The sequence below is a fragment of the Sphingomonas sp. CCH15-F11 genome (assembly GCF_001557005.1).
Taxonomy (GTDB): domain Bacteria; phylum Pseudomonadota; class Alphaproteobacteria; order Sphingomonadales; family Sphingomonadaceae; genus Sphingomonas.
In genome coordinates, this window is record NZ_LSKG01000128.1 from 1 (window position 1) to 56,393 (window position 56,393).

At 67.0% G+C, this 56,393-nt stretch carries 55 protein-coding genes and 1 tRNA gene (1 of these 56 running past the window's edge); 34 read left to right on the plus strand and 22 right to left on the minus strand.

Features of this window, described 5'->3' with window-relative positions; translation table 11 throughout:
* The coding region (locus AX709_RS11500) for an enoyl-CoA hydratase/isomerase family protein (protein ID WP_231727506.1) at positions 1-195 on the minus strand (195 nt) is incomplete at its 3' end.
* Between the two features lie 77 nt (positions 196-272).
* Between AX709_RS11500 and AX709_RS11505 the strand changes: the two genes are divergently transcribed.
* The 18 genes from AX709_RS11505 to AX709_RS11590 all read left to right on the plus strand — a co-directional run bounded on the left by AX709_RS11505 (position 273) and on the right by AX709_RS11590 (position 15,903).
* A complete protein-coding gene (locus AX709_RS11505; protein ID WP_066478759.1) occupies positions 273-1,034 on the plus strand; it encodes a class II aldolase/adducin family protein in 762 nt (253 codons plus the stop codon).
* Between the two features lie 48 nt (positions 1,035-1,082).
* The gene (locus AX709_RS11510) at positions 1,083-1,616 is read left to right on the plus strand and encodes a (2Fe-2S)-binding protein (RefSeq protein ID WP_066549442.1); all 534 of its coding nucleotides are present in this window, start codon (positions 1,083-1,085) and stop codon (positions 1,614-1,616) included.
* Between the two features lie 98 nt (positions 1,617-1,714).
* A complete protein-coding gene (locus AX709_RS11515) occupies positions 1,715-2,680 on the plus strand; it encodes an RcnB family protein (protein WP_066685303.1) in 966 nt (321 codons plus the stop codon).
* 87 nt (positions 2,681-2,767) lie between these two features.
* Positions 2,768-3,460: a prolyl hydroxylase family protein gene (locus AX709_RS11520; protein ID WP_066549444.1), complete on the plus strand. Its 693-nt coding sequence runs from the start codon at positions 2,768-2,770 to the stop codon at positions 3,458-3,460.
* A 49-nt stretch (positions 3,461-3,509) separates the two neighbouring features.
* Positions 3,510-5,273: a single-stranded-DNA-specific exonuclease RecJ gene (gene recJ, locus AX709_RS11525; protein WP_066549445.1), complete on the plus strand. Its 1,764-nt coding sequence runs from the start codon at positions 3,510-3,512 to the stop codon at positions 5,271-5,273.
* A 67-nt stretch (positions 5,274-5,340) separates the two neighbouring features.
* A tRNA-Glu gene (locus AX709_RS11530) sits at positions 5,341-5,416 on the plus strand.
* 396 nt (positions 5,417-5,812) lie between these two features.
* Positions 5,813-6,436, plus strand: a complete 624-nt coding sequence (locus AX709_RS11535; RefSeq protein WP_066478653.1) for a response regulator transcription factor — start codon at positions 5,813-5,815, stop codon at positions 6,434-6,436.
* 100 nt (positions 6,437-6,536) lie between these two features.
* Complete coding sequence (locus AX709_RS11540; protein WP_066549447.1) at positions 6,537-8,363, plus strand: methyl-accepting chemotaxis protein; 1,827 nt, start codon at positions 6,537-6,539, stop codon at positions 8,361-8,363.
* 28 nt (positions 8,364-8,391) lie between these two features.
* The gene (locus tag AX709_RS11545; RefSeq protein WP_066478641.1) at positions 8,392-8,661 is read left to right on the plus strand and encodes an STAS domain-containing protein; all 270 of its coding nucleotides are present in this window, start codon (positions 8,392-8,394) and stop codon (positions 8,659-8,661) included.
* Complete coding sequence (locus AX709_RS11550) at positions 8,658-10,796, plus strand: chemotaxis protein CheA (RefSeq protein WP_066549449.1); 2,139 nt, start codon at positions 8,658-8,660, stop codon at positions 10,794-10,796. Before AX709_RS11545 ends, AX709_RS11550 begins: the two co-directional genes overlap by 4 nt.
* The gene (locus AX709_RS11555; RefSeq protein WP_066549453.1) at positions 10,793-11,659 is read left to right on the plus strand and encodes a CheR family methyltransferase; all 867 of its coding nucleotides are present in this window, start codon (positions 10,793-10,795) and stop codon (positions 11,657-11,659) included. Before AX709_RS11550 ends, AX709_RS11555 begins: the two co-directional genes overlap by 4 nt.
* Positions 11,656-12,684: a protein-glutamate methylesterase/protein-glutamine glutaminase gene (locus AX709_RS11560; protein WP_066478636.1), complete on the plus strand. Its 1,029-nt coding sequence runs from the start codon at positions 11,656-11,658 to the stop codon at positions 12,682-12,684. Before AX709_RS11555 ends, AX709_RS11560 begins: the two co-directional genes overlap by 4 nt.
* Positions 12,685-12,691: 7 nt before the next feature.
* Complete coding sequence (locus tag AX709_RS11565; protein ID WP_082731764.1) at positions 12,692-13,240, plus strand: chemotaxis protein CheD; 549 nt, start codon at positions 12,692-12,694, stop codon at positions 13,238-13,240.
* A gap of 16 nt (positions 13,241-13,256) precedes the next feature.
* Positions 13,257-13,631 carry a response regulator gene (locus tag AX709_RS11570; protein ID WP_443026199.1) on the plus strand — a complete coding sequence of 125 codons (375 nt, stop codon included), beginning with the start codon at positions 13,257-13,259 and terminating at the stop codon, positions 13,629-13,631.
* A gap of 24 nt (positions 13,632-13,655) precedes the next feature.
* Positions 13,656-14,096, plus strand: a complete 441-nt coding sequence (locus AX709_RS11575) for a chemotaxis protein CheW (RefSeq protein WP_066549454.1) — start codon at positions 13,656-13,658, stop codon at positions 14,094-14,096.
* Positions 14,097-14,133: 37 nt separating this feature from the next.
* On the plus strand, positions 14,134-15,177 hold the full coding sequence (locus AX709_RS11580; RefSeq protein WP_066549455.1) for a chemotaxis protein CheB: 1,044 nt from the start codon (positions 14,134-14,136) through the stop codon (positions 15,175-15,177).
* A complete protein-coding gene (locus tag AX709_RS11585) occupies positions 15,167-15,490 on the plus strand; it encodes a hypothetical protein (RefSeq protein ID WP_066549457.1) in 324 nt (107 codons plus the stop codon). Before AX709_RS11580 ends, AX709_RS11585 begins: the two co-directional genes overlap by 11 nt.
* Positions 15,487-15,903 (plus strand): response regulator, encoded by a 417-nt coding sequence (locus AX709_RS11590; RefSeq protein ID WP_066549459.1) that lies wholly within the window; start codon positions 15,487-15,489, stop codon positions 15,901-15,903. Before AX709_RS11585 ends, AX709_RS11590 begins: the two co-directional genes overlap by 4 nt.
* A gap of 186 nt (positions 15,904-16,089) precedes the next feature.
* Here the strand turns inward: AX709_RS11590 and AX709_RS11595 are convergent, their stop codons facing one another.
* Positions 16,090-17,088, minus strand: a complete 999-nt coding sequence (locus tag AX709_RS11595) for a tetratricopeptide repeat protein (RefSeq protein ID WP_066549461.1) — start codon at positions 17,086-17,088, stop codon at positions 16,090-16,092.
* A gap of 145 nt (positions 17,089-17,233) precedes the next feature.
* On the opposite strand from AX709_RS11595, the gene AX709_RS11600 reads away from it, so the two are divergent.
* On the plus strand, positions 17,234-18,055 hold the full coding sequence (locus AX709_RS11600; RefSeq protein WP_066549463.1) for an alpha/beta fold hydrolase: 822 nt from the start codon (positions 17,234-17,236) through the stop codon (positions 18,053-18,055).
* A gap of 43 nt (positions 18,056-18,098) precedes the next feature.
* On the opposite strand, the gene AX709_RS11605 is transcribed toward AX709_RS11600, so the two are convergent.
* Complete coding sequence (locus AX709_RS11605; protein WP_066478624.1) at positions 18,099-19,832, minus strand: DUF885 domain-containing protein; 1,734 nt, start codon at positions 19,830-19,832, stop codon at positions 18,099-18,101.
* Between the two features lie 135 nt (positions 19,833-19,967).
* Between AX709_RS11605 and AX709_RS11610 the strand changes: the two genes are divergently transcribed.
* Genes AX709_RS11610 through AX709_RS11620 form a run of 3 tightly spaced genes read left to right on the plus strand, consistent with a single transcriptional unit; the run spans position 19,968 to position 23,600 of the window.
* Positions 19,968-21,299 (plus strand): MFS transporter, encoded by a 1,332-nt coding sequence (locus tag AX709_RS11610; RefSeq protein ID WP_066549464.1) that lies wholly within the window; start codon positions 19,968-19,970, stop codon positions 21,297-21,299.
* Complete coding sequence (gene cysK / locus AX709_RS11615; RefSeq protein ID WP_066478620.1) at positions 21,296-22,216, plus strand: cysteine synthase A; 921 nt, start codon at positions 21,296-21,298, stop codon at positions 22,214-22,216. Before AX709_RS11610 ends, cysK begins: the two co-directional genes overlap by 4 nt.
* Positions 22,217-22,253: 37 nt before the next feature.
* Positions 22,254-23,600, plus strand: coding sequence for a cell wall hydrolase (locus tag AX709_RS11620; protein WP_066549494.1), 1,347 nt, complete (start codon positions 22,254-22,256; stop codon positions 23,598-23,600).
* Here AX709_RS11620 and AX709_RS11625 read toward each other — a convergent pair.
* The 12 genes from AX709_RS11625 to AX709_RS11685 all read right to left on the minus strand — a co-directional run bounded on the left by AX709_RS11625 (position 23,534) and on the right by AX709_RS11685 (position 34,766).
* Positions 23,534-25,108, minus strand: a complete 1,575-nt coding sequence (locus AX709_RS11625; RefSeq protein WP_066549465.1) for a PH domain-containing protein — start codon at positions 25,106-25,108, stop codon at positions 23,534-23,536. The two genes, AX709_RS11620 and AX709_RS11625, sit on opposite strands and share 67 nt — an antisense overlap.
* Positions 25,105-25,584, minus strand: coding sequence for a PH domain-containing protein (locus AX709_RS11630; protein ID WP_066549467.1), 480 nt, complete (start codon positions 25,582-25,584; stop codon positions 25,105-25,107). Before AX709_RS11630 ends, AX709_RS11625 begins: the two co-directional genes overlap by 4 nt.
* 57 nt (positions 25,585-25,641) lie before the next feature.
* Positions 25,642-27,444: an acyl-CoA dehydrogenase C-terminal domain-containing protein gene (locus AX709_RS11635; RefSeq protein ID WP_066478611.1), complete on the minus strand. Its 1,803-nt coding sequence runs from the start codon at positions 27,442-27,444 to the stop codon at positions 25,642-25,644.
* Between the two features lie 11 nt (positions 27,445-27,455).
* The gene (locus AX709_RS11640) at positions 27,456-27,887 is read right to left on the minus strand and encodes a MerR family transcriptional regulator (RefSeq protein ID WP_066478609.1); all 432 of its coding nucleotides are present in this window, start codon (positions 27,885-27,887) and stop codon (positions 27,456-27,458) included.
* Between the two features lie 31 nt (positions 27,888-27,918).
* Positions 27,919-28,425 carry a hypothetical protein gene (locus AX709_RS11645; protein ID WP_231727508.1) on the minus strand — a complete coding sequence of 169 codons (507 nt, stop codon included), beginning with the start codon at positions 28,423-28,425 and terminating at the stop codon, positions 27,919-27,921.
* Positions 28,422-28,778, minus strand: a complete 357-nt coding sequence (hisI, locus tag AX709_RS11650; RefSeq protein WP_066478605.1) for a phosphoribosyl-AMP cyclohydrolase — start codon at positions 28,776-28,778, stop codon at positions 28,422-28,424. Before hisI ends, AX709_RS11645 begins: the two co-directional genes overlap by 4 nt.
* A 54-nt stretch (positions 28,779-28,832) precedes the next feature.
* Positions 28,833-29,390, minus strand: a complete 558-nt coding sequence (locus AX709_RS11655) for a DUF924 family protein (RefSeq protein ID WP_066549469.1) — start codon at positions 29,388-29,390, stop codon at positions 28,833-28,835.
* Positions 29,387-30,187 carry an SDR family NAD(P)-dependent oxidoreductase gene (locus AX709_RS11660; RefSeq protein ID WP_066549470.1) on the minus strand — a complete coding sequence of 267 codons (801 nt, stop codon included), beginning with the start codon at positions 30,185-30,187 and terminating at the stop codon, positions 29,387-29,389. Before AX709_RS11660 ends, AX709_RS11655 begins: the two co-directional genes overlap by 4 nt.
* Positions 30,188-30,199: 12 nt before the next feature.
* On the minus strand, positions 30,200-30,967 hold the full coding sequence (locus AX709_RS11665) for an SDR family NAD(P)-dependent oxidoreductase (protein WP_066549471.1): 768 nt from the start codon (positions 30,965-30,967) through the stop codon (positions 30,200-30,202).
* 163 nt (positions 30,968-31,130) lie between these two features.
* Positions 31,131-32,177, minus strand: a complete 1,047-nt coding sequence (locus AX709_RS11670) for a phosphotransferase family protein (protein ID WP_066549472.1) — start codon at positions 32,175-32,177, stop codon at positions 31,131-31,133.
* Positions 32,174-33,259, minus strand: a complete 1,086-nt coding sequence (locus tag AX709_RS11675; RefSeq protein WP_066549473.1) for a Zn-dependent alcohol dehydrogenase — start codon at positions 33,257-33,259, stop codon at positions 32,174-32,176. The genes AX709_RS11670 and AX709_RS11675 overlap by 4 nt, the downstream gene beginning before the upstream one ends.
* A 223-nt stretch (positions 33,260-33,482) precedes the next feature.
* Positions 33,483-34,766 (minus strand): acyl-CoA dehydrogenase family protein, encoded by a 1,284-nt coding sequence (locus tag AX709_RS11685; protein WP_066549476.1) that lies wholly within the window; start codon positions 34,764-34,766, stop codon positions 33,483-33,485.
* Positions 34,767-34,929: 163 nt separating this feature from the next.
* Between AX709_RS11685 and AX709_RS11690 the strand changes: the two genes are divergently transcribed.
* Both AX709_RS11690 and AX709_RS11695 read left to right on the plus strand, forming a co-directional pair.
* Positions 34,930-36,195, plus strand: a complete 1,266-nt coding sequence (locus tag AX709_RS11690; RefSeq protein WP_066478579.1) for a TetR/AcrR family transcriptional regulator — start codon at positions 34,930-34,932, stop codon at positions 36,193-36,195.
* A gap of 92 nt (positions 36,196-36,287) precedes the next feature.
* A complete protein-coding gene (locus tag AX709_RS11695; RefSeq protein WP_156454258.1) occupies positions 36,288-36,842 on the plus strand; it encodes a hypothetical protein in 555 nt (184 codons plus the stop codon).
* A 7-nt stretch (positions 36,843-36,849) separates the two neighbouring features.
* Here the strand turns inward: AX709_RS11695 and AX709_RS11700 are convergent, their stop codons facing one another.
* From AX709_RS11700 to AX709_RS11715, 4 genes are all read right to left on the minus strand, one after another.
* Positions 36,850-38,157, minus strand: coding sequence for a spinster family MFS transporter (locus tag AX709_RS11700; protein ID WP_231727509.1), 1,308 nt, complete (start codon positions 38,155-38,157; stop codon positions 36,850-36,852).
* Between the two features lie 64 nt (positions 38,158-38,221).
* Positions 38,222-40,945, minus strand: a complete 2,724-nt coding sequence (locus AX709_RS11705) for a TonB-dependent receptor (protein WP_066549504.1) — start codon at positions 40,943-40,945, stop codon at positions 38,222-38,224.
* A 206-nt stretch (positions 40,946-41,151) separates the two neighbouring features.
* Complete coding sequence (locus AX709_RS11710) at positions 41,152-42,225, minus strand: acyl-CoA dehydrogenase family protein (RefSeq protein WP_066549506.1); 1,074 nt, start codon at positions 42,223-42,225, stop codon at positions 41,152-41,154.
* A 51-nt stretch (positions 42,226-42,276) separates the two neighbouring features.
* Complete coding sequence (locus tag AX709_RS11715) at positions 42,277-43,491, minus strand: acyl-CoA dehydrogenase family protein (protein WP_066549507.1); 1,215 nt, start codon at positions 43,489-43,491, stop codon at positions 42,277-42,279.
* Between the two features lie 217 nt (positions 43,492-43,708).
* On the opposite strand from AX709_RS11715, the gene AX709_RS11720 reads away from it, so the two are divergent.
* Complete coding sequence (locus AX709_RS11720) at positions 43,709-44,404, plus strand: glutathione binding-like protein (RefSeq protein ID WP_066549478.1); 696 nt, start codon at positions 43,709-43,711, stop codon at positions 44,402-44,404.
* A gap of 37 nt (positions 44,405-44,441) precedes the next feature.
* On the opposite strand, the gene AX709_RS11725 is transcribed toward AX709_RS11720, so the two are convergent.
* Positions 44,442-45,239 carry an SDR family NAD(P)-dependent oxidoreductase gene (locus tag AX709_RS11725; protein WP_066549482.1) on the minus strand — a complete coding sequence of 266 codons (798 nt, stop codon included), beginning with the start codon at positions 45,237-45,239 and terminating at the stop codon, positions 44,442-44,444.
* A 103-nt stretch (positions 45,240-45,342) separates the two neighbouring features.
* Here AX709_RS11725 and AX709_RS11730 point away from each other — a divergent pair, with 103 nt between their 5' ends.
* From AX709_RS11730 to pyrF, 9 genes are all read left to right on the plus strand, one after another.
* Complete coding sequence (locus tag AX709_RS11730; protein ID WP_066549484.1) at positions 45,343-46,875, plus strand: class I adenylate-forming enzyme family protein; 1,533 nt, start codon at positions 45,343-45,345, stop codon at positions 46,873-46,875.
* Positions 46,872-47,642, plus strand: coding sequence for a thioesterase family protein (locus AX709_RS11735; RefSeq protein WP_066478565.1), 771 nt, complete (start codon positions 46,872-46,874; stop codon positions 47,640-47,642). The genes AX709_RS11730 and AX709_RS11735 overlap by 4 nt, the downstream gene beginning before the upstream one ends.
* A 123-nt stretch (positions 47,643-47,765) precedes the next feature.
* Positions 47,766-48,401, plus strand: a complete 636-nt coding sequence (locus AX709_RS11740; RefSeq protein WP_066478562.1) for an EF-hand domain-containing protein — start codon at positions 47,766-47,768, stop codon at positions 48,399-48,401.
* A 110-nt stretch (positions 48,402-48,511) separates the two neighbouring features.
* Positions 48,512-49,228: a response regulator gene (locus tag AX709_RS11745; RefSeq protein ID WP_066478736.1), complete on the plus strand. Its 717-nt coding sequence runs from the start codon at positions 48,512-48,514 to the stop codon at positions 49,226-49,228.
* Entirely contained in the window at positions 49,225-50,580 is a 1,356-nt protein-coding gene (locus tag AX709_RS11750; protein WP_066549486.1) for a sensor histidine kinase, read from the plus strand. Before AX709_RS11745 ends, AX709_RS11750 begins: the two co-directional genes overlap by 4 nt.
* 39 nt (positions 50,581-50,619) lie before the next feature.
* Positions 50,620-51,318: an endonuclease/exonuclease/phosphatase family protein gene (locus AX709_RS11755; RefSeq protein WP_066478559.1), complete on the plus strand. Its 699-nt coding sequence runs from the start codon at positions 50,620-50,622 to the stop codon at positions 51,316-51,318.
* A 24-nt stretch (positions 51,319-51,342) separates the two neighbouring features.
* Complete coding sequence (locus tag AX709_RS11760) at positions 51,343-53,640, plus strand: patatin-like protein (protein WP_231727510.1); 2,298 nt, start codon at positions 51,343-51,345, stop codon at positions 53,638-53,640.
* 76 nt (positions 53,641-53,716) lie between these two features.
* Positions 53,717-54,076, plus strand: a complete 360-nt coding sequence (locus AX709_RS11765; RefSeq protein WP_066478556.1) for a lipopolysaccharide assembly protein LapA domain-containing protein — start codon at positions 53,717-53,719, stop codon at positions 54,074-54,076.
* Positions 54,076-54,750 carry an orotidine-5'-phosphate decarboxylase gene (gene pyrF, locus AX709_RS11770; RefSeq protein ID WP_066549488.1) on the plus strand — a complete coding sequence of 225 codons (675 nt, stop codon included), beginning with the start codon at positions 54,076-54,078 and terminating at the stop codon, positions 54,748-54,750. Before AX709_RS11765 ends, pyrF begins: the two co-directional genes overlap by 1 nt.
* Positions 54,751-54,756: 6 nt before the next feature.
* Here the strand turns inward: pyrF and rmuC are convergent, their stop codons facing one another.
* Together rmuC and def are read right to left on the minus strand one after the other, a co-directional pair.
* Positions 54,757-56,145, minus strand: coding sequence for a DNA recombination protein RmuC (gene rmuC, locus AX709_RS11775; RefSeq protein WP_066549489.1), 1,389 nt, complete (start codon positions 56,143-56,145; stop codon positions 54,757-54,759).
* 66 nt (positions 56,146-56,211) lie between these two features.
* On the minus strand, positions 56,212-56,393 hold the 3' portion of the coding sequence (gene def, locus AX709_RS11780; protein ID WP_066478552.1) for a peptide deformylase. It continues 343 nt past the right edge of the window; the window shows 182 of its 525 coding nt (coding positions 344-525); its start codon lies off the right edge, out of view; its stop codon occupies positions 56,212-56,214.

The following is a 56,393-nucleotide window of genomic DNA, read 5'->3' on the forward strand; positions in this document are numbered from 1 at the left end:
CCCGACATCGGCGCCCGCGCAGAACGCCCGCCCCTCCCCCCGGATCAGCACCGCGCGCGCCCCGTCGAGCCCGGCGAGCGCATCGCGGATCTGGTCGAACATCGCCGTCGGCGCGGCATTCAGGCGATCCGGACGATTGAGCGAGATGACCAGCACATCGCCATCGCGTTCGACCCGGATCATCGCTTCGCTCATCACCCTGCCTCCAATTGATCGTTCCCCGCCCCCTATGCCATACTGCATCTTCGAAACAATGTCGGATGGAGAAGATCATGGCCACCGCGATCAAGTCGCCCGCGACGATGAGCGATGCGGAGCGCGATGCGCGCCAGCAGCTCGCGGCCTGTTACCGCATTTTCGACATGCTCGGCTGGTCAGAGATGATCTATAACCACATCACGCTGAAGGTGCCGGGCGAGGACGGCGCGTTCCTGATCAATCCCTTTGGCCTGCACTTCAGCGAGGTAAAGGCGTCGAACCTCGTCAAGATCGACATCGACGGCAACAAGCTCGACCTGAACCCGCACCCGGTCAACCTCGCCGGCTTCACCCAGCATGCGCTGTTCCACCGCCACCTGCCCGACGCGCATTGCATCATGCACACCCATACCACCGCCGGCATGGCGGTGAGCGCGGTCGAAGGCGGCCTGCGCCCGACCAACTTCTATGCCTGCAACTTCGTTGGCCAGATCGCATACCATGATTTCGAGGGGGTGACGGTGCGCGCCGAGGAGGGCGAAAGGCTGATCGAACATCTGGGCGACAAGCGCGTGATGCTGCTGCGCAACCACGGCATTCTGGTGATGGGGCGCACACTGCCCGAAGCCTTTATCAAGCACTGGTCGCTACAGCGCGCGTGCGAGATCCAGGTCGCGACCGCGTCGATGGGCACGCCGATCGAGGTTCCCGCCGACGTCGTGGCCATCCATCAGCGCGACCTGCACAAGGTGCAGATCCCCGGCGGCGCGGGCGCGGCGGATTTCGCCGCGATGGTGCGATTGGTCGACCGCATCGACCGCAGCTGGCGCGACTGATCGGGCGCGGGTTCCTCGCGGTCCGATCCTGCGCTATCCGGAACCGCGATGACCCGTTTCACCGTCAACAACCAGCCGGTCGAATACCGGCTCGATCCCGCGACGCCGCTGCTTTGGGCACTGCGCGACGCGTCCAACCTGACCGGAACCAAATATGGCTGCGGCACCGGCGATTGCGGGGCGTGCACCGTGGATATCGACGGCCAGGCGGTGCGATCGTGCCAGGTGACGATCGCGGCGATCGAGGGGACGTTCGTCACCACGATCGAGGGCCTGTCGCGCGAACGCGACCACCCGGTCCAGCAGGCGATGATCGCGGCCAACGTGTCGCAATGCGGCTATTGCCTGCCCGGCATCGTCATGGCGGCGGCGGTCCTGCTGAGGCGCAATCGCGACCCGTCCGAAGCCGACATCGTCGACGCGCTCGGCAACCTGTGCCGGTGCGGCATCTATCCACGCCTGGTCGACGCGGTCCAGATGGCGGCCCGGATCGCGCGGGGCGACGAGACTATCCCGGTGCCGGCCCAGCCGGGCATCGACCCGCGCGAAGCTGCGCGCAGCGTACCGGCCCTGCGGCCTTGAGCTTTCCTTTCTGATTGCTGTCAACGTAATTCAGAAACGGGTCATCGCAGCGTGGGTAGACGACAGGCATGTGGCGATCGTGCCACGGAGACGTGACGATGCGAAATATCCTCTTGAGCCTGTTGATCGGCGCCACCGCGCTGACCCCCATCGCTGCCACTGCCCAGGATCGTGACGGTCGTGGCGGGCGTGGCGTTCGCCCCGAACGTGCCGAGCGCGTCGACCGCGGGGGGGCGCCCCGCGCCGCCGAACGCCGCGAAGCGGGCGAGGAACGTCCGGCTTTTCGTCAGCAGCGAAACGAAGCGAGAGCCGAGCGCCGCGAATTTCGTCAGGAGCGCCGGGAATTCGGCGAGGATCGGCGCGCCTTTCGTCAGGATCGTGCCGACGATCGCCGCGACTTCGCCCGCGAACGTCAGGATGACCGGCGCGATTTCCGCCGGGGAGAGGTGACGCGCGAAGCATTCCGCGCGGATCGCCAGGACGATCGTCGCGACTTCCGTAACGAGCGGCGCGACGATCGCCGCGACTTTGCCGGCGAGCGGCGCGAGTTTCGCAACGACCGTCGCGAATTCCGCGATTTCCGCAATGACCGGCGCGACGTTCGCGATGATCGTCGCGATTTCCGCGACAACCGCCGCGATTTCCGGGATGACCGACGCGATTTCCGTAACGATCGTCGCGACTGGAACGGCCGCCGCTTCGGCGACTGGCGCGACGACCAGCGGTATCGGCGCGGTTGGGATGACCGGCGCGACTGGAATCGCGGCTGGCGCGGCGACAATCGGTACAACTGGCGCGACTGGCGCGGCCGCAATCGGAACCTCTATCGCCTGCCGCGCTATTACGCGCCGAACGGCTGGAATTACGGCTATCGCCGCTTTTCCATCGGCCTGACGCTCGGCTCGCTGCTGTTCGCTCCGCAATACTGGATCGACGATCCGTTCTACTATCGCCTGCCGCCGGCCTTTGGTCCGTACCGTTGGGTGCGCTATTACAATGACGCGTTGCTGATCGACATCCGGTCGGGTCGCGTCGTCGATGTCGAGTACGATATCTTCTGGTGACGATCGCCGGATGGCGAAGCGCGGAGGCCCGGCGGCGACGTCGGGCCTCTTGCGTTTCGGGGGCGGCTTTGTGCAGGGTCGGCGACGATGTTCTGGTCCCGCCGCCGCAAAGCCCCTGCCCGTCCCGGCCCACCGTCGCCGGCGCGCCGTGACATCGGCGTGCAGGTTGCGGCGCGACTGGCCGCGACCCCGGGCATGCGCCGCGTGCCTGTCGACGGCGCACAGATGTTCACCCACCCCGACTATCTGTCGCCGGCGCAATGCCGGCTGTTGATCGACCTGATCGACGCGGGCCGCCGCAAATCGACGCTGTTGTCGACCAGCAACGACCCCTATTTCCGGACGAGCGACAGCTGCGACCTCGATCGCTGGTCGCCCGACGTCCAGCCGATCGACGAGGCGATCGCCGACCTGCTCGGCATGGAACCGCGGCAGGGCGAGACGATCCAGGGCCAGCGATATGCGCCCGGCCAGCAGTTCCGCGCCCACCACGACTATTTCAACGAGAACGAGCCCTATTGGGAAACGATGAAGCCGTTCGGGGGCCAGCGCACCTGGACGGCGATGGTCTATCTGAATGACGTGTCAGATGGGGGATCGACCTGGTTCCCGCGGTTAGGCGTGCGTTTCAAGCCCGAACGCGGCCTGCTCGTCGCCTGGAACAACATGGGCGAAGACGGCAGCCCCAACGAAGCGACGCTCCACGAAGGGGTCGCGGTCACGCGCGGGGTCAAATACATCGTCACCAAATGGTTTCGCGAGGGCAGCTGGATCAAATGATCCCCGTGCTGGACCGCGCCCGCGCGATCGCCTAGCCCCGGTGGCAGCCATGTCAGCGATCCTCAACATCCGGCAATCGATCCTCGGCCAGCCCTGGCAGTGGCGCGGCCTGGCGAACGACACGGGCGGCGCGGATTACACGCCCGACGATCTGGTCACCCAGCTGTTGCTGGCGCGTGGCTGTGCGCGCGAGGATCTCGATCGCCATCGTGCGCCCAGCATTCGCGCATTCATGCCCGACCCGTCGATCTTCCGCGACATGGACCGCGCGGCCGAACGGATCGCGGACGCCGTCGCCGCGAACGAAAACGTCGTGATCTTTGGCGATTACGACGTCGACGGCGCGACATCGGCGGCGCTGCTGATCCGCCTGTTACGCGACCTGGGGCTGGCGGCGCGCGCCTATATCCCCGACCGGCTGATGGAGGGCTATGGCCCCTCGGGCGAGGCGCTGGTGCGGTTGAAGCGCGAGGGCGCGGACCTGATCGTCACGGTCGATTGCGGCGCACAGGCGTTCGAGGCGCTGGAGATGGCGCGCGACGCCGGAGTCGACGTGATCGTCGTCGATCATCACAAATGCGCAGCCGCGCTGCCCGTCGCGCATGCGGTGGTCAACCCGAACCGGCTGGATGAGGCGGAAGGCGCCGAACACGGCCACCTCGCCGCGGTCGGCGTCGCCTTCCTGCTCGGCGCGGCATTGCTGCGGGTGCTGCGCACGCGCGGCTGGTTCGCTGGCGGCCGGGCCGAGCCCCGCCTGCTCGACCTGCTCGACCTGGTGGCGCTCGGCACGGTGGCCGACGTCGCGTCGCTGCGCGGGCTCAACCGCGCCTTTGTCGCACAGGGGCTGAAGGTCATGGCCGCCCGGCGCAATATCGGGATGAACGCGCTGATCGAAGCTTCCCGCTTGACGCGCGCACCGAGCTGCAGCGACCTGGGCTTCGCGCTGGGCCCGCGGATCAACGCCGGCGGGCGCGTCGGCCGCGCCGACCTGGGCGTACGCTTGCTGACCACCGACGATCCCGACGAGGCACGACGAATCGCCGCCGAGCTCGACCAGCTCAATCAGGAGCGCCGGACGATCGAGGGCGAGGTGCAGGCGACCGCCGAGACGCTGGCGGGCGGAACGGCGCATGCGGTCGCGGTCGTCGCGGCGCCGGGATGGCATGCCGGCGTAATCGGCATCGTCGCGGGGCGGCTGAAGGAAAAGCTGGGTCGGCCGGCCATCGTCATCGCGATCGACGAACAGGGCATCGGCAAGGGGTCCGGACGGTCCGTCGCGGGGGTCGACCTGGGTGCGGCGATTCTGGCGGCGAAGGAAGCCGGTCTGCTGATCGCCGGCGGCGGCCACGCGATGGCGGCCGGGCTGACCATCGCTGCCGACCAGGTCGATGCGCTCACCGCGTTCCTCGACGCGCGCCTGGGCGACGCGGTTGCGCGCGCCGGGATCGGGCGCGCGCTGCTGGTCGACGCCGTGCTTGCGCCGCGCGCGGTCAACCCGGTGCTGGTCGATGCGCTGGAACAGGGTGGGCCCTATGGCATGGGCTGGCCCGCACCGCGCGTCGCCGCCGGCCCGGTGCGCGTGGTGAAGGCGGATGTGGTCGGCACCGGCCATGTCCGCGCCATCCTGTCGGGTGACGACGGCGCGACGCTCAAGGCGGTGGCGTTTCGCAGCGCCGTCACGCTGCTCGGCCAGGCGCTCCTGGCCGCCCCGCCCCATCGCCGGCTTTGGGTGGCGGGACGTGCGCGGCGCGACGATTGGGGCGCGCGCCCCGCCGCCGAACTGCATCTCGACGATGCGGCATGGGCGGAGTAGGCGGTCGAAAAGGATCGCTTGACCGCCGCGGATCATTTTTATAGGTGCGCCCGACCAGCCAAGGCATGGCCCCTTCGTCTAGCGGTCTAGGACGTCGCCCTTTCACGGCGAAAACACGGGTTCGAGTCCCGTAGGGGTCACCATCGTCAAGCTGAGAGTATCGGAACTGCGCCGTTCCGCATGATGTGGTGAAAACGGCTCCCAAGGTTTATCCTATGGACCATAGGCGCCCATCCCGAGCAAATCCCCGCTTGTTGCCGCCGGGCGAGCGTTCAGCCGGATCGATCAGACCAGCGCCGCCTGGCTGCTGACGCTGGCCTAGGCTTTGACCCGCGTCATCTGCGCGCGCACCGCACCGGGAGCAGCACCGCCTAGGCTGGGTTGCGCCGCTGCCGCCGGCCATAAAACACGACGCCGGCGATCTGCAGCCGGACCAGCCCAACGAGCGGGTCGACCGCTTGTTTGGCTTGACCCGTTGCTCCCGGCCATAGCACGTTCGATCGGCGCAAATCGCGTTGACGTGAGCAACCAGGAATAAGATGCGGGCAGTCTACCTCGTCGATGACGACGATATCATTCGGAATCTGCTGCGGGATGTCCTTTCGGGCATTCCGGACCTGCTGCTGTTCCCCTTCCGCGCCGGGAATGATTTCATCGCCGCCCTTCCCGATCTGGCAGGCGGCGTGCTCATGTTGGACATGAAGATGCCCGGCATGAGCGGCCTTGATGTCCTTGAGGCGATTCACCGTCAGGAAGGTCGTTTCACCACCATCCTGATGACAAGTCGGCCGGCTGTCGCCGATGTCGTAAAGTGCATCAAGATGGGCGCTTACGACTTTCTCGAAAAGCCGATCGATCCGGACGCCCTGGTCGACTGCATTGAATCGGCACTTGAGTCGCTCTGGGAAACGCGCGCGAAACTCGCAGCCAGGGCGGAGGCAATGAAACGGATCAACCGTCTGACCGATCGCGAACTGGGAATACTCGACCTTATGGTTGACGGGTTGCCCAACAAGGTGATCGCCGACCGCCTGTCGCTCAGCACGCGTACGGTGGAGGTTCACCGCGCCAGTCTGATGGCGAAAATCGGCGCGGAATCTTTGTCCGCCGCGGTTCGCATGGCGGTTCTTGCCAACCCGTATATTCTGCAGGAATTGCCTTAACCGCAGTTTGCGGAAACTACGTACGCCCCCCAAAACGCTCTGGTTACGGCCATCGCCCTACGCTTCCCGACACAGTTTCCGGGATAGGGATGAGGTAGACATGAGCATCAAGGGCAAGGGCCAGGTCGGGGGTGCCGTCATACTGGGCGCAATGGCCGTGTCCGTCATTTTCACCAGTGTACAGATCGACAAGATCCGCTTCGGCGGCGACATGGATCGGCGCAACCAGCAGGTCAGTGACCTGACCGCGGATATTCTTCCGCCGCCCGAATATGTGATCGAACCCTATCTCGAGGCGACGCTGCTGGTCGCGAACCCGTCGACGCTTCCCGACCGGCAAAAGCGCCTGGCCGAACTCGAGCAGCAGTTCAATGATCGCTATGCCTACTGGAAATCATCGGACCTCCCGCCTGCACTGAAAGAGCAGATCCTGAATCGATCGGGTGCGAAGGCAATAGAATTCTGGACCGAACTGAATCAGCGGCTTCTGCCCGCCGTCGCCGGCGGCAATATGGACCGAGCACAGGCCAGCTATGCGCGTCTCACCGACGACTATGCCAGCCATCGTGCGGAGATCGACAAGCTGGTGGTCGCGGCTGGCGAGGCCCAAACTCGCCTGAGCGAGGATAGCCACGCGACCCTCGGTTCGACGATCCTGTGGCTCAGCGTGCTCGGCGTCCTGATCGTCGCCATGCTGGTCGGTGGAATCTTTTATCTGATCCGCAATGCGCTGAACCCGCTATCGGCAACCGCCGACGCCATGCGCCGAATGGCAGAGGGCGATTTCGACGTCGCGGTCGAAGGAAACGGCCGCAAGGATGAAATCGGCACAATGGTCCAGGCTATCGAAGTGTTTCGGGCAGCGTCGAAGGCGCAGGCCGAGGCCGAAAGCAAGCAGCGTCAGGTCGTGGAAGACCTCGCTGCCGGTCTGCGCCAGGTCGCCGATGGCAACATGACCCATCGCATCGATCACCCATTTGCAAGTGAATATGAAACCTTGCGCACGAGCTTCAATCAGACGGTGGAAGGACTTGCGACCATTCTCGCGCGCGTGTCAGGCTCGGCATCCAGCGTCCACACTGGCGCTTCCGAAATCCGCGCCGCGTCCGATGATCTGGCACTCAGGACCGAACAGCAGGCGGCAAGCCTTGAGGAAACCGCGGCGGCCATGAACCAGGTTACCCGCATGGTTCAGGAAACCGCGCGCAGTGCCGCGGAGGTCAACGGCTCGATTGCCCAGGCGCACCGCGAAGCGACCGAGGGTGGGCAGGTTGTGCGGCGCGCAGTCAGCGCGATGGGCGCGATCGAGAAATCGTCTCAGGAAATCAGCCAGATCATCAACGTGATCGACGGTATCGCCTTCCAGACGAACCTTCTCGCGCTCAATGCCGGGGTGGAAGCCGCCCGCGCCGGTGATGCCGGAAAGGGGTTCGCGGTGGTCGCGAACGAAGTACGCGCGCTTGCCCAGCGCTCCGCCGACGCCGCCAAGGACATCAAGGGCCTGATCATGACCAGCAGCGAGCAGGTCAGCGACGGCGTGACGCTCGTCGGCGAAACCGGCTCGCTTCTCGACCGCATCGTCGAACGCGTCGGCGCGATCAGCGCGCTGATCACCGCGATCGCCGAATCCGCCGAAGTCCAGTCGGCCAACCTGCAACAGGTAAATGGCGCAGTGGGCGAGATGGACAAGATGACACAGCAGAACGCCGCGATGGTCGAAGAATCGACCGCCGCCGCACGCAGCCTGGCCGGGGAAGCCGACGAACTGTCCAGCCTCGTCGCCCGCTTCCGCACGGGCAGTGTCGAGGAAATGCCGGTAGCGATGCCGGCCCCGGTCCGCCGTAGCCGCACGCCGCGCCGCGCGCCGGTCGTGCAGGGCAACCTCGCGATGAAGCCCGTGGATGACGAGGACTGGTCGGAATTCTGATCGGTCGCCGGGGGCAAGGAACAGGATCATGCACATCATTGCGCTACCCGCGCGGTGCGACGCGACGGCGGTCGACGCAGTTCTTCCCGAGCTGATCGCCGCACTCGCATCCGGCCCGACCACGATCGACGGCAGCCATGTCGTGCAGATCGGACAGGCTGGCCTGCAGCTGCTCGTCAGCGCGCGGAAAAGCGCGGATGCTGGCAACCGGGCCTTGTCGATCATCGCGTCGGATCCGCTGCGGGACATTGCGTCCGTTACCGGCCTCGACACGCTTCTTTTCGGGGCGGCGGCATGACGAGCGACGAAATCCAGGCAATCTTCTTCCTTGAATGCGAAGAAGCGCTGGCGGCTGCCGAAACCGCGCTCGATGCCTGCCGTGCCGGCAGCTACGATGCCGATACGATCAACGCGATTTTCCGAGCGGTACATTCGATCAAGGGGGGCGCGGGGGCATTCGGGTTCACGGCGCTTCAGCACTATACGCACGGGTTCGAAACACTGCTTTCGGACGTGCGCGACGAAACCGTCACCCTCGGACCGGAACTGGTCGACCTGATGCTGCGCGCGCTCGACGTGCTGAACGATCATGTTGCTTCGGCACGCGGCAATGACGGACCGCCCGATGATGCAGCATTGCTGAAGCGACTGGCTGCGGCCCAAAGCGGTTCAGCTCCTGAACACCCCACAGAAGGGGTAACGCACGCCGCTTCGACACCCGTTCCCGCCGTGGGCGATGTCGCCGATCTCGACTTCGACCTTGACGCCATGCTCGGCGACATCGCTGCGGAAGTCGCGCCGGAACACGGCGGCCGTTCGGCACATATCCGACCACTTGATGCCGCGATGCAGAATGGCGGGGAGCCGGTTCTGCTGCTGCGCGAGCTCGTTCGCTTGGGTGCGATCTGTACCGCGGTAGACTGCGCCGCCGTACCCGCGCTCGAACAGTTCCGCAGTGCCGCTGCCTGCCTCGCCTGGACATACAGCCTGCCGGACACGGTATCCGACGATGCCGTGATGGAGATATTCGACTTTTTCGGCGACGATTTCGTCATCACCATCGCTAGCGGTGAAGCGCAGCGACATGCGGAGAAATCCTCCGAATCGACCGTGTCGATGGCGGCGTCATTGGCCGCGACCGGCGCTGCCATCGCCGGACCAGAAGTTGCAGTCCCGGCGGTCGCCACGACGCCGTCCGTTCCGGAAACCAAGTCCAGCCCGGTCCCCGCGGCCGCCGCAGCGGCACCGGCGGCAGGCGGCCAGTCGATCCGCATCGACCTGATCAAGCTCGACCGGCTGATCGATGCCGTCGGCGAACTGGTGATCGCGCAGGCCATGATGGCCCAGCGGCTTTCCGGTCACGGACTGGCCGGGATCGAGGAACTGGCGATGCTGGACGGGCTGACCCGCGACATCCAGGAAAACGCAATGGGCATCCGCGCGCAGCCGATCGGATCGGTATTCAGCCGCGTGCCGCGTATGCTGCGCGAACTCGAGGGAACGACCGGCAAGCGCGTGACGCTCGAAGTGAGTGGAGAGGCGACCGAGCTCGACAAGACCGTCATTGAACGGCTCGGCGAACCGCTCACCCACCTCATCCGCAACGCGGTCGATCACGGTATCGAACCCCCGGCGGATCGGGTCGCCGCCGGCAAGTCACCCCAGGGGACGCTGCGCCTGTCCGCTGAACATCGCAGCGGTCGCATTGTCATCCGTGTCAGTGATGACGGAAAAGGCATTGATCGCGAACGCGTGCTGGCAAAGGCGGTCGAGCGCGGGCTGGTTTCTGCGGACGCCACACTGTCGAGCGAAGAAATCGACAACCTTATCTTCGCGCCCGGCTTCTCGACTGCGCAGACCGTATCGAACATCTCCGGCCGCGGCGTCGGAATGGATGTGGTGCGCCAGAACGTGAAGGATCTGGGCGGTCGAATCAGCATCGAATCGACTCCCGGCGCGGGCAGCGTTTTCACGCTCGCTTTGCCGCTCACGCTGGCGATATCCGACGGCATGATTGTCACGGTCGGCGATCAGACGCTGGTCGTGCCGCTTGCGCATGTGGTCGAGAGCCTGCGCCCTGAACCGGGCGACGTAAAACGGCTCGGGACCGATCGCACGATGCTCGACGTGCGCGGTAAGTTCATCCCGATCCTTCCGCTTGACCGGGCGGTAAACGCGAACGGCGCGGTCGCCGATCCGTGCCAGTCGGTGCTGATCGTCGTCGATACCGAGATCGCCGGAAGGGCCGCGCTTCAGGTCGATGCGATCTGCGACCAGCGCCAGTTTGTGATCAAGAGCCTCGACACCCATTACCGCCCGGTCGACGGGGTGGCCGGCGCGACCATATTGGGGGATGGTCGCGTCGCACTCATCGTGGACGTGGACGCGCTCGTGTCGAACGCGGTCACAAGCCCGCTCAGGGCCGCCGCATGAACGCCGCGCTCGCCCTCGACCGGATGCCGGGAATCAGTCCCGACGTCTATCGCACCGCCGATTTCGAAGCTGTGCGCGACATCGTGCACGGCGAGGTCGGCATCGTCCTGCCAAACGGTAAGGCGATGCTGGTCTATTCGCGCCTTGCGCCGCTCGTCCGCAACGCCGGCTGCGGCACCTTTGCCAATTATGTGAAGCGGATCGAAAGCGACCAGACCGAGCGCAAGCGGGCGATCTGCGCGCTTACCACCAACCATACCTTCTTCTTTCGCGAAGGCCATCATTTCGATCACCTGCATGACGATGTCCGACCCGCGTTGCAGCGCAAGCTGTCGGCGGGGCAGCCCGTGCGCATCTGGTCCGCCGGCTGCTCGAGTGGTGAAGAAACCTGGTCGCTCGTCACGACGATGCTGGGGGAGGACCGCGGCGTGGGACACCGCATGGCGGAAAGCGACCTGATCGTCCTGGCAAGCGATATTGCCGACCACGCCCTCATCAGCGCGCGTCAGGCGACCTATTCCGCAGCATCGCTTGAAGCTGTGCCCGCACCCCTGCGCAAGCTGTGGTTTGACGAACGGGACGGCCTTGCCACGGTATCGGCCGCCGCCCGCGCGGTCGTGCGCTTCCGTACGCTCAACCTGCTCGGTCCTTGGCCGATGTCGCGCCTGTTCGACGTCATCTTCTGCCGCAACGTGATGATCTATTTCGATCAACCGACCAAGGAACGGCTCGTCGCCCGCTTCGCCGAACAGCTGCTCCCCGGGGGCACGCTCTACATCGGACACAGCGAACGCGTGACAGGTCCCGCCGCCGCCCTGCTCAGCCCGATTGGGCCCACCATCTATCGAAAGTCCGCACGATGAGCATCCGGGTTTTGATCGTCGATGATTCGCCGACCATGCGCGCGTTGCTGAGCGAGTTGCTGCGCCGCGAAAGCGACATTGAAGTGGTCGGCACCGCAGTGGATGCCGCCGATGCACGCGCCCAGATGCGGTCGCTGAATCCCGACGTGGTGACGCTCGACATCGAAATGCCGGGCATGGGCGGGCTCGACTTCCTGGAAAAGATCATCCGCCTGCGCCCCACGCCGGTCGTGATCGTGTCCGGGCTGACCCGCGACGGGGCCGATGCCACCGCCCGCGCGCTCTCGATCGGGGCGGTCGATTGCTACGCCAAACCGCAGGGCCGCGCCGGGGAATTGTTGACCAGCGACGGGGGGAAGCTTGCCGACCTGATCCGTGCCGCCGCAATGGTGCGCAACGCACCGCGGCAGGCCAAGGCCCCGGCGCCTGTCATGCCGTCGCTTGGCACGGCGCGGGGTGCCGCGCGACTGATCGCGATCGGTGCGTCGACCGGGGGGGTAGAGGCGCTTCAGCAATTGCTTACCCGCTTCCCCGCGGACTGCCCGCCGGTCGCGGTGGTCCAGCACATCAACGGTCATTTTGCCGAAGCGGTCGCGCGGCGGCTTGATGCGCAATGCGCAGCCCGCGTTGTCATCGCGGAGCCCGATGTAACAATGCAGCGCGGACACATCTATCTGGCCGGCGGCAATGAACGCCACCTTCAGGTGCGCAGCGGAAGCCAGCTGTACACCCGTGTCCGCCCCGGCGAAAAAGTGGGCGGCCATCGTCCAAGTGTCGATGTCCTGTTCCACTCGGTCGCCGAAACGCTCGGTGCCGATGCGGTCGGCATCCTGCTGACCGGCATGGGAAGCGACGGGGCACGGGGTCTGCTGGCGATGGCCCGGGCAGGAGCGCAGACCATCGTTCAGGACGAAGCGACCTGCACCGTATTCGGCATGCCCAAGGCGGCAATCGCGCTGGGTGCTGCGGGTGTCGTCGCCCCGATTCACCAGATCGCCGATTATGCACTGGCAAGGGCAGCCTGACATGTTGATGACCGCCACCCAATCCTGCCCGAAAATGGCCCGCCTAACCGTCATGCAGGGTCAGGTACGCGTCAGCGACAGCGCGCGCGTCGAACTCACCACTGTGCTTGGCAGCTGCATCGCCACCTGCCTTTTCGATGCCCAAGCGGGCGTCGGCGGCATGAATCATTTCCTGCTTGGCGAGCCCAAGGCTTCGCAGGCTTCGGCGGCGGTCGACGAACATTACGGCGTCTATCTGATGGAAGTGCTGATCAACGAAATGCTCGCCTATGGTGCGACACGTTCGAGACTGCGCGCCCGGATCTATGGCGGCGCCAACATGCACAGCGGCATGGCGCGGATCGGCACCGCGAATGCACAGTTCGCCAAAGTGTTTCTGGAACGCGAACGCATCGCGCTCGTCCATGCCGACCTTGGCGGAGTGCGTGCGCGCCGCGTCGATTTTCGCCCTGCATCGGGCCAAAGCCGCTGCCGGGTCGTCGCCGAAGCCGTTGCCCCCGCCCACCTTCCCATGCCGCGCCACGACGTATCGAGCGGCGACGTCGAACTCTTTTGATCAAGCGAGACCAGACATGACCATGACCTGCACCCGCATCCTTACCGTCGATGACAGCGCCAGCATGCGCGCGCTGCTGAAACACGCGCTGACGGCGGAGGGATTTGATGTCGATCAGGCCGTCGACGGCATCGATGCGCTGAGCCGGCTTTCGGTGGCTGATTACGATGTGGTTATCACCGACATCAACATGCCCAATCTCGACGGATTCGGCCTGATCGAGCGGGTGCGCGGCCAGGGTCTGCATCAGGGCCGACCGATCCTCGTGCTCACAACTGAAAGCTCCGACGAGAAGAAGGCGCGCGCGCGCGCTGCCGGGGCGACTGGCTGGATCGTCAAACCCTTCGATGCCGCCAAGCTGGCGACCGCCGTTCGCAGAGTCGCCCACTGATCATCTTTGCGCAGGGAGAAGGAAATGACCCGTCAGCTCATCACGTTCGAAGTCGAACAACAGGTGTTCGGCATCGACATCATGGCCATCCGCGAAATCCGTGCGTGGACGCCGACCACGCGCCTGCCGCATGTGCCGCATTTCGTCGTTGGCGTCGTCAATCTGCGCGGCACGGTGTTGCCGGTGTTCGACCTCGCGGCACGGCTGGGTTGGCATCCGTCGGAACCGACCAGCCGGCACGTCATCATCGTGACCCAGGTGGAAGGCCAGTTTCGCGGACTGATCGTGGACTCGGTCAGCGACATCGTCACCATTGGCCCAGACGCGCTGCAGCCGCCACCTGCCACCACCAACGACAGCGTCGTGCCGTTCCTCGAAGGCCTCGCCGCGATCGAGGACAGGATGGTGATGGTGCTCGACCTGCGCGAACTCACGCAGGGTCAAGACATCGCCGAGGCCGCGTAGCCAGAAACAGTAACGATCACCATTCGGGATACATCACATGACCGCCAAGAAAGTACTTATCGTCGACGATTCAATGACCATGCGCGCGCTGTTCACGAACGCGCTTGAGCGCAGCAAGGATCTGGTGGTGGTCGGTGCAGCGAACGGAGCCGACGAAGCGCGAGATATGATTGCCGAACTGCGCCCGGACGTGCTGACCCTGGATGTGGAAATGCCCGGCATGACCGGCATCGAGTTTCTGGAAGAATTGATGACCTCGCGGCCCGTACCGGTCGTGATGCTCTCCACCCTTACGCAAAAAGGCGCTGACGTTTCGTTGCGTGCGATCGAACTCGGCGCGGTCGACTGCTTTCCCAAACCGGCGCGCGCCACGCCCGACGAGTTTGAAAAGATCGTGGGCAAGCTGTGCAAGACCGTGCTGACCGCGGCCAGCACAAATCTTGCTGCACGCCGCGCGCAGAAAGCCGCCCGGCCTGCCGCCGGCCCGGGCACATATCACTGGGACGGGTCGCTCGTCGCGATCGTCGGCGGCATGGGCGGCATCGAGGCTGCGTCCGAAATGCTCGCCGGCTTCCCTGCGAACTGCCCGCCGACCATCCTGATGCTCGCGATCGACGAAGGCTTCGGCGTGCCCTTTGCTGCCAAGCTGTCCAGATCGATCGCGCCAAAGGTGAAGCTGGCGGCGGATCACGAACCGCTCGAACAGGGCACCGTTTACATCGCGGTCGATCCCACACGGCATGTTGTGATCGATCGCTGGCCGGGTGGCACAATGCGCCTGGTTGATCGCGAACCGGTAAATGGCTGTCGTCCCTCTGCAGACCTGCTGCTAGGTTCGATCGCAAAGACCGCGGCAGGCAAATGCCAAGCCGTGATCCTGTCGGGTGGTGGCAGTGATGGTCGCGCCGGAATGGCCGCGGTTCATGGATCGGGCGCGAGATGCTTCGGTCAGTCAGTCGAAACCGCGCTCGTCGCCGACGCCATCATCGCAGCGTCCAGCGCCTGCCCCCTCATCAGTGTCGCGCCAGCAGATCTGGCGGCTGCGCTCACCCAGGCGTCTGTGGTGCAAAATGCAGCATGACCTTTCCCGCCTGCGCCGCGAGTGGGATCGCCTCATCGCTTCCGAACTGCGTGCGCTGAGTGCGCAGATCGATGCGTTGGGCGCAATTCTGTGCGACGATTTAGCGGTCGTCTCGGCGCATGGTGAAACGCTGCAGCAGATCGACCGCATCGCCCAGGAACAACGCTGCCTCGCCGATCTCGTCGACGCGACGTGCCGCAACCATGCCGTCAGCGGGTTGACCCTCGACAATCTCGCGGCCCGCCTCGCCCGCGCCGCCGTTGCGTCCGATGTCGGCTGCGCCGTCCCCGCCGCACAAGAGGTTCGACCATGACCGGGCAGCCGTTGAACGTCCTGATTGTGGACGATTGCGAAATCGTTCGTAATCTTCTCGCGAGCCTTCTCCCCTCCCCGATATTTCGACCCTGGTTTGCGGAGAACGGACGACAGGCGCTGGCTTGGCTCGAACTTCAAGAATTCGACATAATGTCTACCGATTACAACATGCCGACCATGGACGGCCTTGAACTGGTTGCGATGGTGCGCGGTAATTCACGCCATGACGGGATGCCAATTCTGATGATATCGAGCGAGCAGAACCGTGCGATTCACGATCAGGCGATCGCGTATCGCAATGTGCACTGGTTGCCCAAGCACGCGGCGATGCTCAGTTACCAGCAGGCGCTGATCGCCAGTATCGACAGCGCAGCGAGTGAACGGCCAAATCGAAACTGCGCGGCGGCGTGAGCCCTCGCTCCCCTATCCTCCGCTGCCCAAACTTTCCAGGATATGCTTGCCTGAATGTGCCGGAATGTCGAACTGGGATGGTGCCGCCTTCTCGGACAGGTCGGCGGCTCCACGCCTGGACGACGAAACGAACGATGATCGAGACGCCCTGCCCTACGAAGTCGCGCCTTCTCGCGTTATCGAGCGTCAGCGCGCGGGATAGCGGTCGGCGTCGGCCTCGAAGGCAATGCGGCGTGTGACGCGATCGATTCCCGCCCGGATGTCGCCGGCGCGCGGATCGATGTCGGCGGCGCGCTGATACGCGCGCAGCGCATCATCCAGCGCCCCCGCCGCTTCGGCACAGAGCGCAAGATTGAACGCGATCGACGGATGGCCTGGCAGCTCGGCATCGATGCCGCGCCATGCCGCACAGGCAGCGTAAGGGTCGCGTTCGGAAACGAGCACCGCGGCGCGAAAACGCTGGCCGATCTCTTTCGGCATCTTCGACCGGCCTTCGCGATACCGGATGCTTTCGCGCACCGCATAGGGCGCGATGTCGTGGCGAAAAGCGGCGGCATGGCTGGCGATCTGCGCGCCGATCATGTCCTCGACCGTCCGCTCGGGTCGTTCGCCCGGACACCAGCTCAGCTCGGCCCGCTCGGGACGTGCGGTACGGTAGACGACGACATCGTCGGACACCCGCGTCAACCGCAGCGTGACGTCGACCGCGACGATTCGCTGACGGCACAGCGTGTCGACATCCGCCTCCTTCAGGCATTTGCCCTCCCGCGTGCCGCCCTCGCGCTCGACGCACTTGCGCACCTTGCGCTTGACCTCGTTCTCCTCGACATCGGTGGCGACGGTGCCGGTGATCACGCCATCCGCGCTGGGCGCCTCGCCGCCGCGATACCTGCTCGCGCCCGAGATGACGGTGAAATAGCGGGTGCCGTCGATATCGGCGCGGTCCAGTGCCTCCTCAATCGCAAAGGCGAGCTGCGCGCCGTCCGCACCCGCGACCCGGTCGACCGCCATTCGGGTGAGGAAACTCGCGTCGCGATTGGGCGCGGGATAGCGCGCGAGGAAGTCGGCGGTCTCCGCCTGCGCGCCGGGGGCCATGGCGAGCGCCGCGATGGCGCCGCCAAGCACGACCATGCGCCGCCGCCGCAGATCCCGCCGTCCCGCATACGCCCCGCGTGCACGCGCCATGTCGATTCCCCCCGGAATGTCGTTTCGTACCGATGATGATAGCCGATCCGGCGAGCGGGAAAAGACTGTCGCGCCGGGCGACCGGGTGACGCCATATTGTCACCACGTCGGGCTAGCGTCGCGCCGTTAGCCACCGGAGACCCCCATGCCCTTCATCGAAACCCGCGACGAGACCGAGCTGTACGTCAAGATGTGGGGCGATGGCCCGCCCGTCGTGCTGGTTCATGGCTGGCCGCTCAATGCCGACAGCTGGGACGCGCAGGCGCTCGGCCTGGCGGAGGCGGGCTACACCGTCATCGCCTATGACCGGCGCGGGTTCGGCCGCTCCGAACAGCCGTGGCACGGCTATGACTATGACACCTTCGCCGACGACCTGGCCGACGTGCTCGACGCGGTCGATGTCGAGGATGCCGCGATCATCGGCTTTTCGATGGGGGGCGGCGAAATCGCCCGCTACATGAGCCGGCATGAGGGTGCACGGGTCGTCAAGGCCGGACTGATCGGCGCGGTCACCCCCTTCCTCCTTCAGACCGACGATCATCCCAATGGTGCGCCGCAATCGGTGTTCGACGGCATGATGGCGGGCGTGCGCGCCGATCGTGCCGAATTCATGCAGGGTTTTCTGAAGGGCTTTTTCGGGCTGGAGACCAACCCTGAGGCGTTGAGCGACAGCGCGGTGCATCATCACTGGAACATGGCGATGATGGCGGGCCTTCACCCGACGCTGCAATGCATCGCGGCGTTCGGCACCACCGACTTTCGCGCGGACATGGCGGCGTTCACCGTACCGACGCTGATCGTTCATGGTACCGCCGACAGCATCGTGCCGATCGACATCACCGCGCGCGTCGCCGCGACGATGATTACCGATGCGACGCTGATCGAATATGACGGCGCGCCGCACGGGCTGGCGGCGACGCATGCCGACCGCCTGACCGAGGACCTGATCGAGTTCCTCGACGGCTGAGGACGAAGCGTCGCCCTGGCGCAGGCCGGGGCGACGCCCTTTTTCAGAACAGGGCGCGCGGGGTATCCTCGTTCATCATTGCCTGACGGACCAGCGGGATCGGCGGGCCGCCATAGCTGAGGAAGCGGTCGTGGAAGCCCTTCCACGCCTCGCGCCCGCCATTCTTCGCGGTCCAGTCGGCGCGCAGCTTGCGGATCATCAGCTTGCCGAGCGTGTAGTTGAGATAGGCGGGATCATAGGTGCCACGCGCGGCCTGTTGCCGCGCGTTACCTTCGTCCTGGAAACATTCGTCGCGAAACATCGCCTGCGACTGCGCCTGCGTCATGCCGCGCGCGTGCAGCCCGATCGCGGACAGGAACCGGCAGTTGCGCAGCAGCGCGTTGGACAGCTGGCCGATATGCGTCTCGGGCGTGCCGCGCAGCCCGGCCTCCCACATCATCTCCTCGGTATAATGCGCCCAGCCCTCGGCAAAGGCGTAGCCGACGAACAGCCGGCCAAAGAGCGATTCCGAACGGTTGGCGTGGAGGAATTGCAGGAAGTGACCGGGAAACACTTCGTGCACCGTGGTGAACAGCAGGTCGGGCTCGCCGGGAATATAGGCCGCCTGCACCGCCGGCGACCAAGACGGATCGGGCGGCGAGATGTAGTAGATCGACGGAATATTCTTCTCGAAGGGTCCGGGCGGGTCGATATAGGCCGAGTTCTGCCGGTTATAGGGCGGACTTTCGCGGACCAGCGCTTCCTCGGTGCCGGGAATGGTCACCAGGTCCTTTTCGATCAGGAAGGCGCGCAGTTCGGGGATCTGGCGACGGGCCGCGGCGACCGGCCCGCCCTCGGGCTTGATCGCGTTGATCTCGCCCATGCATTGCGCGATTGATTTGCCCGGCGCGAGCTTGGCGCATTCGGCGCGCAGCATCGCCTGGTTGCGGGCCAGGTCGGCGCGACCGACGCGTTCCAGCGCGTCGAGCGAGATGTCGACGGCTTCGGTCGCCTTCAGCATGCGCGCGAAGCGTTCGGGCCCGAGCGCGAAATCAGTGGTCGCGTCGGCCTTGCTGGCCTCGAGCCAGTCGCCCAGCCCGCGCGTCGCCTTCGCCGCGGCCATGGCGGCGGCGTCGAACTCGCGCTGCAGCGTCGGGTCCTTGACCTCGGCAAAGGCCGCCTTGGCATCGCCGGTATAATAATCGGCAAAACCGCGGAAACCGGCCACCCCATAGTCGACAAAGCTGACCGGCAACGGAAGCTTCAGGTTCGCCTTGATCTGCTCCACCGCGCCGGGCACGCCCTTGAGGAAACGGGTGAGCGCCTGCAGCCGCGTCGCCGGATCGGCATAGTTGCGCGCGACATAGACGTTGGGATCGAGCCCGCCGATGTAGAAGGCGGGGTTGCGATGCGGCTGATCTGCATCCTCCAGCCAGAACAGCTGGCCTTCCGCCACCTTGGCCAGGTAATCGCGCTCGAAACGCTGCTGGGGGGTCAGATCGCGAAACCGGCCGGCCTCGCGGATCGTCACCTTCAGGAAGTCCGCGCGCGCCTTCAGTCCGGCATCGCTCCAGTCGGGCAGCTTGCCGTCGAAATCGTGGCGGCCCTGATAGACCGCGAACGCCGGGTCGAGCGTGAACCAGCGCTCGATCGTCCGGTCGACAAACGCCTGCCAGTCGGCCGAGCCGGGTGCGATCACCGCAGTCGCCTGCCCGTCATTGCCGTCGCCGCCGGGCGAGCAGCCGAACAGGGCCAGCGCCGCTGCCGAAACCACCGCTGCGCGCAGATATTTCCGCATCCAATCCTCCGATTCGTTGCCAACATGCTGACAGGTCGGGGGATGAAGGGCCAGCACGGACAAGCCACGCTTGTTCGCGGCCCCAGCAAAGCGTGGTTGCCGCCGCCCCCGCGATACCGGTAGAGCGCGGGCGAGATGGTTGCTGTCGCCCACCCCTTTCGCGTCCACAACTTCCGCGCCTACTGGGTGGCGCGGCTGGCCACGACCCTGGCGCAGGTCGCGATGGTCGTCGTGATCGGATGGCAGGTCTACGATATCGCGCGCCGCACCATGGGGATCCGCGATGCCGCGATTCAGTTAGGCCTGATCGGGGTCGCTCAATTCCTGCCGCTGCTCGTCCTGTCGCTATGGGCCGGATGGGTCGCCGACCGGGTCGATCGCCGCTGGGTGGCGCGGGGTGCGGTGGCGCTGGAGGCCGGATGCGCGCTCACCCTTGCCTGGCTGACCTGGTCGGGCACGATCACGCTCGGCGCGCTGTTCACCGTCGCCGCCCTGCTGGGCGTGGCGCGTGCCTTTGCCGGGCCGGCGCTGCAGGCGCTGTCGCCCAACCTGGTCGCGCCGGCAGTGCTGCCCACCGCGATCGCGCTCAGTTCGATCGCGTGGCAGTCGGGTTCGGTGATCGGTCCCGCGATGGGCGGTTATCTCTATGCCGCCGCGCCCTGGCTGCCTTACGCGATTTCGGGCGGGCTTTTCATGCTGGCCCTCGTCATGCTGATGCTGATTTCCGCCGTCCCGCGCGCGGCGATCCGGGGCACGACCAATCCTTGGGCGCAGATGGTCGACGGGCTGCACTATGTGCGCCGCAACCGGCTGGTCTTCGGTGCCATCTCGCTCGATCTGTTCGCGGTGTTGCTGGGCGGCGCGACCGCGATGCTCCCGGTTTATGCCCGCGACATCCTGATGGTCGGGGCCGATGGGCTGGGCCATCTGCGCGCCGCCCCGGCGGCGGGCGCAGTCGCGATCGCGCTCGTCTTTTCGTGGCGGCCGCTGCGTCGGGATGTCGGGCGCAAGATGCTGCTGGCGGTGGCCGGGTTCGGCGTTGCGACGGTGATTTTCGGGGCGGCCGGTCCTTTGCTGCAACGCTGGCTCGGACCCGACGCAGTCGGCAGCGACGTCGCGCCCGCCGTCCTGGTGTCGCTCGCGGCGCTGTTTGTGCTCGGCGCGGCCGACATGGTTTCCGTCTATATCCGCCAGTCGCTGATCCAGCTGCACACGCCCGACGAGATGCGCGGGCGCGTCGGTGCGGTGTCGACCCTGTTCATTTCGGGATCGAACGAGCTGGGCGAGGCGGAGAGCGGCTTCCTCGCCGGTCTGATCGGACCGGTGGCCGCGGTCGTGGCCGGCGGGGTCGGCGCGGTCCTGGTGACGATCGCCTGGGCGCGGATTTTCCCAGAGCTGCGCCGCGCGCGGACCTTCGATCCGCCCGAAACAATTGAATTTGTCCCCGTAAAGGAGAAGCCGGCATGAAGGCGAACACGATTCTGGCGACGATCGGCAACACCCCGCACATCCGGGCGAGCCGCCTGTTCCCCGACGCGGAAGTGTGGATCAAGTCCGAGCGGTCGAACCCCGGCGGCTCGATCAAGGACCGCATCGCGCTCGCCATGATCGAGGCGGCGGAGGAAGCCGGCGCGCTGAAGCCCGGCGGTACGATCGTCGAGCCGACCAGCGGCAACACGGGCGTCGGGCTTGCCATGGTCGCGGCGGTCAAGGGCTATCGCCTGATCCTGGTGATGCCCGAGAGCATGTCGATCGAGCGCCGCCGCCTGATGCTCGCCTATGGCGCGACCTTCGACCTGACCCCGCGTGAAAAGGGGATGAAGGGCGCAATCGAGCGCGCGACCGAGATCGTTCAGTCGACGCCGGGCGCGTGGATGCCCCAGCAGTTCGAAAACCCGGCCAATATCGCGGTGCATGTGCGCACCACCGCCAATGAGATCCTGGCCGATTTTGCCGAGTCACCGATTGATGCGATCATCACCGGGGTCGGCACCGGCGGGCATATCACCGGCGTGGCCGAGGCGCTGAAGCCGCATTGGCCGGCGCTCAAGGTCTATGCGGTCGAACCCGCCGCCTCGCCGGTCATTTCCGGCGGTCAGCCCGCGCCGCATCCCATCCAGGGGATCGGCGCCGGCTTCGTCCCCGCCAATCTGCACACCCCCGCGATCGACGGCGTGATCCAGGTCGATGCCGGCGAGGCCAAGGAAATGGCGCGCCGCGCCGCGCGTGAGGAGGGGATGCTGGTCGGCATCTCGTCGGGCGCGACGCTCGCGGCGATCGCGCGCAAGCTGCCCGAACTGCCCGCGGGATCGCGCGTGCTCGGGTTCAACTACGACACGGGCGAGCGGTATCTGTCGGTGCCCGACTTCCTGCCCGAACATTGATCCGGAACGATCGCGCCGACGACGGCGAAATCGCGTGATGCGTGCCGATCCCAGCGCGGGGCTGTCCGTGCCGCTGCGCGCCGCGATCGCACTGGTCGGCGGCATCGCGGTCGTGCTGCCGGCGGTCATCGTCACGGCAGTGCCGCCCGCCCGGCCGCCATCGCAGGCTGCGCGCGCGGCCGAGGCCCGGGTCATGCCCAAGGTGGTGGTGCCGCCGGTCGAGCCGATCCGGCTGCGCGAGCTGGCCCCGCGCGACGCGGTTGCGCTCAATGCGTCGGTTCCGTTTTCTGACGCACCCAACCCCGCCGCGCGGCCGTTCCGTTTTCGCGGTGCCCCGGAGGACCGTTCGCGCGCGATCGACTGCCTGGCGGCGGCGATGCTGTACGAAGCCGGCGATGATCCCGACGGCCAGCGTCCGGTCGCGCAGGTCGTGCTCAACCGGGTGCGCCACCCCGCCTTTCCCAAATCGATCTGCGGCGTGGTGTTCCAGGGATCGGACCGGCGGACAGGGTGCCAGTTCACCTTCACCTGCGATGGCGCGCTCGCCCGCGCCTATGCGCCGGCGCAATGGCGTCGTGCCCGCGATCTGGCGGCTGCCGCAATCGACGGGCGGGTCGACCGCCGCGTCGGGCATGCCACCCACTACCACACCGACTGGGTCGTGCCCTATTGGAGCGCGAGCCTGGACAAGATCGTCGCTGTCGGCACGCACCTGTTCTTTCGCTGGACGGGATGGTGGGGCACCCCTGCGGCGTTCCGCGGCAATGCGAGCGGTGTCGAGCCGCGTATCGCGCTGCTTGCCCCCTATTCCGCAAGCCATGAGGGCGCAGAGTCGGCGACGGCCGAGGATCCCGGCGCCAACATGATCGACGCGGTACCCGGCGGCGCGGTTACGTCCGCACCCGATCCGGTTGCGGACTTCGATACCTTTCTGGTCGCGCTGGATCCGCGTCTCGGTGCGTCGTCATATCCGGACTATGCGCGGCGCGTCTGCGGCCCACGCGACAGCTGCAAATTGCTGGGATGGCGCGACGCGGCACTGGCGCGCGAGGCGATCGCGAAGGATGGCGTGCTGTCGCCCAGGCTCCTCGCCACGATGTCGTTCAGCTATCTGCTTGACCGCAAACGTGGCTTTCAGCGTGTCCTGTGGAACTGCGCCGAGTTTCCGCGCGACAATCCGCGTGACTGCATGCGACGCGGGCTGGCGGCGGAGCGGCCCACCCCCGCCCCGACGCCGGTCCCGGATGCCAGCACCGCCCCGAAGCCGCTCGACGGGATACGGCGCAAACGCCCGCAGGGTGCCGCGCCGCCGGCGGTTCAGGTGGTGCCCGCCCCTATTGCCTCGCCGACTGCGCCGGTTTCCGCCCCCGCGTCTGCCAACTGATCCGCCCAGATCGCGCGCGCGGCAATTGCTGCACCCATGTCGCGCGCGATCGCAGTGTCGACGTCGATGATGCGCGGTGCGCGGATCTTGCCCGCCCCGGCGGTATCGATGTGGATACTCGCGATGCCGAGCAGGCGCTGCAACGGCCCCTGGCGCATGCGCACGACCTGAACCGCGCGGTCGGGGACGATCCAGGCTTCGCGCGACAGGACCCCGCGCGTCACCTGGAGCGAGCCGTCGAGAAGCGCATAGCGGTGATAACGCCGCGCGAGCAGCGCCGCGACGACCGGCAGCGGGGTGAGGACCAGCAAGGCGACCGCGGGCGGAAAGACGATGGTCGCGATCAGCACGGCCACCAGCGGTCCCGGCACGTTCAGGATCAGCGAGCGGACGATGTGGCGCGGCGAAACCTCGCGCAGCGGCAGCGGCTCGAACGGCGGCAGCACGGCGGCGGCGAGGATCGGGGCAATTTCATCGGGACGCGCGAGCGGTGCGATCGACTGGCGCCCGCCCTTGTCGTTGCTGCCGCCGAGTGTCTGGAGCTCAAGCGCCCGCCAGCCCAGCAGCCCGCTGATCGCGCCACGCCGGATCAGGGCGAGCTGGACACGGTTGATCGCGATGACGACCTCGGTTCGAGTCAACAGGCCGCGCACGCGGCGCAGCCGCTGCTCGATCCGGGTGAGGCGAAACCCGAATTCGCCGAGCAGGGTCTGGAGGACGCCGCTGGCTAGGCCGAGCATGATCGCCAGCACGCCGACGATCACGAACGACGCGATGTTCAGATAATGTGCGGCCTCGCGCTTGCCCGCCCGATACCACTCGTCGATCAGGTCGTAGTCGAAGTCGATCGCATCGCCGAGCGTGTTGAGGATCCCGAAGATCACCGCGATCCAGACCAGCGAGAACCGGAACAGGCCGAGCGTGAGGACGCGGCGAAGGTCCATCGCGAACAACGAATGTTCGTGGTCGGCGGCGGCGTCGGCATCGGGTCCCGCAAGCGGCGCGTCGCAACCGTCGGTGGCGGCGACACGGCGACGAAGGCTGCTCGCGCGGATCGTGGCGCGCAGCCGTTCGGCCTCCGTGGTGGCGACGCTGTCGAGCGTCGCTTCATCGGCATCGCCACCACCGGTTTCGATCCGCACCGTGACCAGTCCGAACAGCCGGGCGAGCGGCTTCTGCTCGAGCGAGACGTCCTGCACGCGCTCGAGCGGGATCGAGCGTCGGCTCTTGTTGAGGATACCGTCGGCGATGACCACCTCGTCCGCGGTGATCCGGTAGGTGAACGCGCGCCAGCGCAGCCATGCGACCAGCAGGCTGACGAGCCCGATCAGCCCGAGCACGGCAATCCCGACCAGCAGGCCGCGACGGTTGATCAACGGGATCAGCGCCGGAAGCCCCAACAGCGTGCGCGGGCTGGCGGCCAGGATACGGAGCAGGACGGTTCCGGGGTGAAGCCGGCGGGCCGGGTCTGCCGCGTCGGCCACGGCGTCGACGGTCAGGTCAGTCATCCCCGCGCCGCGATCGCTTCGCGGATGGTATCGCGGATCGCATCGGCGGTGTCGCGGCCGATGCCGGGCAGGTGCACGACGTTGCTTTCCGAACCGGCGGTGTAGAGCGACAGGCTCGCCACCGCGTAATGGCGTTCGACCGGCCCCTGGCTCACATCGATATGCTGCACGCGGCTGACGGGCACGATGGTGTGGCTGCGGAACAGCCAGCCCGACGCGACATGCAGTTCCCCGCCGGTAAAGGCATAGCCCCAACGCGACCAGCGCCGCCGGGTGGAAAACAGGATCGACCAGATCGCGAGCACCAGGACTGGAACGGCGACGAGGCCCGATACCGGCAGACGGTCCGCCAGCGCGAATTCAATGCCGATCGCGCCCGCAATTGCGACGATGGATTTCAGCGCCGCATCGACGCGCATCACACCGAGTTGCCCCGGCTCGAGCGGTTGCAAGGCAATCGGGGCGAGCATCGCCATCCCTATGCGTCAGGCGGGCGCGGTCGCTCAAGCGAAACCGCACCCGCCCGCATGCGGTCACGCGGCCAGGAACATTTCCGGGTCGAGCGCCATGATGCTGTCGCTGCCGCCCTCGATCTTGCGGCGATGCGCCCCCGCCTCGGGCAGGATGCGCTCGGCGAAGAAGCGCGCGGTCACGATCTTGCCCTCCATGAACTTCGCATCGCCCTGCCCTTCGGCCAACGCGGCGTGCGCCGCCTTCAGCATGCGCAGCCACATCATGCCGAGCGCGACGATGCCCATCAGATGCATGTAGCTGTAGGCGCCGGCACCGACCTGATTGGGGTTCTGGAGCCCGTTCTGGAGGAACCAGCCGGTCGCGGCCTGAAGGTCGTTGAGCGCACGCTCGAGGCGGGTGGCGAAGTCGGCGAGCTTCTCGTCGCCCTTTGCCGCGGCGATCTCCTCGCCCACCAGCTTGAACAGCGCCTGCACGGCGCGACCGCCATTCTGGGCGAGCTTGCGCCCGACCAGGTCCATCGCCTGCACGCCATTGGTGCCTTCGTAGATCATGGCGATACGGGCATCACGGACATACTGCTCCATGCCCCATTCCGCGATATAGCCATGGCCCCCATAGATTTGCTGGGCATCGGTCGCGATCTTGTAACCGAGGTCGGTGCCATAGCCCTTGATGACCGGGGTCAGCAGGCCGATCAGGTCGTCGGCAAGCTGCCGCTCCGCCTCGTCGGGGGCCATATGCGCAAGGTCGACCTGGAGCGCGCCCCACAGGCACAGCGCGCGCAGCCCCTCCAGGCTCGCCTTCGCCTCCATCAGCACGCGGCGGACATCGGGGTGGACGAACAGCGTGTCGGCCTTTTCGCCGGGCTCCGCCGCGCCGGTCAGCGCGCGGCCCTGACGACGGTCGCGCGCATAGTGCACCGCGTTCTGATAAGCGGTTTCGCCGACACCCAGGCCCTGCAGCCCGACGCCCAGCCGGGCGACGTTCATCATGATGAACATCGCGGCGAGGCCCTTCATCTCCTCGCCGACCAGCCAGCCCTTCGCGCCGTCATAGTTCATCACGCAGGTCGAATTGCCGTGGATGCCCATCTTGTGCTCGATCGACCCGCAGGTGACCGCGTTGCGTTCGCCCAGCGAGCCGTCATCGTTGACGATGAACTTCGGCACGACGAACAGGCTGATCCCCTTGGTCGATTCAGGCGCGCCGGGCGTCTTGGCGAGCACGAGGTGGATGATGTTGCTGGTCAGGTCATGTTCGCCCGACGAGATGAAGATCTTCGTGCCCGTGATCGAGTAGCTGCCGTCGGCATTGGGTTCGGCGCGGGTGCGGATCAGCCCCAGATCGGTGCCGCATTGCGGCTCGGTCAGGTTCATCGTGCCGCCCCATTCGCCCGACACCATCTTGGGAACGTATTTCTCCTTCTGCGCCTGCGACCCCTTGGCGAGCAGTGCTGCGACCGCGCCGTGGGTCAGCCCGGGGTACATGGCGAACGCCATGTTGGCGGAAATCATATATTCCTCGAACGCGGTCGAGATGAGGTGGGGCATCCCCTGACCGCCGAATTCTTCCGGCGCCGACAGCGTCGACCACCCGCTTTCGACCAGCTTGTCATAGGCTTCCTTGAAGCCCGCCGGCGTGGTGACGCTGCCGTCCGCGTGCCGGGTGCAGCCTTCCTGGTCGCCCGACTGGTTGATCGGGAACAGCACCTCGGCAACGAACTTGCCGCCTTCCTCCAGCACCGCGTCGACGATGTCGGGCGTCGCGCCGGTGAATCCGGGCAGATTGGCGAAGCGGTCGAGGCCGATCACATGGTCGAGCACAAAGCGCGTGTCGCGCACCGGCGGCGTATATTGCGGCATGTCGGGCGATCCTAGTCCTGAGGGTGTGTTTCGGTTTCGAGAAAGGTGACGAATTGCTGTAGCTCGGCGATCGCGGCGTCGATATCGCGTTTCTGCGCCCGCAACAGCGCGACGCGATCGCGGCAGCGCTGGATGGTCACGCGGCGCTGCACCCGGCGGCCGTCGCCGATATCGTAGAGGTCGATCATCTCGCGGATTTCGGCCAGGCTGAACCCGACGCGCTTCCCGCGCAAAATCCAGGCGAGCCGCGCACGGTCGCGATGCGAATAGATGCGCGCCAGACCCCGCCGCTCGGGCGAAATCAACCCTTCGTCCTCATAGAAGCGAAGCGCGCGCGGCGTGACGTCGAACTCGGCACACAGGTCCGAGATCGAGAAATATTCGCGGTCCGGCCGCGGTTCGATCGGGGCGAAAGTCGCGATCGTGGGCACGTTCGTCGCCATGGCGCATTCCTACGCCAGGTTTACGTGAACGTCAACTCCCGCAGAGCAATCGGCCGCGCGGATCGCGCAGCAATTGCGCCTCCGCCGGCGCATCGCTCAGGCGCTGGACCCGGAGCGCGGACAGGCTGGCGCGGCCCCGGCAGAGCGCCGCGCAACCCGTGGGAATGCGCGCCGGAAACGCGATCTCCTCCCCCTCGATCCGTGCGTCGAAGGCGCAGTCGCCCAGCTCGATGCGCAGCGCGGAACCCGACTGGGCGACCGTGCCGCGCGCGGTGCATCCGATCCCGTCGCCGTAATCGATCGTGACGCCGATGCGATAACGATCGCCCGCCGGCACGACGCAGACGCGGTCGGTTTCGCGGACGAAGACTCCAACCGGGTTGGCGACTCCCGGCGGCGGCACCAGCCCCTGCCGGATCGCGGCGGCTTCGATGGCGGCACCGGCATCGGCGGCGGTCGCCCCCTGCCCTTCCCCGCCGCCGCAGCCGGAAACCAGCCCGGCCAGCGCGATGATCAGCGGAAGCGTCCGGCGCGTCATTCGCGAACCAGTGCCCGCCCCTCGATCCGGCGGTAGAAGCAGCTTCGCGCACCGGTGTGGCATGCCGGCCCGGCCGGGGCGACGCGCAGCCAGACCGCGTCCTGATCGCAGTCGATGCGCGCTTCGAGCACGTGCAGCACGTGGCCCGAAGTCTCGCCTTTCTTCCACAGGCGCGCGCGGCTGCGCGACCAGAAATGCGCCTCGCCCGTCGCCAGGGTCAGGTCGAGCGCCTCGGCATTCATGTGTGCCACCATCAGGACTTCGCCGGTTGCGGCATCGGTGGCGACAGCGGTGATCAGTCCGCCGGCATCATAGCGGGGGTCGAGTGTCAGCCCGGTTTCGCGAGGATCCATGCCGCCGCGTTAGCGGCTTGCGCGGCGGCGGCCAAGCCAGAGGTGCCACCCGCGTCACCAACCCGCGTCGGGCAGGGCCAGATAGGCAAGCTCCGCCGCGCTGCTTTCGCGGCCGAGCGCGGCGTTGCGCGACGGAAAGCGCCCGAAGCGATCGATTACCTCGGCATGGGCGCGGGCGAAGCGAACCTGGTCGTCGAGCCCGGCGGCCTCGAAACATTCGATCGCGAAATGCTGCAGCCCGGCATGTTCGGCGTGCATCAACGGCATATAGAGGAACATGGCGCGTTCAGGCACGAGTGCGCGATCGAACCCGCGCCGGATCGCGCCGAGCGCGAGGGTCACCGCCAGCGTGTCGCCCGCGAACGCCTCACCAGAGCCGCGATGGATGTTGCGTGCGAACTGGTCGAGGACGATGATCGCGGCGAGGGCGGTGTCGGGGGTGTCGGTCCACCCCGCCGCGGTGCCGGCCTTCAACCGATCGAGCAGAGGCGCGAAGCGGGCGGCGATGCGGCGGTCCAGCCCCTCGTCCTTGGCGAAATGCGCGTCGCTGGACAGCGCGAACCAGAAGTCCAGGACCCCGGCGGCCTGGTCGGGGATCGTCCCCGGCGTCATGCGGCGGTCTTGCCGAACTCCTGGCGGGTCACGGGATGGCTGGACGACAGCCCGCCATCGACCACGATCGCCTGGCCGTTGACATAGCTCGCCGCGTCGGAAGCAAGGAACAGCGCGACCTGCGCGATCTCGTCCGGCTCGCCGCCCCGGCGCAGCGGATTGAGGCGGCCGATGCGATCCTCCTTGCCGTGCTCGCGCGCATATTCATAGGCGCGCGCGGTCATGCCGGTTTCGATCAGGCCGGGACAGATGGCGTTCACGCGTACATTGCTGCCCGACAATTGCTGCGCGCTGGTCTGGACCAGGCTGATGACGCCCGCCTTCGATGCCGAATAGGGCGGCCCGCCCGCGCCGGATCGAAGCCCCGCGACGCTGGCGGTGCAGACGATCGCGCCGCCGCCGCGCTCGACCATATGCGGCGCGGCGTGCTTGATCATCAGGAACGGGCCGATCAAGTTGACGCGCAATATCTCCGCCCAGTCGTCGGGCGTGACGTCGAACAATCCGGCGATGCCGCCCGAGATACCGGCATTGGCATAAGCGATGTCGAGCCCGCCGAATGAAGCGACCGCCAGCTCGACGGTGCGGATCACGTCCGCTTCATCGCCTGCGTCCATCTCGATCGCCTGGGCAGTGCCGCCCGCTTCGGCGATCATCGCGACGGTCTCATGCACGCCCACACTCTTGTCGGCGCAGATGACGCGCCCGCCCTCAGCCGCAAAGGCCCGCGACGTCGCGCGGCCAATGCCGGAGCCCGCGCCGGTGACGATGATCGACTTGTCCTGAAAGCGCATCATCCGTTCCTCCGCTCAGATCGTGACACCGCCGTCGATCACCATCGCCTGGCCGGTCATGAACGCGCTGGCCGGACTGGCGAGATAGACGACCGCGCCGGCGATATCCTCCGGTTCGCCGATCCGGCGCAGCGGCGTGCGGCTGTTGGTCGCGGCGATCCGCTTGGGGTCTTCCCACAGCGCCCGGGCAAAGTCGGTCTTGACCAGCCCCGGCGCGATGCAGTTCACGCGGACGTTGTGCGGGCCGTATTCGACCGCATAGTTGCGCGCGAGCTGGAAGTCGGCCGCCTTCGACACGTTATACGCGCCGATCATGCCGTCGCCGCGCAGGCCGCCGATCGAAGACACAATGACGATCGACCCGTCGCGGCGCTCGATCATCTCGGGTGCGACCAGCTGGATCAGCCAGTGATTGGCGAGGATGTTGTTGTCGAGGATCTTGCGGAACTGTTCGTCCTCGATGCCGGCCAGCGGTCCGTAATAGGGATTGGATGCGGCGTTGCAGACCAGCACGTCGATCCGCCCGAACGCGGCGCGCGTCTGATCGACCAGATTGGCGAGTGCGGCCTTGTGCGACAGGCTGGCCGCGACCGCGATGGCGCTGCCTTCGCCGTGTTTCGCGTTCAAATCGGCGGCGACCGTGTCGCAAGCATCCTGATTGCGGCTGGAAATGACCACCTTCGCGCCATGCGCGGCCAGCGCCTCGGCCGATGCCTTGCCGATGCCGCGCGACGATCCGGTGATGATCGCCACCTTGCCGGTCAGGTCGAACAGGTGAGTCATGGAAGGGGCTCCGGTTCAGAGGTTGGCGTCATCCGGGCGCAGGCTGGGATCTGTTGCCACATGGTGCGCTCATATGGCCTGAGACCCCAGCCTTCGCTGGGGTGACAGAAGGTGGGGATCGTCGTCCCGGCATAGGCCGGGACCGCCATCAAATCGGGCGCGCTCACGCCCCGGCCCGCTCTGCGAAATGCCATGCCGCTGCGGCCAGCGCGGGCAGCCGCTCGACGGTCGCCGCCGCCTGTTTGCTCGACGCATTGCCGTCGATCATCCGCTTCTTGATCCCCTGGACGATGCCGGTCAGGCGGAACAGGTTGTAGCTGAAATACCAGTCGAGCTGGGGCACGCCGTCGCGGCCCGTCGCGGCGCAGTAACGCGCCACGACCTCGGCGATGGTCGGGATGCCGGTTTCCGGACCGTCCAGTCCCTTGACGCCCGAGCGCCCTTCCGGCTCGGTCACCCAGTTCATCAGGAAATAGCTGAAATCCGCCAGCGGATCGCCCAGCGTCGACAGTTCCCAGTCGAGCACCGCCAGCACGCGCGGGCCGTCCTGCGCGAAGATCATGTTGTCGATGCGGTAATCGCCGTGGACGATCGAGGTACGCGTCTGTTCGGGGACGCTCCTGCCCAGAAACGCAATGAGCCGCTCGACTTCGGGCACATCGTCGGTCTGGCTCATGCGATACTGCTTGGTCCAGCGGGCGACCTGGCGCTCGAAATAATTGCCGGGCTTGCCATAGTCGCCCAGCCCCGCCGCCTCGTAATCGACCGCATGCAGCGCCGCCAACGTATCGACCATCGCATCGTAATAGGCCCGCCGCTGTCCGGGCGTCATGCCGGGCAGCGCGCCGTCCCACAACGTACGCCCGTCCACCATTTCCATGACGTAAAAGGCCGCGCCGAGCACGCCCGCGTCCTCGCACAGCCCATAAGGCCGTGCGACGGGAAAGCCGGTTGGGTGCAGTGCGGCGATCAGCCGGTATTCGCGCTCGACCGCATGGGCGGACGGCAGCAGCGGTCCGAACGGCTTGCGGCGCAGGACATAGGCGCCGCTGGCAGCGTCGATGCGGTAGGTCGGATTGCTCTGACCGCCGGGGAATTTGGCATAGGCAAGCGGCCCCGCATAGCCCGCGACGTTGGCGGCCATCCACGCCTCGAGCGCGGCGGGGTTCAGGTCGTCGGTCGCGACCATCGGCGCCGTCGCCTCGCTCATCTGAAGCGGATCACCGAGCGGACTGAATCGCCTTTGCGCAACTTGTCGAGCGCATCGTTGACCTGATCGAGCGCGATCGTCTCCGCCACCATCGTGTCGAGATCGAGCAGCCCGTCGAGATACATGCGCACCAATCGCGGCAGGTCGATCGGGAACTGGGTGGAGCCGAGCAGCGACCCCTGCAGCTTCTTGCCGGTCAGAAAGGTCGGGCCCGGGATCGACACGCTGTTGCCCGGCGCGATCATGCCCAGGATGGTGGCGGTGCCGCCGCGGCGCAGGATCGCCCAGGCGAGCTCGGCGGTCTGCGGCCGGCCGACCGCCTCGATCGCATAGTGGACGCCGCCGTCGGTCAGCTTGAGGACCGACTTGACCGCATTGTCCTCGCCCGGATCCATGACGTGCGTCGCGCCGAGCTTGCGCGCCAGATCGCGCTTCTCCGCCACCGGGTCGATGGCCAGGATCATGCCTGCCCCGGCGATCCTCGCCGCATTGATCGCGGCGAGCCCGATGCCGCCCGCGCCGATCACCGCGACGCGTTCGCCCGGCTTGACCTTGCTGTCGTTGAAGATCGCGCCCGCGCCGGTAATGACCGCACAGCCGAGCAGCGCCGCACGATCGAGCGGCATCGCCTTGTCGATCGCGACACAGGCGTTTTCATGGACGAGCATCTGCTCGGCAAAGGCGGACAGGTTGAGAAAGGGGGCGAGCGGCGTGCCGTCGTCGAGGGTCAACCGCGGCGAAGCGTCCGCCGGGCGGCGCGTCGAGGGATTGATGCACAGCGATGGCCGGCCGCTGATGCAGAATTCGCACGAGCCGCAGAACACGGTGAAGAAGGTAATGACGTGGTCGCCGGGGCGGACCGAGGTGACGCCCTCGCCCACCGCCTCGACCACGCCCGCCGCTTCATGGCCGGGCACCGTCGGCAGAGGGTGGGGAAAGGCGCCGTCGACAAAATGCAGGTCGGACCGGCAGACCCCGCACGCCGCGGTGCGGATCAGCACCTCACGCGGACCCGGCGCGTCGATGCGCACATCCTCGATGGTGAGCGACGTGCCGGGCTGGCGCAGGACGGCGGCCTTCATGCGAAACGCTCGGTCGTCCCGGCGGAGGCCGGGACCGCGATCAAGCGCGAGCGCTCCATCCTGCCAGAGGCCCCGGCCTGCGCCGGGGTGACGTGCTTGTAGGACGCTGCCCCCCAGTCCGTCGTCCCGGCGCAGGCCGGGACCTCAGGCAGAAGGTGGTGCAACGGCCGGATAGCGGCCCCGGCCTGCGAGGGCTCCTGCGCCGGGGCGACGTGGGTGGCGCTCACCGGGTCACCCCGATGTCGCCGCTCGACGCGCGGTCCGCTTTGTAATCGCCATATTTGCCCAGCTCGTGACGGGCGATGGTCCGGTTGTGCACCTCGTCCGGGCCGTCGGCGAAGCGCAGCGTGCGCATGCTCGCCCAGTTGTGCGCCAGCTCGAAATCGTCCGACACACCGCCGCCGCCATGCGCCTGGATCGCGTCGTCGAGGATCTGGAGCGCCATCGTCGGTGCCTGGACCTTGATCATGCTGATCTCCAGGTGCGCCGCCTTGTTGCCGGCGCGGTCCATCATGTCGGCGGCCTTGAGGCACAGCAGGCGCGTCATTTCGATGTCGATCCGCGCGCGGGCCAGTCGCTGCTCCCAGATCGAATGTTCGGCAATCCGCTTGCCGAACGCGACGCGTGACTGCAGCCGCCTGGCCATCGCCTCCAGCGCCTCCTCCGCCACGCCGATCGTGCGCATGCAGTGATGGATGCGCCCCGGCCCGAGACGACCCTGCGCGATCTCGAACCCGCGCCCCTCCCCCAGCAGCATGTTGTCGACCGGCACGCGGACATTGTCGAGCACCACTTCGCCATGCCCGTGCGGGGCGTGGTCATAGCCATAGACCGACAGCATCCGTTCAATCTTCACGCCGGGCGTGTCGAGCGGCACGAGGATCATGCTCTGCTGGGCATGGCGCGACGCGCCCGGATTGGTCTTGCCCATCACGATCGCAATCTTGCAGCGCGGATCGCCGGTGCCCGACGACCACCATTTGCGGCCGTTGATGACATAATGGTCGCCGTCGCGGACCATCGAGGTTTCGATGTTGGTCGCATCCGACGAAGCGACCGCCGGTTCGGTCATCAGGAAGGCCGAGCGGATCTCGCCGTTCATCAATGGCCGCAGCCACTGCTCCTTCTGTTCGCGGGTGCCGTAGCGGTGGAAAACCTCCATGTTGCCGGTGTCGGGCGCGGAGCAGTTGAAGACCTCCGACGCATAGCCGATTCGCCCCATTTCCTCGGCGCAAAGGGCGTATTCGAGGTTGGTGAGCTGCTCGCCCTCGAACGCGAACGTGTCGTCGACATGGGTCTGGCCCGAATGCGGCGGCATGAACAGGTTCCACAGCCCTGCGGCGCGCGCCTTGGCCTTCAACTCTTCGAGCACGGGCAGGACCTTCCAACGCTCGCCTTCGGCCATCTGACGGTGATAGTCGTGCCGCGCCGGACGAACATGGGTGGCGATGAAGCTGCGGACCCGATCCCGAAAATGGGTCTCCCGCTCGCTGAGCGTGAAATCCATGGCAGCCCTCCTATCCCGTTCGTTCACGATTTGCAGGCTGACTTAGGCCATACCCGATCTTCGGTAAAGCAGCTTTGGTCGAGATTTGACGTCCGGGAACCGCCGTTTCGTCGCACGGAAAAAAGCCACTGTTCCTTCGAATCACTTTTGCTAAGCTGTCATAATGGATGTATCGGAAAGCCTCCGTCCCACCGGGGGCCGCAGCAACGGGGAAATCGGGACGAAGCGGTTCCAGGCCAAGCGGGACGCGATCCTTGCCGCCGCCGCCGAAGCCATCAACGAACAAAGCGCCAAGGGCATGACCTTTGCCGACGTCGCGCGTCGCGTCGGCCTCAACACCACCAGCGTCACCTATTATTTCAAGCGCAAGGAGGACCTTGCGGCTGCCTGCTTCGAGCACACGCTCGGCCGGTTGCAAACGATGCTCAACGAAGCACTGGAAGCGTCGACGCCGGACGCGCGGGTGGAACGCTATCTCGACCTCAACATGAATCGGCTCGCCCGCATTCGCCGTGGCGAGGAACAGGCCTTCGCGATCCTGTCCGACCTGCGCGCGATGGAGGAGCCCGCCAAGTCGGAGCTGCTCGTCGGCTGGCGCGAGGTGTTCCGGAAGACGCGCAACCTGTGGGGCACCGGGGGATCGCGCGCACGCACCGACCTGCGCGGTGCACGCGCGCACGTCGTGCTGGAGAACACCTTCTGGCTGTCCGCCTGGCTCGATCGGTACGAACTCGACCAATATGGGCGGGTGGAAGCGCGGCTGATGGACGTGTTCCGTCACGGTATCGCCGCGCCGGGCGCGCACTGGACCCCCGAGCTGCTCGACCTGGCGCCCGCCGAACCCGAACCGGGCCGCGAGGCGTTCCTGCTCGCGGCGACCCGGCTGATCAACGAACTCGGCTATCGCGGCGCCTCGGTACAGCGCATCGCGTCCGAGCTCAACGTCACCAAGGGCAGCTTCTACCACCACCTCGATGCCAAGGACGACCTCGTCCTCGCCTGTTACCGGCGCAGTTTCGACCTGATGACCGCGGCGCAACGCGCGGCCGACCAACGTGGCGGGTCGCACTGGCAACGCCTGATCAACATCATCGCGACGCTGCTCGACATCCAGTTTTCGGAGCGCGGACCGCTGTTGCGCACTACCGCGCTCACCGGCCTTCCGCCCGACGCCCGACAGGCGATGGTCGACCGGTCGAACCGGATTGCGCGGCGCTTCGCCGGCATGATCAGCGACGGCATCGCGGAGGGGTCGATCCGCCCCGTCGACCCGCTGGTCGCATCGCAGGCGCTGATGTCGTTGCAGAACGCCGCGTTCGACATGCGCAAATGGGCGAGCACGATGCCGCGCGAGCGGGCGGTCGCTTTCTACGCCTCGACGCTCGCTTTCGGGCTGTTCGACGACCGGATGCTTGGCAGCGACGATTGAGACAGCAGGATTGTAGAACGCTGCCCTGCAAAGCCTGTTATGATGCGATTTGCGTCACACCCGGCGCGCTTCCAGCCGAAACGGGGCCGAACATGCACGCCGACAAGCCGATCTTCCGTCACATCCTCCTGGTTTCGCTCGCGCTCGCTGGCGCGGCGCCCGTCACGGCCGTCGCCTCGGTGCCGCTAATGGGGCAGGACGCAAAGTCGAACGACGCCGCCCGGATGCAGGACGACGAGGACAAGACGAAGAAGAAGGCCGAGGACATCGCCTCCCAGCCCGCACGCGACATCGGTGCCAAGGAAATCAAGGTGCCGCCCCTGCTCGCCGCCGCAGCGGAAGCGCCCTATACCATGACGGGCGTGGGCACATGCACCGCGCTGGCCGGCGCGATCGCCGACCTCAATCGCGAGCTCGGTCCCGACTTTTCCGAAGAACCGGCAAAGGAGAGCAAGAAGGGCAAGCTTGCCGAAGCCGGCGGACGCGCGGTGGTCAATTCGATCATCCCGTTCCGCGGCATCGTCCGCGAAGTGAGTGGCGCGGCGGCGGCCGACCGGCGATTGCAGGCGGCAATCGACGCGGGCTATGCACGGCGCGGCTTCCTGCGCGGCGTCCATCGCGCGCGCGGGTGCAAGACCGCGATCTGACGCGCGATCAGTGCGCGCGGCGCAGCAGCACGCCCGCGCGCCAGTAGTGCCAGATCGCCCACGGCGTGGCCGCAGCGAACAGGCACATCGACCAGCGCAGCGATTCGGTACCCAGGCTGGGTTTCAGCACGTCGCTGATCACGCCGACCAGAGTGGGGCCCAGCCCAAGCCCGACCAGGTTGATGATCAGCAGCGTGATCGCCGCCCACAGCGCCCGCAGCCGCACCGGCGCCAGCCCCTGGATCAACGCGAAGGTCGGTCCGAGATAGCTGTTGGCCAGCAGGACGTAGAGGAAATAGCAAAGCAGCGCCGCGACGGGCTCATCGAAAATGAAAAAGCCCAGCGTGAAGGGCAGCGCCGCGGTCTTGAGCACCGCCACCATCCAGGGTTGGGCATGGAGGCCGCGGTTGCGGGCGAGCCAGTCAGCCAGCCGACCGCCGCCCACCGCCGAGAGCGTTCCGACCACTGCGCCGATCGGCGACACGATCAGCGAGATGTCGAGCATCCGCAACCCGAGGGAGCGTTGCATGTAGCTCGGACCCCAGGCGGTCAGGCCATAGCCGATCATCGAGGTGAGCGTGACCGCCATCACGAGGTGAAAGGCGGGCGCGCTGATGGCCATCGCCCGAAAGCCGTCGACCAGGCTGGGCATCGCCCCACGCCCGGCATCGGTGCGCCGGTCCGCCATGCCGCGACGGGGTTCGACGACGAACAGGTAGACGATCACCGCCAGGGCCACCCCGGGCAATCCGATCGCGAACATCGCCACCCGCCAGCCATAGAAGCTGGCGATTGTACCGCCCAGAAAGGTGCCGATCGCGGCGCCGAGCACAACGCCGAGTGAATAGATACCCATCGCACCGGCGCGCTCTTCGGGCGGATAAAGATCGGCGATGATCGAATGGCTCGGCGGCGACGATCCCGCCTCGCCGATCCCGACGCCAATCCGTGCGGCCAGCAGCTGCGCGAAATTCTGGGCGAGCCCGCCGAGCGCGGTCATCAGGCTCCAGACCGCGAGCGAGACCGCGATGATGTTGCGGCGGTTGAAACGATCGGCAAGCCGCGCGACGGGGATGCCGAGCGTCGCATAGAACACGGCAAAAGCCAGGCCCGACAGCAACCCGAGCTGGGTGTCAGAAAGCTTGAGGTCGGCCTTGATCAGTTCCTGGAGGATCGCGAGGATCTGGCGATCCATGTAGCTGAAGAAGTAGGTGAGGGTCAGCAGCGCGAGCGTTAGCCCGCGACGATGCGTCGACCGGGCATCTGCGGCCGCCAAGGCATCGGCACCCATGTCCGTCACGGCGTCACTGCGCATCACCGCTTCCCGGACCCGGTCGCATGGAAATGGGGCGACCGCCTACGGCCGCCCCGCCCCACGATCAGAACTGCCCGCGCAGCGTGATCCCGTAAGTGCGCGGCTCCGCCAGGAACTGCGAGAAGAGCTGGCGCCCGCCGGGATATTGCGGATCGACGAACGGCGCCGACGTCGTGCCCGCCTGGAACGGCGAGTTGAACGCAACCTGCGCATAATCCTCGTCGAACAGGTTCTGTGCCCAGAATTCGACTGCCCAGCGCTGATCGGGTCCGCGCACGCCGATGCGCGCGTTCATCACGAAGAAGCTGTCCTGTTCCTTTTGCGGGAACAGGTCGGATCCGGTGTTGTAGTCGTCGGTCAGTCGGCCATCGAGGTAGAACAGACCGCTCAGCCCCGAAGAACCGATGTCCGGCGTCCACGAAAAGGACGACGTCACGACGATTTCCGGCGCGTTGGACAAGTTGTCGCCCGGCAGCTTGCGCAACGCGGGATCGAGCGGCGCGCCGTTGCTGTTGCCGACGACATTGTCGGCATAGCGCGTGTCCGCATAGGTGAAGCCCAGGTTGACGTTGACGTCGCGCACCGGCGACAGCGACGCTTCGAGCTCGACACCCTGCGACACGACGCCATAGGTCGTGTCGTCGGCCGCGCACGCCCCCGTCGTCGCCGACGTATCCCGATCACCGCCATTCAGGTCGGAATTGCAGCCATTGACCGTCTGGACGATAAACACCGTTCCGTTGAAGGTGTTCAGCTGGAAATTGTCGAACTCCTGGCGGAACGCGGCGAGGCTGACCGACACCGGACCGCGCTGATACTTCGCGCCGACTTCGTAGGCGTTGACGATTTCCTGGTCGAACTGGAGGTTGTTGACCAGCGCCTGCGCGCCGCCGACCGCCGCAAAGGGAAGGATCGGGCTCTTGAGCGCCGAACGGTCGAGATTGAAGCCGCCCGCCTTGTAGCCGCGAGAATAGCTGCCGTAGAGCAGCAGATCGGGCGTCGCCTTCCACGACGCGATTGCGGTGCCGGTGAACTCGTCCTCGCTGCGACGATCGTTGATCGACACGCCGTTGAGCTCCGCCGTCGAATTGCCCTGGCAGGACAAGCCGATGATCCCGCCGGCCGTTGCGGCCAGCGTCGGGTTGGTCAGGAAGCTGGCGAGTGCCGCCTGGTTCCCCGTGCACGCAGTATTGTCGTTGCCGAACGTTGCATCGAACCGCTTGCGCTCGTTGGTGTAACGCAGGCCCAGCGTCAGATCGATCGTGTCGGTAATGTGGATGATATTGTGCGTGAAGAACGCATAGTTGCGGCTGTTCTGAAAATAACGGTCACGGGTCGAACCCCGATTATTGAGCCCGTCGAGCCGATCCAGCGCGGCGTACACCAGCGGCGATGCGGCGCCGAACGCCGCTGGTCGCGCGGCAAGACATCCCGCCGAGGTCGGCGAATAGAGCGCCGCCAGACCGCCGCCCGACACGATCCGGCACGTCGCGAAGCGGCCATATTGGTTGCCGAAGCGCAGATTGTCGGTGACGGTCAGGTCTTCGTCGGCGTAATAGGCGCCGACAAGCCAGTCGAGCCGACCGTTGAACGCCTCGCCGTTCAGCCGCAGTTCCTGGCTGAACGTCTCGAAGCGACGGCTGGCCCCGCCATCGGCCGCGCGATAGAGGATGTCGACGGTGCCATAGTCGATGTCGCCGCCCTGATCGCTGTCGTAGCTGCGATATCCGGTGATCGACGTCAGCGTCGCGGCACCGAAATCCCAGTCGACCTGGCCCGAGAAGCCCCAGTCCTCGGTCGTGCCATCAAAGGAGCGGCCGGGCGATACCGAGACGTCGCGCGAATAGCCGGGGTTGAGCGCACTCAGATTCTGGCCGAGATCGCGCAGCACGTTGACGATGTTGTTCCCGTTCGCCTGGAGCGGCGACAGCGGCGTCGACGGGTTGTTGAGGTTTCCGATGAACGGATTGACCGAATTGTCGACATAGGTCGCCGCGCAGCACTTCTCGTCGCGGCGAGTATAGTCGCCGATCAGGCGGACGCGGATGTCGCTCGACGGTTCAAACAACAACTGGCCGCGGACGAAGAAGCGGTCACGGTCGTTGATGTCGGTGTCGTTGCGCGCGTCGTAGTAAAAGCCGTCGCGACGGGTGTAGACTGCGTCGATCCGCGTCGCGAGCGTCTCGCCGAGCGGAACGTTGATGTTCCCGGCGGCGCGGAAATAGTCGTAATTGCCATATTCAAGCTGGCCGCCGCCGGAGAAGTCGAACGACGGCGCCTTGCTGACGATGTTGATGATACCCGCCGACGCGTTGCGCCCGAACAGCGTGCCCTGCGGCCCGCGCAGCACTTCGATCCGCTCAATGTCGCCAAGCTCGTTCAGGCCGATGCCCGACCGCGAGCGGTAGACACCGTCGATGAAGACCGCGACCGAGCTTTCGAGGCCGGGATTGTCACCCACCGTGCCGATGCCGCGAATACGCGCCGAACCGTTGGCTTCCGAGCCCGTCGAGGACACGAGCAGCGACGGTGCGAGCTGGTTGAGCTGGCGAATGTCGGTCGCGCCCGACAATTGCAGGCTTTCCGCCGACACCGCGGACACGGCGACCGGCACGTCGGACAGCACCTGGGCGCGCCCCTGCGCCGTCACGATGATGTCGGCCGGGCCTTCATCCTCGCTCGCCTGCTGGGCCTCGCTTGCCGGCGCAGCGTCCTGCGCCAGGGCCGGCGCGGCCGCCATCATGAACGTCGAAATCGCGCAAGCAGAAAGCAGCTGCCGCTTCTTCATCATTCCTCTCCCGTCCTGGCTGCGCAGTCACCGCACATACCTGATACTCGAAGATGCGGCGATGTTGACGCGCCGTCAAGCGCGCTGACCTCGCGCTAATCACGGTTTTCAGGGATTGTTGCCATTTTGACATAGCGCCGGGCCGGGCCGGCCATCGCCCGGACCCGAGCTTTGAAAACGCCCCAGCGGTGTTGTCCGGGGGTGCCTCAGTAGCCGTTGAGTCGGGCGAAGCGTTCGCGGTGCCACGCCGCGTTGCCCCACATCGCCTCGACCACGCGCGACCGTTTGAGGACGAAGCCGACGTCATAGTCGTCGGTCATGCCGATCCCGCCGTGCAGCTGGATCGCCTCGCGGCTGACCAGGTTCATGACATCGCCGGCGAACGCCTTGGCCAGGCTGACCGTCTGCGACAGGTCGGAACGATTGGCGTCGATCGCCTCGAGCGCGCCCTCGACCACCGATCGCATCAGCTCGAGTTCGGTGAACAGCTTCGCCATGCGATGCTGGAGCGCCTGAAAGGTCGACAGCGGCTGGCCGAACTGGACACGCGTCTTCAGATAGTCGTTGACCGTCTGGAACGCGCTTTCGGCCATGCCCAGCATTTCGGCGCACGCCGCCGCCGCCGCCCGGTCGGTAACCGCGGTCAGCAGCCCATCGCCGCCGCCCGCGAGCCGTTCTGCGGCCGCACCGTCGAAACGGATTTCGGCATGGCTGCGCGCGTCGGTCATGCGGCGTCGCGCGCGCATAATCCCCTCGCCCGCCGGGACCAGGTAGACGCCGTCGGTTGCCGCGACGACGAACAGGCTCGCGCTGTCCCCCTCGGCCACGAACGCCTTGGTGCCGGTCAGCCGGCCATCGGCGACACGCGTGCTGATCCGGGTCGGGTTGAAATGCGGCCCCTCGTCCACCGCCAGTGCGGCGACGATTTCGCCGGTTGCGATGCGGGGCAGCCAGTGCGCCTGTTGGGCCTCGCTGCCACCGAGCAGGATCGCGCTGGTCGCCGCGGCCGTCGCCGCGAGGGGGGTCGCGACCAGGTTGCGGCCCAGCTGTTCCAGCACGATGCCGAGCGACAGATAGCCCATGCCGGCCCCGCCATGCGCTTCGGGCACGATGATGCCGGCAAATCCCATTTCCGCCTGCGCGCGCCAGTGCGCGACGTCATAGCCCTCGGGCGGCGCGGTGTCGCGCACCCGGCGAAAGGCGCTGACCGGCGCCTCGTTGTCCGCCCATTCGCGCGCCAGATCGCGCAGCATCGTCTGCTCTTCGGTCAATGCGGCCATTTCAGTTCCTCTGTTCCGGTCGCCGCCCGGCGCGAGCCGGGGCGACGCCATTCACTGGTGGTCGAGCATCCCCAGGATGCGCTTGGCGATCACATTGTTCTGGATCTCGCTCGATCCGCCATAGATCGACACCGCCTTGCCCCACAGCCACGCGCGCGTCTGGCCCAGCTCCTCCTCGGTGAAGCCCTCGCCTTCCCAGCCCAGGCCGTTCATCCCCATGATCTCGATCGCCAGTTCGGCGCGCTCCTGCATCACCTGCGCGCCGACATTCTTCATGATCGACGTTGCGGCCGACGGGCCCTGGTTCGACTTGGCGTCGATCGCCGCGCGGCGCAGCGTCATGGCAAAGGCGCGCATGTCCATTTCGTGGCGCACGATCCGCATGCGAAGGTCGCTGTCGGGGACGCGGCCATCCGCGTCGCCGAGATATTTCTTCGCCATCTGGCCCAGCGGCGTGCCGGCGAACATCCGCCCGGCGCTCGATCCGCCACCCGACAGGCTGGAGCGTTCGTGCTGAAGCAGCCGCTTGCCGATCGTCCAGCCCTGGCCCGGTGCCCCGACCAGATTTTCCTTGGGCACCTTCACGTCGGTGAAGAAGGTCTCGCAAAAGGGGGACGAGCCCGAAATCAGCTTGATCGGCCGCACCTCGACGCCGGGCGACTTCATGTCGATCAGCAGGAAGCTGATCCCCTCATGCTTCTTCGCCTTGTCGGTGCGGACCAGGGCAAAGCATTTGTCCGCCCATTGCCCGCCGCTGGTCCAGGTCTTCTGGCCGTTGACGAGATAATGGTCGCCCTTGTCTTCGGCAAAGGTCTGAAGGTTGGCGAGATCGGAACCGGCATTGGGTTCCGAATAGCCCTGGCACCAGCGTACCTCGCCCTTGGCGATCGCCGGAATGTGCTCGCGCTTCTGCGCCTCGTTGCCATATTCGAGCAGGGTCGGCCCGAACATCATCACGCCCATGCTGCCGCTGACCGGGTTCCAGGCACCGACGCGACCCATCTCCTCGGCCAGGACGCGTGCCTCGGCGGGGCTCAGCCCGCCGCCGCCATATTCGACGGGCCAGGTGGGGACGCTCCACCCCTTCTCACCGATCGCCTTCTTCCACGCGGCCTCGTCCGGGCTCAGCTCTGACGGTCCCTCCAGCGCGGACAAGCCATGATCCTTGCCCTTGAGCGCGGGTGGGAAATGCTCGGCCAGCCAGGCCCGGGCAGTGGCCCGGAAGCTCTCGAGCGGATCGGTCACATCTTCGGCGCGCGTTGCCATCGGCTTCTCCTCTCCGGCGATCATCGGCCGGCACATCCACTTTCGAAACTGCGGTATGGCGTAATCGTCGTCAAGCCCGTCCATCGGCACGACCCTGCGGCGCAGGCTGCATGCCGATCACTTGGCGCACGCGCCGCGCGGGCGGTTGCCGGGGCGCGCACCCCGCCCCACATGACGTGCGCCCAAGGCGCAAATACACACACGGAGTCCCGCTGCCATGATCGAACTTTTTTACTGGCCGACCCCCAATGGCCACAAAATCACGATGTTCCTGGAAGAAGCCGGACTCGATTACCGGATCACACCGATCAACATTGCGGCCGGCGAGCAGTTCGATCCCGGTTTCCTGAAGATCGCGCCCAATAATCGCATGCCCGCGATCATCGATCATGCGCCCGCGGATGGCGGCGACCCGATCTCGATCTTCGAATCGGGCGCGATCCTCACCTATCTGGCCGACAAGACGGGCAAGTTCGGCGGCGCGACCCCGCGTGCGCGGATCGAGGTTTCGCAATGGCTGATGTGGCAGATGGGCGGGCTGGGACCGATGCTGGGCCAGAACCACCATTTCAGCCGCTACGCGCCGGAAAAGATCGAATATGCGATCAACCGCTACGTCAACGAAACCAATCGGCTCTACGGCGTGCTCGACCGGCGGCTGGCCGGCCGCGACTTTGTTGCGGGAGACTATTCGATCGCCGACATGGCCGCTTATCCGTGGATCGTGCCGCACGAGGCGCAGGGTCAGAATCTCGCCGATTTCCCGAACCTGAAGCGTTGGTTCGAATCGATCGCGGCACGCCCCGGAACGAAGGCCGCCTATGCGAAGGCGGAGGGGTTGAATACGACCCCCGTGGTGACGGAGGAATCACGCAAGATCCTGTTCGGTCAGACCGCAAAGGCCGGCGGCTGAGCGGACGACGGCCCCGCACCCTAACGTGCGGGGCCGGTCAGAGCTCGCGTCCGGGCCGGCGGCTGAGCGCGACGTCAAGGTGCCCGCCCGCGTCGACCAGAATTATCTCGCCCGTCATCGCACGCATCGCCGGGTCGAGCAGCGCGACGATGGGCGCGGCGACGTCTTCGGCCATCGTCGCCATCGCCATCGGCACCTGGGCGGCGACGCGCTGATTGAGCGCGGCAAATCCCTCTGCGCCCAGCCGGTCCGAGTACCAGCCGGTTCCGACATAGCCGGGCGCGACCGCATTGACCCGGATGGCGGGGGCGAGCACGCGCGCCATGCTCTTGGTCAGCGTGATCAGCGCGCCCTTCGAGCAGGCATAGGCGACCGAGGAGCCCATGCCGAACGCGCCCGCCACCGACGCCACGTTGACGATCGCGCTCGCCGGCCCGGCGCGAAGCTCGGGCGCACAGGCCCGCGTCATCTGGAAGGCGGCGACGGTGTTGACCCGATAGATGTCGACGAAATCGTCCGCCGACAGCGCCTCCAGATCCTCATGATTGGCGAACTTGGTCTTGCCGGCATTGTTGACCAGGAAATCGATGCGCCCGAACGCCGCCATCGTCGCATCGGCAAGCGCGCGACACGCGGTATCGTCCGCGATGTCGGCCTGAACCGCGATCGAGCCATTGGCGAGTTCTGCAACCAATGCTTCCGCCTTGTCGCGGCTGGTCGCGTAATTGATCGCGCAGCGCACGCCGCGCGCCGCCAGTGCACGCACCACCGCCGCGCCGATCCCCGTGCCGCCCCCGGTCACGATCGCGACGCGGCCGTCCATCGCATTCGCCATGCCTCGCTCCTTCTTTCAGCATCCCTGCGTTTTTCGAATGTCGCGTATGGCATTTGCCGATCCGATCGCCTAGCTGCGACCAGTCAACGGTGCGGGAGGAAGGATGGCGCGCGCGGCTGAACTGCTGGACGCCGATTTCGGCACGTTCTCGGACCTCGTGCGCGCGCACGGACGCGAGCGGCCCGATCATGTCGCGGTCATCGATGCGGTGGCGCGTACGACCTATCGCGAACTCGACCACATGATCGACCGGATCGCCGCCGCCCTGCAGCGCGACGGGCTGGCCAAGGGTGATCGCGTCGCGATCCTCGCCCTGCCCTGCGCGGCCTATGTCGCGGTGATGATCGGAACGCTGCGCGCTGGTGGCGTGCCCGCCCCGCTCGCCCCCTCGGCGACCCCGGCGCAGCTTCGCGCGATGATCGCGGATTGCGGCGCCCGCATGCTGTTCGCCGATGCGGCCGGCGTCGAGGCGTTGGGGGACGACGCGACGAGCATCGTGTCGACCGTGCGGATCGACCAGCCGCTCGACAGCTGGCTTGTCGACGTTGCCGAACCTGCGCCCGTCGCCGTCGGTCCGGCCGATGCGTTCACGATCATCTATTCGTCCGGCACGACCGGCACGCCGAAGGGGATCGTGCAGAGCCACGCGATGCGCTGGGCCTATGTGCGGGTCACCGCCACGGCGGGCTTTTCGGACGCGGTCACCATCGTCGCCACGCCGCTCTATTCGAATACGACCAACGTCACGTGGCTTCCGACGCTCGCTTATGGCGGCACGCTCGTCCTGATGGCGAAGTTCGATGCGCGGCGCTTCCTCGAACTCGCCGCGCAACATCGCGCGACGCACGTCATGCTGGTGCCCGTCCAGTATCAGCGGATCATGGCCGACCCCACGTTCGACCGGTTCGACCTGACAAGCTTCCAGCTCAAGGCGTGCACGAGCGCGCCGTTCAGCCCCGCGCTCAAGCGCGACGTGCTGGCCCGGTGGCCGGGGCTGCTCGTCGAATATTACGGCATGACCGAGGGCGGCGGGTCGACGATGCTGATCGCCAGCTACTTCCCCGAGAAGCTCCACACCGTCGGGCGGCCGATGGAGGGGCACGACATTCGCCTGATCGACGACGAGGGGCACGAGGTGCCGCCGGGCGCGACCGGCGAAGTGGTCAGCCGGTCGCCGGCGCGCATGTCCGGCTATCACAATCGCGACGACGCGACGCAGGCCGCGACGTGGATCGCGCCCGACGGGACGCGCTTCATTCGCCACGGCGATATCGGCCGCTTCGACGCGGACGGCTTTCTGATCCTGATGGACCGCAAGAAGGACCTGATCATCTCGGGCGGGTTCAACATCTATCCGTCGGACCTCGAGGCCGTGCTGGCGACGCACCCGGCAGTGGCGGACTGCACGGTGATCGGCGTGCCGTCCGATCAATGGGGAGAAACCCCGGTCGGCGTCTTCGTGCCCCGGCGGGACGCGGATGCCGCGCCTGACGAGATTCTCGCCTGGTTCAACGCGCAGGTCGGCAAGACCCAGCGCCTGTCCGCGCTCCACGCGATCGAGGAGCTGCCGCGCAGCGCGATCGGCAAGGTGCTGAAGCGCGAGTTGCGCGACCGCTTCGCGCGCGAGGCGGCATGACCGCGCTCGCCACGCTGCTGGCGGAGGCGCGTCCCGCCGGCGATGGCTTCGTCGCCACCATCCCCGAAACCTGGCTCCAGGGCCGCACGGCCTATGGCGGGCTTTCGGCCGCCCTCGCCCTGCACGCCGCGCTTGGCCTGGCCGACGACCTGCCGCCGCTGCGTTCGGCGCAGGTCAGCTTCATCGGGCCACTGGCCGGCGAAGTGACGGTCGAGCCGCTGCTGCTGCGTCGCGGCCGTAACGCCGCCTTCATCCAGGCCGATGTGCGGTCGGACGCCGGGCTGGGCCTGCGCGCGACCTTCGTGTTCATGGCGCAGATCGCCTCGACCATCGCCCGGGATGCGGCGTCACGCGCGCCGGTTCCGATCCCGCCCGCCGACGCGGCACTTTATGTCGGCCCCGACACCTTCTTCACCGGCAATTTCGAGTTCTACGATGTGAAGGAGGGGCTTGGCCCTGCCGAATGGTTGCGCTGGGCGCGCCTGCGCCACCGCGACGGCCTTCATCCGATGGTCGAGATGATGGCGATCGGCGACGCCCTGCCGCCTGCCGCGTTCAAGCTGTTGAGCGAACCGCGGCCGTTGAGCTCGCTGACGTGGATCCTGAACCTGACGACACCCGCACCCCGGACCGATGATGGCTGGTGGCTGCTCCGGGCGAACAGCGATCACGCCCGCGACGGCTATAGCAGCCAGTCGATGCGCATCTGGAACGCGGCCGGCGATCCGGTGGGCGAAGGGATGCAGGGCGTCGCCATCTTTGGCTGATCGTGCCGCGGGCGGCGACAAACTGCGACAATTTCGTCACGCGGTGACATCGGTCTGCGACAGCATCCGTCGATAAACCTCTCCAGACGGCAACGGTGCCGCGATGGAACGAGGACTTGCACGATGAAGAAGCTCATACTCCTGGCCGCGCTGTCGGCGACGACGCTCGGCGGGGTGGCGGTCGCCACCCAGGGCATGGCGCCGGGCGGCGGCATGGCACGCGGCGAGCGCATGCTGAAGCGCGTCGACACCAACAATGACGGCGCGATCAGCCGCGACGAGATGCGCGCGCAGGCGGAAAAGCGGTTCGCCCGCCGCGACGCGAACGGCGACGGCAAGCTGACGGCCGAGGAACTGCAGCGGCGCGGCGGCAAGCGCGATGGGCGCGGCCATGCCGGCCATCATGGCGGCGGTCGCGCACCGGGCGCGATGATCGACGGGATGTTCGAACGGCTCGACACCAACCGCGACGGATCGATCACCCGCGCCGAAGCCGACGCCGCCAAGGCGCAATGGGCGGCGCGTGGCGAACAGGTGCGCGCGGCGATGCTGAAGCGCGTCGACACCAACGGTGACCAGGCGATCAGCAAGGCCGAGGCGCTCGCCCAGGCCGATCAGCGCTTTGCGCGTCTGGACACCAACCGGGACGGCCGCATCGATGCCGACGAGCGTGCCGCGACCCGCGCCAAGTGGCGTGAGCGGTTCCAGCGCGGTGCGCCGGGCCCCGATGCCGCACTCGAAACCCCTGCGGGCGAGTGACGGCCACGCATCGCCGGGCGGCGACTTCCCCTCCCCGAACCGCCCGGCGATGCGATTGCCGCCCCTGCGCGGCCTGTTTCCTTCTGTCCGGACTGTGCTAGCCGATGGACATGGCTGATCTTCCTCATCTGCTGCTGGTCGACGACGAGCGCTCGATCCGCGAGCCGCTGGCGCAGTATCTCGGCAAGCAGGGCTTTCGCGTCACCCAGGCGGGTGACGCCGAAGGCGCGCGGTCGCGGCTGAGCGCCTATGCGATCGATCTTGCCATCGTCGATATCATGATGCCGGGCGAGGACGGGCTCAGCCTGTGCCGCCACATCCGCGCGACCAGCGACACGCCCGTCATCCTGCTGACCGCCAAGGCCGAAGAGACCGACCGGATCGTCGGGCTGGAAATGGGCGCCGACGACTATGTCGTGAAGCCGTTCTCCCCGCGCGAGCTCGCCGCGCGGATCAAGGTGGTGCTGCGCCGCGCCGCAACCGGCGTGCGCCAGCATGCGCCCGAAACCGGCGCCTTCGGCTTTGCCGGCTGGGTGCTCAAGACCGGCGAGCGCACGCTCGTCGACCGCGAGGGGGTCGAGGTGCCGATTTCGTCGGGCGAGTACAACCTGCTCCATGCGCTCGTGCTGCGGCCGCGCCAGGTGCTGACCCGCGACCAGTTGCTCGACCTGACCCAGGGGCGCGAGGCGCAGGCGTTCGACCGCGCGATCGACAATCAGGTCAGCCGGCTGCGCAAGAAGATCGAGCCCGACCCGAAGAACCCGTCGATCATCAAGACGGTCTGGGGCGGCGGCTACACGCTGGCCACCGAAGTCACCCGGCTGTGAAGCGGTTGCAGCTCTGGCCGCGCAGCCTGTCCGGCCAGATCGCGCTGCTCGTCGCGCTTGCGCTGTTCGTCGCGCAGGCGATCAATTTCGGGCTGTTGCTGCGCGAGCGCCGCATCGTGCGCTTCACCCAGGTGACCCTGCCCGCAATCACCCGCATCGTCGACGCGGTCGACCGCATCGAGAACGGGCGGTTCACCGGGTTGGGGTGGCAACGGCGCGGACGCGTGCGGCTGGTGGCGGCAAACCCCGTGCCGGGGCAGCTGCGCGCCGCGCGCGATGTCGAACGCGGCCTGGCGGAAGCATTGGACGAAGCCGGTATCGCACATGGGCGCATCGTCACCGGGGTGCGCCCCTTCGACCGCGGCGATCCGCGCATCGCCACCCTTGCCCCCCGCCGGATCGAACGGCTTCGCCGCTTTGGCGCCGAATTGCTGGTCGCAGTGGAACTGCCCGGGCGCGGCTGGCTGTCGCTCGCGATCGCCTGGCCGCGCAGCGACCTGGCCCTCATGTGGCGACTGGTCGCCCAGACGGTCATCCTTTACATCGTCGTGCTGATCCCGATCCTGTGGGCGGGCCGGCGCATTTCCGAGCCACTGCGCAGTCTTGCGGCGTCCGCGCGCGGCTTTCGCCCCGGCGCGCCGGCCGTCCGGATCGACGAGCGCGGACCGGGGGAGCTGCGCGATGTGATTTCCGCCTACAACGCGATGGGCGATCGCGTCACCGCGATGCTGGACGAAAAGGACCGGATGCTGGGCGCGATCGGCCATGACCTGCGCACGCCGCTCGCCGCGCTGCGCGTCCGCGTCGAATCGGTGGAGGACGAGCAGGATCGCGCGCGAATGGCGGACATCATTGCGGAAATGAGCCGCACGCTCGAGGATATCCTCTCGCTCGCACGCCTGGGCCGGCCGAGCGAAGCGATCACCGATGTCGACCTCGCCGCGCTCGTCGACGCGGTCGTCGCCGACTTCCATGACCTTGGCGCGGACGTGGTGACCGAGGACGCGCCGCGCACGCCGATGCGGCTGCGCCCGTCGCTGATGCGGCGCGCGCTGCGCAACCTGATCGAAAACGCGGTCAAATATGGCGGCTCGGCCGAGGTTCGGCTGACCGCGACCGCAACCGAGGCCCGGATCGAGGTCTGCGATCGCGGCCCGGGCATCCCGGCCGGACAGCTCGACGCGGTATTCGACCCGTTCATGCGCCTGGAGAACTCCCGCAATCGCGACACCGGCGGGATCGGCCTCGGCCTCGCGCTGGCCCGCGCGATCGTCGGCGATGCGGGCGGCGTGATCCGGCTGGCCAATCGCGACGGCGGCGGCCTGATCGCGACGGTCGTGCTGCCGCGCTGACTGGTCGCGGGGCGTGCGACCGCCTAGAAGCAGCCGGACATGATCAAGGTCGCGAGCTATAACATCCGCAAGGCGATCGGCACGGACCGGCGGCGGATGCCCGAACGGATCCTGGCCGTGCTCAACGAGATCGATGCCGATATCGTCGCGCTGCAGGAATGCGACCGGCGGTTCGGTGCGCGCACCGCGGTCCTCCCGCGCCACCTGCTCGACGAGCACAGCGACCTTCAGCCGGTGCCGCTCGCGCGGCGACCCGACAGCATGGGGTGGCATGGCAATGCGCTGCTGATCCGCAAATCGGCGTCGGTGCTTGCCGGCGAGGCATTGCACCTGCCCGCACTCGAGCCGCGCGGCGCGGTGACCGCGGACGTTCAGCTCGCCGGCCGCCCGCTGCGGATCGTGGGCATGCACCTCGACCTGTCGGGGCTTTGGCGGCGACGACAGGCGCATGCGGTGCTGTCGCACCTCGACGGCGCGGCCGAGCCGCTCCCGACGATCCTGATGGGCGACCTCAACGAATGGCGGCCGGCGGGCGGTTGTCTCGCCGATTTCGGCCGGGATCACCGGATCGTGCCGACCGGCCCCAGTTTTCACGCGCGCCGGCCGGTCGGACGGCTCGATCGGATCATCGTGTCAAGCGACTGGATTGTCGAAAGTTGCGGCGTCCATGCCAGCCGGGCGGCGCGCACCGCTTCCGATCACCTGCCGATCTGGGCTAGCCTTTCGCTGAAAAACTAGAACGGCAACGCCGGGGAGAGCGGCATGGAAGTGCGCGACAAGGAGCTGAGGCTCGCGCTGGTCTGCTATGGCGGCATCAGCCTGGCGATCTACATGCACGGCATTTCCAAGGAGATCTGGCACCTGGTCCGCGCCAGCCGCGCCTATCGCGAAGGCGAGCCCGCGACCCCGGGCAGCCAGGCAACCTATCGCGCGCTGCTTCACGAGATCGAGGCAACCGCCGGGATCAAGCTGCGCGTGCTGAACGACATCATCGCCGGCGCGAGCGCGGGCGGCATCAACGGCGTGTTCCTGGCCCAGGCGATCACCACCGGCCAGTCGCTCGACCCGCTGACCAATCTCTGGCTCGAGCTCGCGGATGTCGAGGCGCTGATCGACCCCGACCAGGCCCCGCAATCGGCGCTGACCAAGGCATGGGCGCGCCCGATCGCGTGGATGGCGCTCAACCGGATCAAGATGGTCGACGAGACGGTCGAGGCGAGCGCGCGCGAAGAGGTTCGCGACAAGCTCGACCATTTCGTGCGGTCGCGCTGGTTCGAGCCACCCTTTGGCGGCAAGCGCATGCTGCACATGTTGCTCGATGCCTTTGACGCCATGGCGGCGGCACCTGCGGGCCCGCGCCTGCTGCCGCCCGATCAGCCGCTCGACCTGTTCGTGACGGTGACCGATTTCGGCGGACATCCCGAGATGCTGCGGCTCAATTCGCCGCCCGAGGTGATGGAGACCGAACATCGGCTGGTGGTCGCCTTCAGCGATCGTGGCCAGGCGGGGGACGCGATCGGCGCACCCGCCGAGCTCGCCTTTGCGGCGCGCGCGACCTCGAGCTTTCCCGGGGCATTTCCGCCCTTTACGGTCGCCGAGCTTGACGAGGTGCTGGCCGAGCGCGGCGTCGAATGGACGGGGCGCGACGCGTTCCTCGCCCGCGCGCTGCCACGTCAGGCGGCTGCAAAAATGGCCGAAAGCGCGGTACTGATCGACGGATCGGTGCTGACCAATGCGCCGTTCGCCCCCGCCATCGACGCGCTGCGCGAACGCCCGGCGCGCCGCCAGATCGATCGGCGCTTCGTCTATATCGACCCGACGCCGGGCGCGCGCTTCGGCCTCTACGGCCGTGCCAAGGGCCCACCCGGCTTTTTCCAGACGCTGATCGCGTCGATCTCGGAACTGCCGCGACACCAGCCGATCCGCGACAATCTGGAATCGATCGCGACGCGATCCGACCGGATCGAGCGGCTGCGCCGGATCGTCGAGACGATCCGTGCGGAGGTCGAGCACGAGGTCGAGAGCCTGTTCGGCTATACCCTGTTCCTCGACTTTCCCACGTCCAAGCGGCTGATGGCGTGGCGTAACCGTGCCCAGGCACAGGCGGTGGCGCGTGCGGGGTTCGGTCACGCCGCCTATGGGCTCGTCAAGGTCGAGGGCGTGGTCGACCGGATCGCGGACCTGCTGCTGCGGGTCGGCGACGAACCGGGACCCGAGCGGCGGCGCACCATCCGCCAGTCGATCGCGCAGTGTGTCCACGCCCGCGGCTATGACCGCTTCGGCGGCAGCCGCCCGGGCACCGCCGACTTGACGACGATCGATTTCCTGCGCACCTTCGACCTCGGCTTTCGCATCCGCCGGTTGCGCCTGATGGCGCGCCGCCTGACCGAGCTCGACGCGCTGCACGTCGACAGCGACCTGCGGCCGATCCGCGACGCGGTCTATGCCGCGCTCGCCGTCTATCTCGATTGCGAGCGCCACAGCCGCTTCGCCGACCTGCGCCATGATGTCCGCGCGATGCGCGAGGAGGCGGGGCCTATCCTCGACCGGCTGGGCGCGGCGATGGACCTGCGCGCGCTCGACGCCCGGACCGAGGAACTGCTGTCGCAGGGGCTGTGCGGCCTGTCGCGCGAGTTGCGGCGGCCGTTGCTGCTTGCCTATCTCGGCTTCCCGTTCTTCGACATCGCCACGCTGCCGCTCCTGCAGGGCGAGGGGCTGGACGAGTTCGATCCGATCCGGGTCGACCGCATCTCGCCCGACGATGCTCCAAGCATTCGCAGCGGCGGGGCCGCGGCGACGCTGAAGGGCATCCAGTTCAACTATTTCGGGGCGTTCTTCAGCCGCGCCTATCGCGAGAACGACTATCTCTGGGGCCGCCTGCACGGCGCCGAGCGCATGATCGACATCGTACTGTCCACGCTCGGCGCGAACGCGCACCTCCCGCCGGGGCGCGTAACCGCCTTGAAGCGCGCGGCTTTTCTGGCGATCCTCGACGAGGAGCAATCGCGGCTGCAAACAATCCAGCCGCTGTTTGCGGAGCTGCGCGCCGAAATCGGCTGAAACCGGCCTTCAAGCTGGCAATGCGCGCGCGGGACGCATAAGATCACCCCCGGGATAGGCGGATCAAAGGATCAACATGCAGTTTTTGCGGACCCTGTTCTGGGCGTTGCTCGTCGGGCTGGCCGTCGCGTTCGCGTTCAATAACTGGGTGTCGGTCGATGTCCGCCTGTGGGGCGGCCTCGTCGCCCAGATCAACCTGCCGGTACTGCTGCTGCTCACCTTCCTGCTCGGTTTCGTTCCGGTCTATCTGCTCTATCGCACGTCCCGCTGGCGGATGCGCCAGCGCCTCGCCGCGTCCGAGCGCAACGTGATGGAACTGCGCAACGCCGCCCAGCTTCCCGCCTTTCCGCCGGAAACCGCGCCTCCCGGCCCGGTGGAACCACGCGAAGATCCGGACATGCTGCCGCTGGGCGCACCGCCGGCGGATGCGCGCTGATGCGCTCGCCGCTCTTCGTTGCGCTCGACACGCCCGATATCGATCGCGCGCGGTCGATCGCCACCCGCGTCCGCAATCATGTCGGCGGCATCAAGCTCGGCCTGGAGTTCTTCGCCGCCAACGGCCGGTCGGGCGTGCGCGAGATGGCGGGAATCGGTCTGCCGATCTTTCTCGATCTCAAGCTTCACGACATCCCCAACACCGTGGCCAAGGCGATCCAGGCGCTGCGGCCGCTCGAGCCCGCCATCCTGACCATTCATGCCGCCGGCGGCCGCGCGATGATGGAGGATGCGAAGGCGGCGGCGCCCACGGGTACGCGCGTCGTCGCGGTGACGATGCTCACCAGCCTCGACGGCGGCGACCTGCGCTCGATCGGCCTGGCGCCCGATCCGCATGAACAGGTGGTGCGGCTGACCGAACTGGCGTGCGCCGCCGGCATCGACGGCGTCGTGTGTTCGGGTGCCGAAGTCGCCGCCGCCAAGCGCGCCTGGCCGCAGGGCTTTTTCGTCGTCCCCGGCGTGCGGCCCGCCGATGGCCATGCCGGCGACCAGAAACGCGTGGTGACGCCGCGCGCTGCGCTCGACGCCGGCGCTTCGATCCTGGTGGTCGGCCGCCCGATCACGCAGGCCGAAGACCCCGACCAGGCCGCCCGCGCGATCGAAGCGACGCTCTGACCCCTATTATTCCGCCGCGTCGGGCAGCGACGGCGCGATGCTCAGCTTGGTCAGCGGGCGCGGCGACTGCTCGACCATTGGCAGCACGTCGATCGACTTGCCGCCGGTATCGACATTGAGCGTTTCGAACCGCCGTGCCTGCGTCATCACGTTCGATTCCAGGCTGCCGACGAACGCATTGTACGCCCCGTTCGCCAGTTCAAGATTGCGGCCGAGCCGGGCGACATGCTCGCCCATCTTGGCGACACGCGCGTGCAGTTCGCGCCCGAGCGCCGCGATCTCGCGTGCTTCGCCGGCCAGCTTCTCCTGCCGCCACACCGCCGCCACCGTGCGCGCGATCGCGATCAGGTTGGTCGGGGTCGCGATCAGCACGCGGCGATCGAACGCATAGTCCCAGAGGTCCGGCGCATGTTCGAGCGCGGCGGACAGGAAATGTTCGCCCGGCACGAACATGATGACGTAATCGGGCGCGTCCTCGAACTGCGCCTGATAGGCCTTGGCGCCCAGCGCGGTGACGTGCCCCTTCATCGACGCGACATGCGCGGCGAGGTGCGCGGCACGTTCGCCCTCGTCGACCGCGCCGAACGCGTCCTGATAGGCGTTGAGCGATACCTTGGCATCGATGACCAGCGATCGCCCGCCAGGGATGCGCACGATCGCATCGGGGCGCAGCCGACCGCCGTCCGCCTCGACGCTGACCTCCATCTGGAAATCGGTGTGCTCGGCAAGTCCGCAGCTTTCGAGCACGTTGCGCAGCTGCTGCTCGCCCCAGCGGCCGCGGGCCTTGGGGGCGGAACGCAGTGCGTTGACCAGCTTGGCGGCCTCCGACTTGACCGATTCCTGGCCGACCCGCATCGCCTCCATCAGCCCGGTCAGGTTGCCATAGGCTTCCTTGCGCTCGCCCTCGACACTGGCGATCTTCTCCTCATAGCGTTTGAGCGTCGCCTCGACCGGCTGGAGCAGCGCCTTAAGCTTGGCCTCGTTGCTCTCGCCGGCCTGGGAAAAGCGCGCGTCGGCACGCTCCAGAAACGCCTTCTGCGCTTCCGACAGCGATCGGTTGGCCAGTTCGTTGAACTGCGCCGCCATCAGCTCGCGCGCGTCCTTGAACTCCTGCAGCCGCGCCTCGAACGCCTCGGCCTTGGCCCGCAGGTCGACCAGCTCCAGCCGCGCCTGATCGCGCTCGTCGCGTAGCGACGCCATGGCCTCGCGCAGGGTTGGCACTTCCCGCGCCTGCTCGCTTGCGCGCGCCAGGTCGGTGATCGCGGCCTTGAACTCGGCCTGGAAATGATCGCGCTCGGCGCGCATCGCCGCGACGCCGCGATGGCCCAGCCACCAGCCGATCGCCAGCCCGCCGAGCAGCGCAATGATAAAGAAAAGGGCGGTGATCGGGTCCATCTGCGCTCCGCAAGAAAAGAACGAAGCGCGAACCTATCCGCTGGCGTGCCCGACGGCAAGCGTCGATCAGGCGGCCTTGCGCGCCTTGTTCAGCTTCTTGAGGATCATCTCGCGCTTCAGGCGCGACAGATGGTCGAGGAAGACGATGCCGTTCAGGTGATCCATCTCATGCTGGATGCACGTCGCGAGCAGGCCGGTGAACTGTTCGTCATGCTGGACGCCGTCTTCGTCGAGCCAGCGCACGCGAC

Coding starts and splice junctions, on each gene's coding strand:
- AX709_RS11540 (WP_066549447.1), top strand. CDS start 6,537: ATGAGCATCAAGGGCAAGGGCCAGGTCGGGGGTGCCGTCATACTGGGC.
- hisI (WP_066478605.1), bottom strand. CDS start 28,778: ATGGATCCTCGCGAAACCGGGCTGACACTCGACCCCCGCTATGATGCC.
- AX709_RS11610 (WP_066549464.1), top strand. CDS start 19,968: ATGGTTGCTGTCGCCCACCCCTTTCGCGTCCACAACTTCCGCGCCTAC.
- AX709_RS11690 (WP_066478579.1), top strand. CDS start 34,930: ATGGATGTATCGGAAAGCCTCCGTCCCACCGGGGGCCGCAGCAACGGG.
- AX709_RS11600 (WP_066549463.1), top strand. CDS start 17,234: ATGCCCTTCATCGAAACCCGCGACGAGACCGAGCTGTACGTCAAGATG.
- AX709_RS11675 (WP_066549473.1), bottom strand. CDS start 33,259: ATGAAGGCCGCCGTCCTGCGCCAGCCCGGCACGTCGCTCACCATCGAG.
- AX709_RS11625 (WP_066549465.1), bottom strand. CDS start 25,108: ATGACTGACCTGACCGTCGACGCCGTGGCCGACGCGGCAGACCCGGCC.
- AX709_RS11655 (WP_066549469.1), bottom strand. CDS start 29,390: ATGACGCCGGGGACGATCCCCGACCAGGCCGCCGGGGTCCTGGACTTC.
- AX709_RS11735 (WP_066478565.1), top strand. CDS start 46,872: ATGACCGCGCTCGCCACGCTGCTGGCGGAGGCGCGTCCCGCCGGCGAT.
- AX709_RS11745 (WP_066478736.1), top strand. CDS start 48,512: ATGGCTGATCTTCCTCATCTGCTGCTGGTCGACGACGAGCGCTCGATC.
- AX709_RS11590 (WP_066549459.1), top strand. CDS start 15,487: ATGACCGGGCAGCCGTTGAACGTCCTGATTGTGGACGATTGCGAAATC.
- AX709_RS11630 (WP_066549467.1), bottom strand. CDS start 25,584: ATGGCGATGCTCGCCCCGATTGCCTTGCAACCGCTCGAGCCGGGGCAA.
- AX709_RS11510 (WP_066549442.1), top strand. CDS start 1,083: ATGACCCGTTTCACCGTCAACAACCAGCCGGTCGAATACCGGCTCGAT.
- AX709_RS11760 (WP_231727510.1), top strand. CDS start 51,343: ATGGAAGTGCGCGACAAGGAGCTGAGGCTCGCGCTGGTCTGCTATGGC.
- AX709_RS11580 (WP_066549455.1), top strand. CDS start 14,134: ATGACCGCCAAGAAAGTACTTATCGTCGACGATTCAATGACCATGCGC.
- AX709_RS11660 (WP_066549470.1), bottom strand. CDS start 30,187: ATGATGCGCTTTCAGGACAAGTCGATCATCGTCACCGGCGCGGGCTCC.
- AX709_RS11645 (WP_231727508.1), bottom strand. CDS start 28,425: ATGACGCGCCGGACGCTTCCGCTGATCATCGCGCTGGCCGGGCTGGTT.
- AX709_RS11720 (WP_066549478.1), top strand. CDS start 43,709: ATGATCGAACTTTTTTACTGGCCGACCCCCAATGGCCACAAAATCACG.
- AX709_RS11575 (WP_066549454.1), top strand. CDS start 13,656: ATGACCCGTCAGCTCATCACGTTCGAAGTCGAACAACAGGTGTTCGGC.
- AX709_RS11635 (WP_066478611.1), bottom strand. CDS start 27,444: ATGCCGCAATATACGCCGCCGGTGCGCGACACGCGCTTTGTGCTCGAC.
- AX709_RS11685 (WP_066549476.1), bottom strand. CDS start 34,766: ATGGATTTCACGCTCAGCGAGCGGGAGACCCATTTTCGGGATCGGGTC.
- AX709_RS11755 (WP_066478559.1), top strand. CDS start 50,620: ATGATCAAGGTCGCGAGCTATAACATCCGCAAGGCGATCGGCACGGAC.
- AX709_RS11730 (WP_066549484.1), top strand. CDS start 45,343: ATGGCGCGCGCGGCTGAACTGCTGGACGCCGATTTCGGCACGTTCTCG.
- AX709_RS11765 (WP_066478556.1), top strand. CDS start 53,717: ATGCAGTTTTTGCGGACCCTGTTCTGGGCGTTGCTCGTCGGGCTGGCC.
- AX709_RS11605 (WP_066478624.1), bottom strand. CDS start 19,832: ATGCGGAAATATCTGCGCGCAGCGGTGGTTTCGGCAGCGGCGCTGGCC.
- AX709_RS11515 (WP_066685303.1), top strand. CDS start 1,715: ATGCGAAATATCCTCTTGAGCCTGTTGATCGGCGCCACCGCGCTGACC.
- AX709_RS11715 (WP_066549507.1), bottom strand. CDS start 43,491: ATGGCAACGCGCGCCGAAGATGTGACCGATCCGCTCGAGAGCTTCCGG.
- AX709_RS11505 (WP_066478759.1), top strand. CDS start 273: ATGGCCACCGCGATCAAGTCGCCCGCGACGATGAGCGATGCGGAGCGC.
- AX709_RS11695 (WP_156454258.1), top strand. CDS start 36,288: ATGCACGCCGACAAGCCGATCTTCCGTCACATCCTCCTGGTTTCGCTC.
- AX709_RS11670 (WP_066549472.1), bottom strand. CDS start 32,177: ATGAGCGAGGCGACGGCGCCGATGGTCGCGACCGACGACCTGAACCCC.
- AX709_RS11570 (WP_443026199.1), top strand. CDS start 13,257: ATGACCATGACCTGCACCCGCATCCTTACCGTCGATGACAGCGCCAGC.
- AX709_RS11665 (WP_066549471.1), bottom strand. CDS start 30,967: ATGACTCACCTGTTCGACCTGACCGGCAAGGTGGCGATCATCACCGGA.
- AX709_RS11640 (WP_066478609.1), bottom strand. CDS start 27,887: ATGGCGACGAACGTGCCCACGATCGCGACTTTCGCCCCGATCGAACCG.
- AX709_RS11705 (WP_066549504.1), bottom strand. CDS start 40,945: ATGAAGAAGCGGCAGCTGCTTTCTGCTTGCGCGATTTCGACGTTCATG.
- AX709_RS11620 (WP_066549494.1), top strand. CDS start 22,254: ATGCGTGCCGATCCCAGCGCGGGGCTGTCCGTGCCGCTGCGCGCCGCG.
- AX709_RS11700 (WP_231727509.1), bottom strand. CDS start 38,157: ATGCGCAGTGACGCCGTGACGGACATGGGTGCCGATGCCTTGGCGGCC.
- AX709_RS11535 (WP_066478653.1), top strand. CDS start 5,813: ATGCGGGCAGTCTACCTCGTCGATGACGACGATATCATTCGGAATCTG.
- AX709_RS11520 (WP_066549444.1), top strand. CDS start 2,768: ATGTTCTGGTCCCGCCGCCGCAAAGCCCCTGCCCGTCCCGGCCCACCG.
- AX709_RS11545 (WP_066478641.1), top strand. CDS start 8,392: ATGCACATCATTGCGCTACCCGCGCGGTGCGACGCGACGGCGGTCGAC.
- AX709_RS11550 (WP_066549449.1), top strand. CDS start 8,658: ATGACGAGCGACGAAATCCAGGCAATCTTCTTCCTTGAATGCGAAGAA.
- AX709_RS11560 (WP_066478636.1), top strand. CDS start 11,656: ATGAGCATCCGGGTTTTGATCGTCGATGATTCGCCGACCATGCGCGCG.
- AX709_RS11555 (WP_066549453.1), top strand. CDS start 10,793: ATGAACGCCGCGCTCGCCCTCGACCGGATGCCGGGAATCAGTCCCGAC.
- AX709_RS11725 (WP_066549482.1), bottom strand. CDS start 45,239: ATGGCGAATGCGATGGACGGCCGCGTCGCGATCGTGACCGGGGGCGGC.
- AX709_RS11595 (WP_066549461.1), bottom strand. CDS start 17,088: ATGGCGCGTGCACGCGGGGCGTATGCGGGACGGCGGGATCTGCGGCGG.
- pyrF (WP_066549488.1), top strand. CDS start 54,076: ATGCGCTCGCCGCTCTTCGTTGCGCTCGACACGCCCGATATCGATCGC.
- rmuC (WP_066549489.1), bottom strand. CDS start 56,145: ATGGACCCGATCACCGCCCTTTTCTTTATCATTGCGCTGCTCGGCGGG.
- AX709_RS11565 (WP_082731764.1), top strand. CDS start 12,692: ATGACCGCCACCCAATCCTGCCCGAAAATGGCCCGCCTAACCGTCATG.
- AX709_RS11740 (WP_066478562.1), top strand. CDS start 47,766: ATGAAGAAGCTCATACTCCTGGCCGCGCTGTCGGCGACGACGCTCGGC.
- AX709_RS11585 (WP_066549457.1), top strand. CDS start 15,167: ATGCAGCATGACCTTTCCCGCCTGCGCCGCGAGTGGGATCGCCTCATC.
- cysK (WP_066478620.1), top strand. CDS start 21,296: ATGAAGGCGAACACGATTCTGGCGACGATCGGCAACACCCCGCACATC.
- AX709_RS11710 (WP_066549506.1), bottom strand. CDS start 42,225: ATGGCCGCATTGACCGAAGAGCAGACGATGCTGCGCGATCTGGCGCGC.
- recJ (WP_066549445.1), top strand. CDS start 3,510: ATGTCAGCGATCCTCAACATCCGGCAATCGATCCTCGGCCAGCCCTGG.